Origin of the sequence: Mycobacterium attenuatum, assembly GCF_900566085.1 — a bacterium.
GTDB classification, from domain to species: domain Bacteria; phylum Actinomycetota; class Actinomycetes; order Mycobacteriales; family Mycobacteriaceae; genus Mycobacterium; species Mycobacterium attenuatum.
This window is the reverse complement of sequence record NZ_UPHT01000048.1, coordinates 1-57,671: the sequence shown is the minus strand read 5'-3', so window position 1 is coordinate 57,671 and position 57,671 is coordinate 1. Positions and strand designations below refer to the sequence as shown.

The window sequence follows — 57,671 nt, the reverse complement described above, 5'->3', positions numbered from 1 at the left end:
CGCACCGTGCGCGAAATCCTCACCGACCGCCGTCCGGACCTGGTGACGACAAAACTGAACTGCCCCAACACCGAGACGGCGGTGCCCTACATCGACCTGGTCTGCGAAATCCTGGAAGCCGCCGTGACCGGAGCGGACCCGGACGGCCAGACCACCCGCCCGGCCGAGGAGCTGCGCGCGGTCCCCGAGCATCAACGTGACGGCGCCTACAACACGCTGCGCAGCGCCGACTTCCCGATGACGGGTGTGTTCGACCTATGGCAAGAAGACGCCCGCGTGCTGCTCGAGCACCTGGGTGTCCCGCGCTGGCGGTTGATGGGGGTGTTCGGCGACCCCGACGCCGACGCCGTGTCGATCGCGGCCGAGCAGCTCGGCATCTCCTCCCACGAGACGTCGATCATCATCACCGCCGCGGCCACTTCGGCCGCCCAGCAGAAGTTCTGGGGCCTGGACCCCGACCAGGCCGAGATCCCGGTGCTGGACGTGATGGGCCACGCCCACCTGACCTACGAGCAGATCCTGGAATTGCGGACGCTGACCTGGATCAACCCGCCGGGGGCGCCGGCGCCCGTGCAACTGGCGCGTCCGGTCAGCAGCGCGTCGCTCGGCGACCAGCGGATGACCGGGATCACCGTCGACACGCTGGACCGCATCCACCGGCTGCTGCGGCTGTCGCGTCACGTGCCGTGGGATCTGTGGGAGCTGGACCTGCTGGTGCGGACCACCCACCTCGGCGGCGGCGCCGTCAACGGACCGGCACTGGTCGCCCTGCGCGACGCCGCCCAACTGCAGGGCCGCCTCAACGTGCCCGCCGAGACGCTGGCCACCTGGTTCGGTGATCTGCCCCGGCAGGGCCGTCCCGACCCCGCCGACCCCGCCCGGGCGGCGATATCGGCCTACGCCGCGCTGTTCGCCAACCCCGCCGTGCTCAACCCGCCCGACCCCGCCTTCGCGACGCCGGGCGGCGGCGCCATCACCGCCGATCACCACCCGGCCCTGTTGGCGGCGCTGTCGGTGACCGAAAGCGAGCTCACCGCACTGCTCGCCAAGGTGGGCGCGACCTTCGACATCGCGCACCTGAGCGGCCTGGTGCGCTGGGCTACGCTGGCCCGCAGCCTGGGCATGCGTGCCGGCGAGCTGCTGGCGCTGGCCACGCTCGTCGAGTCCGTGGTCGAGGACCCGTTCGCTTCCCCCGCGGCGCTGCTGGAATTCCTCGACGTCCGCGACGTCGTCCACACCGCCGGAGTCGCGCCCGCCGAACTCGACGCGCTGCTGCACGCCCGGCCGGACTCGCCGTATCTGCCCGGCGACGACGCCACCACCGACGCCGCGCGCACCCTGCGGGAAAGCCTGCGCACCGCCACCGCGGATACCCGCGCCGGAGCGGCCATCAGCCACGTCGCCACCACCTTCGGGGTGCCCGCCGAGCACGCCGCGCTGCTGATGAGCAGCCTCACCATGACCGGCGAGCCGCTGGCCACCCGGTTCACCGATGCGGCGATCGACGCGAACGACGCTGCCGGAAACTACGTCACCGAGCTGAGCGCCGCGGCACAGCCCAGCCTCTACGCCTCATATGCGTTGCTGCACAAGGTCGTTCGTCTGATGCGTGTGCACGGCGTCACCGCACTCGACGACCTGCGATGGCTGCTCGACAACGCCGCCGACGTGGGTGTGCTGGCATTCGGCGATCTGCCGGTGTCCGCCGAGCCGCCGACCGATCTCTTCGGCGACTGGCTTGCCCTGGCCCGGCTGCGGCTGCTGCGCGCGACGGTGCCGTCGGCGCCCGAGCTGCTGCGCCTGGGCGGCAAGCCCGCGTCGACGCTGGCGCAGTTGCGCACGGCCGCCGCCGACTTCGGCCTCAGCGCCGACGACCTCGCCAAGCTCGATGCCGGCCGGCGAGCGCCCTACCGCGACCTGCGCTTCCTGGCCCGGCTGTGTGCGGCCGCCGCCCAGATCAAACGCCTCGGTGTTTCTGCCGCAACATGTTTCGCCTGGGCGGACCGCGACACCGACGCCGCCCAGGCCGACATCGCCCGCCAGATACGACAGACGGCGAAGTCGAAATACGAAGCCGCCGCGTGGCTTTCGACCGTGACGCCGATGCAGGACAATATGCGCGAGCACAAACGCGACGGTCTGCTCGCCCATCTGATCGAGAAGTCGCTGCGCATTGAATCCCCGTCGGTCACCGTCGACGGCACGGTGTACGCCAACCGCAAGTACTGGCGCAACTCCGAGGATGTCTTCAACTACTTCCTGATCGACGTCGACATGTCGGCCTGCCAGCTGACGTCACGCATCCAGGAGGCCATCAGCGCGGTGCAGACCTTCGTGCAGCGCTGCTTCCTCAACGTGGAAAAGCCCGAGGTGCTGATTTCCGGCGCCGAGCGGGCCGATCAGGTCTCGCTGGACGCCTGGAGCCAGTGGAAGTGGATGAAGAACTATCGGATCTGGGAAGCCAACCGCAAGATCTTTTTGTATCCGGAGAACTGGATCGAACCCGCCCTGCGCGACGACAAGTCGCCATTCTTCGTCGAGCTGGAAAACGAACTGCTGCAAGGGGAAATTACCGACGCGCGGGCCGAGACCGCGCTGCGCCACTACCTGGAGAAGGTGCACGAGGTGCACGACCTCGAGGTGGTCGGGATGTATCACGACGTCGACGACGACTCGCCCTTCGACAACCTGCCGCCGTCGATCAACCGGGCACACGTCATCGGGCGCACCAAGACCGATACCCCGTCCTACTTCTACCGCGGCTTCGACCTCAACACCGGGGTGTGGTCGGCCTGGGAGCGTATCGACCTCGATATCACCGGTGAGCACGTCGTGCCGGTGGTGTATAACCGTGCGCTGCACCTGTTTTGGCTGGTAATCACCGACAAGCCGCAGAAGGTGCGGCGCCAGCCCGCGGCTCAGCAGACCGCATCCACCAGCGATGCCCCCGAGCCGCCCAAGCAGCTCGAGATCAAACTCGCCTGGGCGGTGCGCCGCGAGGACGGGTGGAGCCCGCGCCGGGTCACGCCGAACCCGCTCGTGCATCCATGGCAGCGGCCCGCCGGCAGCTACACGCTCAAACCGCGTTACAAGACCCGGGAAAACCAGCTGTGGCTGGACCTCTACGTGTCCACCAGCCTGGAATTCAACAACACCAAGTTCTACGACCCCTACACCGGTCAGTTCGCCTACCTGACCGGAACACGTTTCGACGAGACCGCGCGTCCGTGGCACTCGTCGTCATTCGTGTTCGACGGCAACGTGATTGCGACCAAGCTGAAACCGCTGCGCGGCCAGTACCACGTGCTCGACGCCGCCGGGCTGGCCTCCCCGGCCCTCACCCAGACGACGTCGTATCAATACGTCCACGACGCCGCCGACGATCGCGGCCGCATGGTGCTGCCGCTCACCGGCGGTTATGAGATCGCGCCGCGAATGGCCCTGCCCGAGGGCATGCATTTCCAGACCAACCGCCTGGTCAACAACACCTACAAGATGAACAGCGGCCGGCTGTCGGTGCTCGAGTCCGGAGCTTCGGTCGCGCTGCTCAACGCGGCACGGGCTCCGTTCTCGCTGTCGTTCTCGACGCATCACGTGCAGCTGGACACCGCCGCCTACGAACGCAGCCCGTTCTTCTACTCCGACACCGGCCGAACATATTTCGTGGAGTCGGAGTGGGTGACCATCCAGCACGGGTCCAGCCAGACGCTGCAGCTGCGGTACCGGTTCGCGCCGTTTTCGCACCAGTACACCGCGCTGTTTCTGCGTGAGTTGAACCGCGGCGGCATCCCCGGTCTGCTGAGGCGCGCCATCCAGCGCTTCCCGCAGACGTTCTACCCGACCAATTCCTTCAACTTCGCGAGCTATCAGCCCACCGGCGTGGCCATCGCCGAACCGACCGCCCAGACTGACGTCGTGGACTTCAGCCCGCGCGGGGCGACGTCAATCTACAACTGGGAGTTGTTCTTTCACGCACCATTCCTGATCGCCTGCAAGCTCACGGCCAACCAGCGCTTCGACGAGGCCATGAAGTGGTTCCACTACATCTTCGACCCGACCGACACCGAGCAGCTGGCCGCGCCGCAACGTTTCTGGGTGACCAAACCGTTCTTCGACATGGGCGACGTCGACATACGCAAGCAACGCATCCAAAGCATCTTGGACAACGTCGAAAGCCATGCACCGGAGGTCCGGGCCTGGAAGAACGACCCGTTCAAGCCGTTCCTGGTGGCGCGGACCCGGCCCGTGGCCTTCCAGAAGGCGGTTGTCATGAAGTACATCGACAACCTGATCGCCTGGGGTGACCAGCTCTACCGGATGGACACGCTGGAGTCGATCAACGAGGCACGGATGCTCTACGTGTTGGCCCACGAGCTGCTCGGCCGCCGCCCCGAGCACGTCCCGGCGGCGCCGCGCGCCGACCAGTCCTATGCCGAGCTGACGGCGGCCTCCCCGTTGGATCCGTTCGGCAACAAGCGGGTTGACGTGCTGCTGGAAAACTTCGTGGCCCGTCCGGCCACCGTGGTCGATGCTCCGCCGGGAACACCGCCGCTCCCCGAGCTGCCGTTGTTGTACTTCGGCATCCCGGCCAACGATCAGCTCGAGCAGTACTGGACGACGGTCGAGGGCCGGCTGTTCCAGATCCGCCATTGCATGAATCTGGCCGGCCAGGTGCGCCAGCTGCCGCCGTTTGCCCCACCGATCGACCCGGCGGTACTGGTGCGCGCGATCGCGGCCGGCGTCGACCTGGACAGCGTCCTGGCCCCCTCGGCGGCCGCCGCCAGCCCGTACCGCTTCCGCACGCTGGTGGGTAAGGCGCTCGAAGTGTGCGCCGAGGTGCGGTCGCTGGGCCAGCAGATGATCGGCGCGCTGGAGAAACGCGACGCCGAAGCGCTGGCGTTGCTGACCGCCGGAAACGACGTGGCCTTGCAGGACGCGATCACCCTGATCCGCAAACAGCAGATCACCGAGGCCAACCTGGCGGCCGCCGCGATGGAGAAGGGTTTCGACGCGATCGACGAACGGATCGCCTACTTCGGGGCCATTCCGCGGATGAACGACTGGGAGACGGCCGGCGTGGTCGTGCACGGCCTGGGCCTCATCTCAGAGATCCTGGCCACCGTGCTCAGCGCGGTCGCCGGACCGTCCCACTTAATTCCGCAGATCGAAGCCGGCGCAGCGGGTTTCGGCGGCTCCCCCACGCTGACGGTGAAGTTCGGCGGCACCAACGTCGGCAGCGCGGCCGGCAGCTTCGCCGCTTTGTTCAACGGTCTGGCCGGCATCCTGCACCAAGGCGGCCACATGCTGGAAACGCAAGGCATGTACACCCGTCAATACGACCGCAACCAGCACGAGTTCACCGTCGCTCAGAAGGATCGGGCGCATCTGAGCGCGCAGCTGGAGGCGTCGAAGGTGCGCATCACCATCGCCGAAAAGGAGCTGGAAGCTCACGAGCTGCACATCGACCATGTCGGGGCCACCGCCGAATACCTCAAGTCGAAATACACCAACCAGCAGCTCTACGACTGGATGGTCGGGCAACTGGCTACCGTCTACTTCCGCGCCTACCAACTCGCCTATGACCTGGGCAAGCAGGCCGAGCGGGCCTTTGAGTACGAGTTGGGCGCCGACCCGTCCCGTCCCACATTCGTCCAGTTCGGGTACTGGGACAGCCTCAAGAAAGGTCTGCTGGCCGGTGAGCGCCTGACCGCCGACCTGCGCCGCATGGAGGCCGCCTACTTGGACACCAACCGGCGCCGGTTGGAGCTGACCCGGTCCTTCTCCCTGGCGGCGATCAACCCAATGGCCCTGGTTCAGCTGCGCACCACCGGCAGCTGCAACCTGACCCTCGACGAGTGGCTTTACGACCTCGACCATCCGGGCCACTATCAGCGCCGGCTGCGCTCGGTCGCGATGTCGGTGCCGTGTGTGACCGGTCCGTACACCAATGTCAACGCGACGCTGACGCTGACCGGCAACGGTGTGCGGCTGATCGATGATCCCGGTGGCGACTACGGCGATCCGTTGGTGACCGACGACGCCCGCCGGTTCGCCGCGGAGAACGTACCGGTGACGATGATCGCCACCAGCCATGGGCGCGCCGACAGCGGCATGTTCGACAACCGCGGCGACGACGACCGCTACCTGCCCTTCGAGGGCGCTGGCGCGGTGAGCAAATGGACCATCGCGTTGAAGAAGGCACACAACCAGTTCGACCTCGCGACGGTCACCGACGTCATCCTGCATGTCGAGTACACGGCGCTGCCCGGCAGCCCCGCGCTGGCGACCATGGCCACCACCGCGTTGAATACCAAATTGCCCAAGAATGGCGCCCGCCTACTTGCGCTCGACGCTGAATTCTCCGGCGCCTGGTACCGATTCGAACGCCCCGACGCCGATGCGGAGCAAATCTTCGCGATTGACGTCGGCATGCAGCAGGTGCCATTTGCCATTCGGCGCGCGGCGGGATCAACCGGCCTGGTCGTCACGCGGGCCGACCTGGTGGTGGAAAGCGCTGCAACCCAGCCGTTCGACGTCCGCGCCGCGGGGCCGGGACACAACCTTGGCGCTAGCGTGCCGCTGACCGTCGACGGCACCTTCGGTGACCTGTTCCATGCGGTCATCACGCCCGGCCCCGGCACGCCGCTGCTGGGCAGCTGGCAACTGTCAATCAAGCGCCAGGCCGACAATGACTTCAAGACGCTTCCCGCCGGCCTGATCAGTCACGCCTACCTCGTGCTGCAGTTCGGCACGCCATGATCCGCGCGGCGGCTGCGATGGCCGAACTTGTTGTCCGAGCTTGTGATCCGGAGGAAGTCCTGCTCTTCGGATCGTTCGCGAAAGGTCGGCAGCGCGAGCACAGCGACGTCGATCTGCTCGTCATCACCGGCAAGCGCGCCTCCGATGCGCTGCGCCACGAGTTGCGGGATCTCCTGTTGCGATTCCCGGTGTCTGTGGACGTGCACCTGCTGACGCCGGACGAGGCCCGGGCCGCGTGGGCCGATCCCGGTTGCTTTGTCCAGTCGATCCTGTCCACCGCGGTGCCGCTGTATGTGCGCGGTGACCGTTCGATCGTTCGCGAATTAGCCGGAAATCCTTGACCGGATGACTTTCCGCGTTGTATTTTGAAGGTCCGGAGGAACTTAAAGTCATTGTATTGGGGTGTTGAATTAGTCGCAGGACAAATTGCACTGTCATAAAAAGCCTTCGTTACTAGATTGAGACCTCGCTCGCCGGGGCTCTTTCGCTTTTTAGGGCTCGTTTGTTTGAGAGCGAATCGAATGCGTTCCGCCGGCTCCTTCGACATCCGAAACGACGCTCGGCGCCTCGTTCAGCTTGCGGTTTGCCGCCGGTGACTGCCGGCTATGGTGGCGCTGCCGAGCACCTCGTCACCGCCGGGATCCGGCCGGTAGAGCACCGCCGTCTGGCCGCGCGCCACGCCGCGCAGCGGGGCGTGCAATCGCACCAGCAGTTCGTCACCCACCAATTCGGCTATGGCGGCGACTGTTTCACCGTGGGCACGAACCTGCACCGCGCAGTCGACCGGACCCGACGGTGCCGCGCCGGCAGTGAAGACCGGCGCCCGTCCGGTCAGCGCGTGCACATCGAGATCGGACACGTCACCCACGCGAACGGTCGCGGTTTCGGCGTCGATGGCGGTGACATAACGGGGGCGGCCATCGGGGCCGGGGCCGGGAATTCCGAGGCCCTTGCGCTGGCCGATGGTGAACTCGTGCACGCCGTCATGGGCGGCCAGCACGGCGCCGCCGGCATCGACGACCAGCCCGCGGCGCACACCGATGCGCGCACCGAGAAACGCCCGGGTGTCGCCGGACGGAATGAAGCAGATGTCGTGGCTGTCGGGCTTGTCGGCAACCGCCAGGCCGCGGCGGGCCGCCTCGGCCCGTATCTGCGGCTTGGGCGTGTCCCCGATCGGGAACAGCGCGTGGCGCAGCTGCTGGGCGGTCAGCACGGCCAGCACATAGGACTGGTCCTTGTCGCGGTCGACGGCGCGGCGCAGCCGCCCATCCGACAGCCGGGCATAGTGCCCGGTGGCCACCGCGTCGAAGCCCAGCGCCAGCGCCCGTGCGGACAGCGCCGAGAATTTGATCCGCTGATTGCACCGGACGCACGGGTTGGGTGTTTCGCCGCGAGCGTAGGACGAGACGAAGTCGTCGATCACGTCTTCGTTGAACTTCTCGACGAAATCCCAGACATAGAACGGGATTCCGAGTACATCGGCGACCCGTCGGGCATCAGAGGCGTCCTCTTTGGAGCAACAACCCCGCGATCCGGTGCGCAGTGTCGAGGGCGCCGTCGACAGTGCCAGGTGCACGCCGACCACCTCGTGGCCGGCGTCGACCATGCGGGCGGCGGCCACTGAAGAGTCGACCCCGCCGCTCATCGCGGCAAGGACCTTCACCGGGAGGCTCCCGCGGCGGCCAGGGCGGCTCCGCGAGCACGGGCCACCGCTGCGGGCAGCACCCGCAATGCCGCATCGACATCCGCGTCAACACTGGTGTGCCCGAAGGAAAGCCGCAATGATCCGCGGGCGCTGGCAGGGTCGGCGCCCATCGCGATCAGTACGTGTGACGGTTGGGCGACACCGGCGGTACAAGCCGACCCGGTCGAGCACTCGATCCCGTTGGCGTCCAACAACATCAGCAGCGCATCACCCTCACAGCCGCCAAAGGTGAAGTGCGCGTTGCCCGGAAGCCGCAACAGGTCACGTGCGCCGTTGAGACGCACATCGTCAATTTCGGCGAGCACACCTTCGACCAGGCGGTCGCGCAGCAGCCGCAGCCGCGCGCTGTTGGGTTCCAATCCGTCCACGGCGACCCGCGCCGCGGCAGCCATGCCTATCGCCCCGGCGACGTCGGGAGTACCCGAACGGACATCACGCTCCTGACCACCGCCGTGCAGCAACGGCACACAGGCGACATCGCGGCGCAGCAGCAACGCGCCGATGCCCGGCGGGCCGCCGAACTTGTGCGCCGCCACACTCATCGCCGACAACGTGCTGGCGCCGAAGTCGACCGGCAACTGCCCCACCGCCTGGATGGCGTCGCTGTGCATGGGCACGCCGAACTCGGCCGCGACGGCGGCCAGTTCGGCCGTCGGCATGATGGTGCCGACCTCGTTGTTGGCCCACATCACCGACACCAGCGCGACGTCGTCATGGCTGTGCAGCACCTCACGCAGCGCGGATGCCGACACCGAGCCGTCGGGCGCAGGGGGTAGCCAGGTCACGTCAGCGCCCTCGTGCTCGACCAGCCAGTCCACCGCGTCAAGCACGGCGTGGTGTTCCACCTGCGAGGTGACAATGCGCCGACGGCCGGGTTGCGCGTCACGGCGCGCCCAGTAGATTCCCTTGACGGCCAGGTTGTCGCTTTCGGTACCGCCGGCGGTGAAGATCACCTCCGACGGGCGCGCGCCGAGCCTGTCGGCGATCAGCTCCCGGGATTCCTCGATTCGGCGGCGCGCCGCACGCCCCGTGGTGTGCAGCGAGGAAGCATTGCCGGCGAAGCCGAGCACGGCCGTCATCGCCTCGATGGCGGCCGGGTGCATCGGGGTGGTTGCGGCGTGATCCAGGTAGACCATGACTTGGCCCACGATACCGGCCGGGCCCGAAGACCCAGAATTTTCTGGCGGTCGGCAACGCAAGCCGCGATGCAGGCGGGCCGACTCGACCAGCCGCGCGGCGACCGGGGGCGCGGCCCACCCTCAGTCGATGTCGGATAGTCCGAGCAACCGGGCGGCGTTGCGCCAAAGCCACTGCTCGAGGGTGGCCGCGTCCACGGGAAGTGCCCGCATCTCATCGCAAAGTTGCTGGTAAGAACGGTTGATCAGAAATGCGCCGGAGCCGTAAACAACCTTGTCGCGAATCGTGCTCTGGCCGAACCGCAGCAGAGCATCCCACCCGGCGCCGGGGGCCGTGAAGTACCTGGGGCGGTGCGCACCGAGCTCGAGATAGACGTTGGGGTGTTTCCAGGCGATCAGGCAGGCCTCGAGCACCCACGGGTAGCCGGCGTGGCTCATCAGGATGGTCAGCTCCGGGAAGCGGCACGCGACGTCGTCGATGTGACGGGGATGGCCGAGTTCGCTGGGCCGGGTTCGGGTCCAGTTGGCCGACGTGTGGATACTCAGCGGAATTCCGAGTTCGACGCACTTGGCGTAGTACGGGAAGTATGCGGGGTCAGACGCCGGACGGCCGATCATGAAGGGTCGCAGGCTGAGTCCGCGGAACCCGCGATCGGTGACCCAGTGCTCGAGTTGGTCGAGGCCCGAGGTGCCGCTCATGACGTCGGCCCCGGCGAATGGGATGAACCGATCCGGATGCCGGGCGGCGAGCGCGGCCACCGATTCGTTGTGCACGAACGTCACGCCGCAGGTGGAGTGCTCGTCGAAGCCGGTGATGAGGCTCTGGCGGATACCGGCGGCGTCGAGCTGGGCGAGTATGGCATCGTCGCTTCGGCGCAGCGATTCGGCGTAGGCCGCGAATTGCTCGGGAGTTAGCCGCGTCTTGGTGAACACTTCGAGATATCGAAGCTGTTCGGCAGGAAATCCGGCCCGCAGGTCGTCGACGATCTCGGTAGCCGGCACGATCGGCGCCCACATGTCAATGACCGGCGTCGGGGTCCTGTGCTCAGGTATGCCAGCGGCGTCGTCCGGCAGCGTCTTCACCTCGAACAGACTATTGCGCGACATGTCCGGTGTGGTAGTTGCCCTGCCGGACAACGTGATTCCTGTTTCGCGACAGCCATTTCGCTGGTCCGACACGCGAGGCAGGAAGGCGTGCCGTCAAGCCGCCAGCGCCTGCCGCGGACCCGGGTGCTGCGACCGCTGCGGCCGCTGGTGCACCGCGAGCTCGCACCGTCTGGCCAATGCCCGGCGATCGGCACCCGGCAACTGCAGACAACCGACATGCACCCGGACCACCGTGCGGCGCACGGCCAGCACCCGGCACACCGACCGTGCCAACGTGTCCCGGCCGACATAGGCCGGCGTGGTCGACACCGTGCCGTCGACGTGGTGATAGGTCAGCCGCAGTGGTTGTACCGGGCGGCCGGCGTCGATGGCGGCTTGAAACATCGCCGGGTAGAAGCTGCCGGAGGCGAGCCCGCACCAGGTGGTGCCCTCCGGGAAGGCCACCACGGTCTGGCCGGCACGCAGCCGGCCGCCGACGGTGCCCACCACTGCCGGCAGCCGGCGCAGGCTGGCCCGCTCGATCGGGATGATCTTCAGCAGCCGGGCCACCATGGCGATCGCGCGGCCGCTGAACATGTCGGCACGAGCGACGAACGATCCGGGCAGCACCGCGCCGATGGCGAAGACGTCCAGCCAAGACATGTGGTTGCTGACCACCAGAACGCCGGATAGGTTTCGAATCGGGTTGCCCGACACCATGATTCGGACACCAAGACAGCGCAGCACCGCCCGGCAGTAGGCACGTTGCAGGCCGGGGCGACCAAGGACGAACAGCAGCGGCACCCCCGGTGCCAGCAGCAGTGCCTGGCCGAGGCGTACCGCCACCCGCAGCACCAGCAGCACGGGCGGCGAATCGGCCGGGTGGCCCACACAGCTCACGTCGCATGACGCGCGTGGCAGCCAGGCGTGCCCTCCCGAAGGGCTCATCAGGCCACCCCGCCCAACAATGCCGAGGCCGCCGACACCGACCGCAGGCGACTCAGGTAGCGGGCATCGGCTCGATGCTTGCTCAGCAGCACGCAGAAGTCGCCGACCCCGAAGGCGGGGTCGTGGGCGGGTTCGCCGCACACCTGTGCGCCCAGCCGTAGGTAACCACGCATCAGCGGCGGGACCGCCGCACGCCGGGGCGGGGCGATGTCATCGAGGCCCTTGCCGCCGATGCGCACCGCCCGGTAGGGGTGCACCCGGTACGGCGCAGCGTGACGCGCCAACACGAAGTCACGCGCACCGCGCAGCTGGCATCCCGGGACGTCGTCGCCTGAATCGATCGGGACCGACACACAGCCGGTCACATAGTCGTAGTCACATCGGTCCAGGTAGGCGAGAATGCCCGCCCACATCAGCAGGACCACCCCGCCGTTGCGGTGACCGTCGCGCACCGCGGCGCGGCCCATCTCGACCAACGACGGCCGCAGCGGGTCGAAAGCGCGGACGTCGAATTCGGTGGCGGTATACAGGCCTCCCGCGGCGATGGCACCGGCCGGCGGCAGCATCCGGTAACACCCCACCAGCTCACCGGTGTCGTCGTCGCGGACCAGCAGGTGGTCGCAGTACTCGTCGAATCGGTCGACGTCGCGACCGTCACTGGCCGCGGGCAACGTGAAGCCGGGGGTACGGCTGAAGACGTCGTAGCGGAGTCGCTGCGCCGCCTCGATCAAAGCGGCGTCGGTGGTCAGCAACAGGGAGTAGCGTGGTCCGGCGGGTGATCCTGCGACCGCACCGTGCGGCTTGTCGCTGGGTATGAGGACAGAAGCGATGCTCATGCCACCAACGTGGCGCAGCCGGTCAGCTAACCGGCATCGAGGCTGTGACGGGCCGGTGCACGTCAGGTGACAACATGTCGCAGCGCCGGGTCCTTGCCGAATTTTGAAAATTGATCCAATATTTTGTGCCATGGCACACGTCCCCGGATACGCCAAGCGCCACCGGACCCGTGCGGTGATTCTGGATGCCGCACTGGCCGAGGCCAGCGAGCGGGGACTGCATCGGGCATCGGTGACCGGGATCGCCGCACGGGCCAACACCGCAGTGGGAAACCTGCACTATCACTTCGGCTCTCGCGCGGAATTGTTACGCGCGACCATGCGCAAGCTGATGATGGATTTCTTTGCGCGGCTGGCGGATTCCGAAGAGCAACGCGTGCCGCACAGCGGCGATTTCTTCGAGCGCCACCGCGCCGGGTTGCTGGCCTATGTCGAGTACGTGCGCAGCAACCCCGGCCACATCCGGTTGGTCGACGAGATCAGATTTCTCGAGCCCGAGCTGTATCGCCAGGGCATCAATGCCTGGGTGGACCTGGTTTCGGCCCGGTTGCGCGACGGCATCGCGGCCGGCTCGGTACGAGCGATGACCGACGTCGAGCTCGCCGCGCAAGCACACTTCCTGGTCGGCGCCCATCGGTTCCTCGAGGACCTCGTCGGCGACCCGGCTCACGAGGAAGAAATCGTCGACGCCTACCTGCGATTGGTACGGCGCGGGCTGGCAGCAGAATCGGAAGGCGGTCATGACTGAATTCACTGGACGCACTGGATCATCATTCGATCCCGACGCGCTGCGGGCCAAATACCAACAGGAACGCGACAAGCGCCTGCGCCCGGACGGCATCCGCCAATATGTGCAAATTGCAGGCGCATTCGCCCGCTTCGGTGACGACCCGTGGGCTGATCCCGACTTCTCCCGCGATCCGATCACCGAGACAACCGACGTGGCGATCATCGGTGCCGGTTTCGGCGGACTGCTCATCGGTGCGCGATGCCGGGAACTCGGCGTGGACGATATCCGGCTCATCGACAAGGCGGCCGATGTCGGCGGCACCTGGTACTGGAATCGCTACCCCGGCATCGCTTGTGACGTCGAGTCCTACATCTACCTGCCCCTGCTCGAAGAGCTCGGCTACGTCCCGACCGAGAAGTACGTCAAGGGGGCCGAAATCTTTGCCCACTGCCAGCGCATCGCCGAGCACTACGACCTGTACCGCAATGCGCGGCTGAACACCGAGGTCACCGAGATCCGTTGGGACCCAGCCGACTCCCGCTGGGTAATCGCCACCAACCGCAACGACACGATCCGCGCCCGCTTCGTGGCGATGGCCAATGGTTATCTGCAGAAACCGAAGCTACCGGGCATCGACGGGATAACGTCGTTCGGCGGCCACGCTTTTCATACCAGCCGCTGGGATTACGGCTACACCGGCAAGAACCTCGAGCGGCTGTCCGACAAGCGGATAGGCATCATCGGCACCGGCGCCACGGCGATCCAGTGCGTGCCCCGCCTGGCCGAGGCGGTGCGGCAGCTGTTCGTCTTCCAGCGCACCCCGTCGACGGTGGATGTGCGGGCCAATAGGCCAACCGATCCGGATTGGGCGGCGTCGCTACAGCCGGGCTGGCAGCGACGGCGTATCGAGAATTTCCAGATCCTCACCGCGGGAGGCGAATCCGACGAGGATTTGGTTGACGACGCGTGGACCAGCCTGACCAAGAGCCTGCCCATCGTGCGGCACAACGCCAACGCGGTGCCCGGGCAGGCGTCCCCGCTGGAGCTGGCGGACTTCGCGAAAATGGAAGAGATCCGGGCCCGTATCGACTCGATCGTCACCGATCCCGCCACCGCCGAGGCGCTCAAACCGTGGTACGGCTACTTCTGCAAACGGCCCTGCTTCCACGACGAATACCTGCAAGCCTTCAACCGTGACAATGTCACCCTCGTCGACACCCACGGGCATGGCGTCGAGCAGATCACCGAAACGGGTGTCGCGGTCGACGGCGTCGAATACCCGCTTGACTGTTTGATTTTCGCCACCGGGTTCGAGGTCGGCACCGACTACTCCCAGCGGACCGGCTTCGAGATCATCGGCCGCGACGGCCTGACGCTCACCGATAAATGGTCCAGCGGCATCCGCACCTTTCACGGCCTGCACGTGTACGGCTTTCCGAACTGCTTCATCGAAAGCATCGCCCAGTCGGGCTTCACCGTGAACTTCCCATACTTGATCGACACCCAATCCCGGCACGTGGCCTGGGTGATCGCCTGGGCGCTGCGACACGGTGTCACCGAGGTGGAGGCCACCGCCGAGGCCGAAGCGGCCTGGGTCGACACCGTCGTGCAGCGCTCGGCCGTGATAGCCGGACGGCGTGAGGCGTGCACTCCCGGCTATTACAACCGCGAAGGACAGGTGAGCGCCCGGCTGCAGCAGGACAGCTTTTTCTTCGGCAGCCCAACCGAATACGCCGACATCTTGACGGCGTGGCGGGAGGCAGGCGAGGTCGCCGGACTGGCCCTACGCACTTCGGCACCCGCCGATCAGGGGGTCGCGTCATGATCGACGGCACCTTCGACGCCTCGCGGTACCGGTGGAAGGAGGTGACCGGACGCCCGGGGTCGAAATACAAAATCCAGCACGACTACACCATCCTGGGCTACGACCGTGACGTGGCCACCCTCGACATGGTGGTGCGCTGGCAAGGCGACGGCGGGCACTGCCCGATCCACCGCCACGCGGCCGCCACCAGCATCATCGTGCTGGCCGGCGAGCAGCATCTGTGGGACGTCGAATCAGACGGTACGGTCGGCAATCATCGTTGCCGGCGTGCGGGTGACTATGCGCTGACCGGCAACGACCAAAAGCCGCATCTGGAGCGCGGTGGCGACGACGGCGGTCTGGTCTATTTCGGGGCGCGCCCCAACTCTCCCGACGCGCTGCTCTACGAGATCTACGATGCCGACATGAACGTCGTCGCCCGGATCACCATCGACTCCCTGGTCGCCGATTTCAACGCCGACCCGGTTACGGCCTGACCGCCGTGGGCCTGCAGATCGACCAGGAGGTGGTCGCCGAGCTGGCGTTGCTGAGTACCGGCGGGACCGCTTCCGAGCCGCCCCCGGTGGGCGATGTGGCCACCCGGCGGGTCAACAGCAAACGCACCGTCGACCAGCTGATGGCTACCCGCCCGCCGATAGCCGGCGTGCAGGTGCAGCACCACGCGGTAGCCACCGACGACGGAGCGACGCTGACGTTGGCCTGGTACCACGCGACGACGGAGCAGCCACCCGGTAGCGCGGTGCTGTATTTGCACGGCGGCGGAATGATTTTCGGCATGCGCGAACTTGGCGGCCTCTACGACTGGCTCGCGCGACGCTACGTCGCCGACTCCGGTGTGCCCATGTTGCTCGTCGACTATCGCACCGCACCGGAGGCTGCGCACCCGGTCCCGCTGCACGACTGTTTTGCCGCCCTGGAATGGCTGCACGGCCACGCCGGCGAACTGGGCGTCGATCCGGCCCGGGTGGCCGTGATGGGCGACAGCGCCGGCGGCGCCCTTGCCGCCGCGGTGTGCCTGATGGCCCGCGATCGCGGTGGCCCCGCGATCGCCCAGCAACTGTTGGTCTATCCGATGCTCGACGATCGGACCTGCCTGCCCGACCCGGAACTGGTGCCGTTCGTGACCTGGACCTACGACGACAACACGACCGGCTGGCAGGCCCTGCTGGGTGAGAGCGTCGGCACCGACGGCGTCAGTTCTTACGCCGCTCCGGCGCGGGTGAGCGATGTGAGGAAGCTGCCGCCCACCTACATCGACGTGGGTGACCTCGACATCTTCCGCGACGAGGACATCGTCTATGCGCGCCGCCTGGCGGTGGCCGGCGTACCAACCGAATTGCATGTGCACCCGGGTTGTCCGCACGCATTCGAAAGCATGGCGCCCAATGCCGCCGTTTCCCGCCGAGCGATCGCCGACCGCGTGCGGCGGCTGCGGACCATCTGAGAGGCTCTGATCCGGATTCCCGAAACCCGTTGAAGGGCCCCGGCAATTGGGAGCGGGGCGGTGACCACTGACGAGCGGTTCACGTCAGCACAGAGCGGGCTCCGTGACGCTCAGTGACCGATCGGGCAACCGGACGCGCCGCCGTAGTCGACCTGCCAGTGCTTGATGCCGTTCAGCCATCCGGATCGCAGCCGCTCCGGCGGCGAAATCGGCTTCAGGTCAGGCATATGGTCGGCGATCGCGTTGAAGATCAAGCTGATTGTCATCCGGGCCAGGTTGGCTCCGATGCAATAATGTGCGCCGGTGCCACCGAATCCGACGTGCGGGTTGGGATCACGCAAGATGTCGAAGGTGTAAGGGTCGTCGAAGACTTCCTCGTCGAAGTTCGCCGACCGGTAGAACATCACCACCCGTTGGCCCTTGCGGATCGGCACACCGGAAACTTCGGTGTCTGTTAGTGCCGTTCGCTGAAACGCCGTCACCGGGGTGGCCCAGCGCACGATCTCGTCGGCCGTGCTGTGCGGACGCTCACGCCGGAAAAGCTCCCACTGGTCGGGGTATTCGGTAAACGCCATCATGCCCTGGGTGATGGAGTTGCGGGTGGTCTCGTTGCCCGCCACCGCCAGCATGAGGACGAAGAACCCAAACTCGTCGTCGGACAGTTTCTCGCCGTCGATGTCGGCCCGGATCAGCGTGGTGACAATGTCGTCACCGGGGTTCCTCGACTTCACGTCGGCCATCTGCATCGCATAGGCGAGCACCTGCATCGACGACGCCTCGGCGTCGATGTCTGCGTATTCGGGGTCCTCGCTGCCCGTCATTTCGTTGGACCAGCGAAACAATTTGGCTCGATCTTCTTGCGCCACCCCCAGCAGGCCGGCGATGGCCTGCAGCGGCAACTCGCAGGACACCTGTTCGACGAAGTCACCGGTCCCTTGTGCGGCAGCATTTTTGACGATGTTGTGTGCACGCTGGTCGAGTTCGCTGCGCAGCCGCCCGACGGCCCGCGGGGTGAATCCCCGCGAGATGATCTTGCGCAGCCGGGTGTGGTGCGGGGCATCGATGTTGAGCAGCACCGAGCGCTGCATGTCGATGTTCTCCCGCTTCATGTCGTCGGGGAACCTTGGGATCGCGGTGTTGACGTAGGTGGAGAAGACGTCGCTTCTCAGCGAAATGTCTTTGACGTCTTTGTGTTTGGTGACGACCCAGAAGCCGCCGTCATTGAAGCCGCCCTTGCCGATCGGTTGGTCGTTCCACCAGATCGGGGCGACTCGGCGCAGCTCGGCAAGCTCGTCGACGGGCAACCGCCGGGCGTAGATGTCGGGGTCGGTGAAATCGAAGCCGGCAGGAAGGCTCGGGCAAGTCATCGGCCGGACTCCGGCGGCCGGTGCGTGCGCCCGCACGAGGGCCCGCTGGCCGCCCGATCGTCATGACCACTACTCCAAGCGGTATCCCACCACCGGGCAAGCCCCGCCGAGCCGCACATTCGGTTCCTCCCCAATTCAGCCGGCTACAACACGTCCGGCCTCATCAACTAATCGATCAGTTGATTGAATCCACTATGGGGACCGCGGGCCGCCACAGTCAAGAGCTGCGGCCCCGCGCTGGCGATTGCGCTACCGGACACACGCGGCGCGTGCCGATCCCGCCGCCGGCGAGCAGCGGGATCGGCACGACGCGAAACATGTTGGCAGCAAGGCGTTCCGCCGGGACCGCAAACACCCGGCGAGGGGCTAGCCCTTACGGGCCTTGATCGCCTCGGTCAGCTGCGGAGCAACCTTGAACAAGTCGCCGACCATGCCGTAGTCGGCGATCTCGAAGATCGGCGCCTCCTCGTCCTTGTTGACCGCGACGATGGTCTTGGACGTCTGCATGCCGGCACGGTGCTGGATGGCGCCGGAGATGCCCAGCGCGATGTAGAGCTGCGGCGACACTGTCTTGCCGGTTTGACCGACCTGGAACTGGCCCGGGTAGTAACCGGAGTCCACGGCGGCACGGGATGCGCCGACGGCGCCACCCAGCGAGTCGGCCAGCGCCTCGACGACGCTGAAGTTCTCGGCGCTGCCGACACCGCGGCCACCCGAGACCACGACGGTGGCCTCGGTCAGCTCCGGCCGGTCCCCGGCCACCGCAGGCTGGCGGGAAGTGATCTTGGTGGCGTTCTCGGCCGGAGCCGGCACTTCCACGCTGACCTGCTCACCAGCGCCCTCGGTGGGCTCCGCCTCGATGGCCCCGGCGCGCACCGAGATCACCGGCGTGTCGCCGGTGGCTTGCGCCTCGACGGTGAACGCGCCACCGAAGATGCTATGGACGCCCACCGCACCCTCTCGGACGTCCACCACGTCGACCAGCAGCCCAGATCCGATCCGGGCGGCGAGCCGGCCGGCGATCTCCTTGCCGTCGGCGGTGGCGGCCACCAGCACTGCGGCGGGGGCCGAGGACTCGGCCAGCGCCGCCAGCATGTCGACATACGGGGTGAGCAGGTACTGGTCGACGACATCCGACTCGGCGGTGTAGATCTTGGCGGCACCGGCCGCCTTCAGTCCGTCGACCAGCGGCGCGGCGGTGCCAGGGGCGCCGACCACGACGGCCGCCGGCTCACCCAGTGCACGGGCGGCGGTGAGCAATTCGGAGGTGACCTTCTTCAGCGCACCTTCAGCGTGCTCAACGAGCACAAGTACTTCAGCCATGGGTTATATCGCTCTCGTCTAGGAACCAGCGCTGGTTCAGATGATTTTCTGGCCGACCAGGTACTGCAGGATCTGGTTACCGCCCTCGCCCTCGTCGGTGACCTTCTCACCGGCCGTCTTCGGCGGTTTGGGTGTCGAGGACAACACCGTCGACCCGGCATTGGCCAGACCGACCTCGTCGGCTTCGACTCCGATCTCGGCCAGGGTCAGCACGGTCACTTCCTTCTTCTTGGCGGCCATGATGCCCTTGAAGGACGGGAAGCGGGGCTCGTTGATCTTCTCGTTGACGCTGACCACCGCGGGCAGGGTCGCCTCGAGGGTGAACACACCATCGTCGGTTTCGCGCTCGCCGGTGACTTTGCCGCCCTCGACCGATAGTTTGCGCAGGTGGGTGAGCTGCGGTAGGCCCAGGTATTCGGCGATGATGGCCGGCACCGCGCCGCCCACGCCGTCGGTGGACTCGTTCCCTGCGATCACCAGCTCGGTGCCTTCGATGGTGCCCAGGGCTCGCGCCAGCGCCCATCCGGTCTGGATGACATCGGAGCCGTGCATGCCGTCGTCCTTGAGGTGCACGGCCTTGTCGGCGCCCATGGACAACGCCTTGCGAATCGCCTCGGTGGCACGCTCGGGGCCCGCGGTCAGCACGGTCACCGACCCTTCTCCGCCTTCTCGCTCCCGGATTTGCAGCGCCTCTTCCACAGCGCGCTCGTTGATCTCGTCCAGGACCGCGTCGGCGGCCTCCCGGTCGAGCGTCCAGTCACCCTCGGTCAGCTTGCGCTCCGACCAGGTATCCGGGACCTGCTTGATCAGGACCACGATGTTTGTCATGAGTGTGGCTCGTCCTCCTCGAAGGCGTCCGGCAGCGCTCGTCAGCCGGACTCGGTCACGCGGTTCGCAACCGCACAGGCATGTTACTAGGAGGTAACTTTTTGCGGTCTGCCCTCACACCATAGCGGGTGGTACTTGCCGGATTGCCCGGTCACCCCGGCAAACGGGGGACCCTCGGCTCGTCGGTCGGCACCTGCCGCGCCCTTGCCGGGCCGCCGCTAACCGGTGCGCGGTTCGCGAATCGGGCACTACGGGTTAGCCTGCCTTAACAATGAGCGCATTCGTCCCCGGCCATCCCCGAAACACCCCGACCGGCCCGCCGCAGCCGGCGGTGCTGACCCTCACGGGTGAACGCACCATCCCCGACCTGGACGTCGAGAACTACTGGTTTCGCCGGCACGAGGTCGTCTATCAGCGGCTGGCGCCGCGCTGCGCGGGCCGTGACGTGCTGGAAGCCGGATGCGGCGAGGGCTACGGCGCTGACCTGATCGCCGAGGTGGCCCGCCGGGTGGTCGCAATCGATTACGACGAGGCCGCCGTGGCACACGTCCGCAGCCGTTACCCGCGGGTCGACGTGATGCAAGCGAACCTGGCCGCGCTGCCGCTGCCCGACGCCTCGGTGGACGTTGTGGTCAACTTCCAGGTTATCGAGCACCTCTGGGACCAGGGGCAGTTCGTTCGCGAGTGCGCCCGGGTGCTGCGGCCGTCGGGCCTGCTGCTGGTGTCCACCCCGAACCGGATCACCTTCTCCCCCGGCCGCGACACCCCGATCAACCCCTTCCACACCCGCGAGCTCAACGCCGATGAACTCACCGAGCTGCTGGTCGACGCGGGCTTCGCAGAGGTGGCCATGTACGGGTTGTTTCACGGGCCGCGGTTGCGCGAGATGGACGCCCGCCACGGCGGCTCGATCATCGACGCCCAGATCGCGCGGGCGGTTGCCGACGCGCCGTGGCCCGCCGAGCTGGCCGCCGATGTCGCGGCGGTCACCACGGCCGACTTCGACATGGTGAGCCGCGACGAGCGCGACATCAACCACGACATTCAAGACAGCCTGGATCTGATCGCGATCGCGGTGCGCCCGTGAACGCAGCCGTCAGCCGGGTGCCCGGAATGTTCACCCTGGTCTTGCACACCCACCTGCCCTGGCTGGCCCACCACGGCCGCTGGCCGGTCGGTGAGGAATGGCTGTACCAGTCTTGGTCGGCTGCCTACCTGCCGCTGTTTCGGGTGCTGCGTGAGCTGGCCGGCGAAGACCGCCGCGGGTTGGTCACGCTGGGCATGACGCCGGTGGTCAACGCCCAGCTGGACGACCCGTATTGCCTCGACGGCATGCATCACTGGCTGGCCAACTGGCGACTGCGCGCCACCGAAGCCGCCAGTGTGCGATGCCTGCCACGCTCGAAATCGGCGAGCTACCAGTCGTGCACGCCGGAAGCGTTGCGGGCGTTCGGGACTCGTGAGTGCGTTGAGGCCGACCAAGCGCTGCAGGACTTCGCGACACTGTGGCGTCACGGCGGCAGCCCGCTGCTGCGCGGATTGATCGACGCCGGCGCGGTGGAACTGCTCGGCGGCCCGTTGGCGCACCCGTTCCAGCCGTTGCTCAATCCCCGGCTGCGCGAGTTCGCACTGCGCGAAGGCCTGGCCGACGCGTGGTTGCGGATGGCGGCCCGCCCGACCGGCATCTGGGCGCCCGAATGCGCTTACGCCCCCGGCCTCGAGCACGACTATGCCGCCGCGGGAGTCAGCCACTTCATGGTGGACGGCCCGTCACTGCACGGTGACACGGCGCTGGGCCGGCCCGTCGGCGACACCGACGTGGTCGCGTTCGGGCGTGACCTGCAGGTCAGCTATCGGGTGTGGTCGCCGAAATCCGGCTATCCCGGACATGCCGCCTACCGCGACTTCCACACCTACGACCATCTGACCGGTCTCAAGCCGGCCCGGGTCACCGGCCGCAATGTGTCCTCGGAAGCCAAGGCGCCCTACGACCCCGAACGGGCCGACCGCGCGGTGGACATCCACGTCGCCGACTTCGTCGACCTGGTGCGCGGCCGGCTGATCGCCGAGTCGGAGCGCATCGGGCGCCCCGCCCACGTGGTCGCCGCCTTCGACACCGAGTTGTTCGGTCACTGGTGGTATGAGGGGCCGACCTGGCTGGCGCGGGTGTTGCGGGCATTGCCGGCCGCCGGGGTGCGAGTCGGCACCCTGCAGGACGCACTGACCGACGGGTTCGTCGGCGAGGCCGTCGAATTGCCGCCCAGCTCTTGGGGTTCCGGCAAGGACTGGCAGGTGTGGAACGGCGAGAAGGTGGCCGATCTGGTCCAGCTCAACTCCGAAGTCGTCGACACCGCGTTGAGCACCGTCGACAAGGCGCTGGCGCAGACAGCGTCGCTGGACGGGCCGATTCCCCGCGATCACGTCGCCGACCAGATCCTGCGCGAAACGCTGCTGACCGTCTCCAGCGACTGGCCCTTCATGGTGAGCAAGGACTCGGCCGCCGACTATGCCCGCTATCGCGCGCATCTGCACGCCCATGCAACCCGCGAGATCGCCGGGGCGCTGGCATCGGGCCGGCGCGATCAGGCGCAGCGGCTGGCCGACGGATGGAACCGCGCCAACGGTCTCTTCGGCGCTCTGGACGCCCGAAGGCTGCCCCGATGACGGCCACGCCGGGGCTGCGGGCGCACCGAGCCGGCGCAGGCCGCATCCATCCTGCGCTCAACGTCGCCTCGGGGGTCGAATCCGCGCTGTGGTTGCAGTTTCGGCGACGGGATGGGGGGCCGCTCCGGTGAAAATTCTGATGGTGTCGTGGGAGTACCCGCCCGTAGTGATCGGCGGGCTGGGCCGCCACGTGCACCACCTGTCGACCGCACTGGCCGCGGCCGGCCACGATGTCGTCGTCCTGTCGCGGCGGCCCGCCGGCACCGACCCCAGCACCCACCCGTCGTCGGACGTGGTCGCCGAAGGGGTGCGGGTGATCGCAGCCGCGCAGGATCCGCACGAATTCAGCTTCGGCAGCGACATGATGGCCTGGACCCTGGCGATGGGCCACGCCATGATTCGGGCCGGCCTATCGCTCAAGAGGCACGGCACCGACCGGCCTTGGCGTCCCGACGTCGTACACGCACACGACTGGCTGGTGGCGCATCCGGCCATCGCACTGGCCCAGTTTTACGACGTGCCAATGGTTTCCACCATTCACGCGACCGAAGCCGGGCGGCATTCCGGGTGGGTCGCCGGAGCAATCAGTCGCCAGGTGCATGCCGTCGAATCGTGGCTGGTGCGTGAATCCGATTCGCTCATCACCTGTTCGGCGTCGATGAGCGACGAGATCACCGAACTGTTCGGTCCGGGCCTGGCCGAAACCACCGTAATCCGCAACGGTATTGACGCGGCGCGCTGGCCATTTGCGGCGCGGCGCGAGCACACCGGACCGCCCGAACTGCTCTATGTCGGCCGGCTGGAATATGAGAAGGGCGTGCACGACGCCATCGCCGCGCTGCCGCGGATCAGGCGCGCCCAGCCGGGTACCACACTGATCATCGCCGGCGAAGGCACCCAACGGGATTGGCTGGTCGAGCAAGCCCGTAAGCACCGGGTACTCAAGGCAACCAAGTTCGTGGGGCACCTCGGCCACACCGAACTACTGACGGTGCTACATCGAGCCGACGCGGCGGTATTCCCCAGTCACTACGAACCGTTCGGGCTGGTCGCGCTGGAGGCCGCCGCCGCCGGCACCCCGCTGGTGACATCGAACATCGGCGGCCTGGGCGAAGCGGTGATCAACGGCGTGACCGGCATATCGTGCCCGCCCCGTGATGTGACGGCGCTAGCCGCCGCGGTGTGCGCGGTGCTCGCCGACCCGGCAGCCGCGCAGCACCGGGCCCGTGCCGCCCGTGACCGGCTGACGTCCGACTTCGATTGGCGGACAGTCGCCGACGAGACCGCTCAGGTGTATCTGGCGGCCAAACGACGTGAACGGCAACCACTGCCCCGGCTGCCCATCGCCGAGCACGCCCTGCCAGACCGCTAAGAGCCATCCAGGCCGATCGCGGTGGCGCAATATCGCCACATCAGCTCGCGATCGCGGTCATTGGACCGGGTCCACGGCACGTAATGTTCGGGTCGCGCCCGGCGATCATGCCAGAAGGTGCCGGTCGGTGGTGCGGGCCTAGTTGCGGCGAGCCACACGGCGGTGTCGGCGCCCTGGTCGAGAGTCCGCAGCAGCGGCCCGGTGACGGCGCGAAAGCCCGGAAGAGACGATGCCACGCCGGGAGTATCGGCCCAACCCGGATGCATGGAATACACCCGGATGGGCCGATCGGCCCAGCGGCGAGCCAGGATTGGGGTGAATGCCACCTGCATGCGTTTGGTGCGGGCATATGCCACGGCGCCGCGGTAGCGGCCGGTGCGGTATTCGGGGTCTTCGACGGGCAGGGACTGGGTGTACATCCCGCCGGAGGACATCAGGATCACGCGCGGGTCGTCGGATTCGGCCAGTATCGGAGTCAGCAGCTCGGTCAGCAGCATCGGCCCCAAAACATGTGTGGCCAAGGTGATTTCGTGGCCATCATCGGTCTCCTCGCGGGCGGCGGGCAGCAATCCGGCGTTGTGGATCAGCACGTCCAACCGCGGCACGCGGGTGCACAGATCGGCCGCGAAGGCGCGAACGGCGTTCAGGCTGGACACATCGCACACCTGCACCCGCACGTCGGCGCCCGTTTCGGCGACGATCTCGTCACGAGCCTGTTCGCCGCTGTTGCGGTCGCGAACGGTCAGCAGGACGGTTGCGCCCAGCCCGGCCAGCCCCGCGGCGATCGCCTTGCCCAGGCCCCGATTGGCGCCGGTGACCAGCGCCGTGCGGCCCCGCAGCGCGCCCGGCGGCGGGTCGCCCGCCCAGCCCGATCGGCGAAACTGATAGCCGATGCGGGTGTAGCCGGGCACCACCGCGCGATCCAGGGTCGTGTCGAGCAGCGGGCGCAGCCGAGCGAAAACGCTCATACCGCACCATACTTTACTGTCGCGCGGCGCCTACCCCACGCTGCCTACCGCACGGCGGCCCCGGCCACGACCGATCTCGCGCTGCGACTCAGCCGGCATCTCGCCCATCACGGCTGCGCGCGTAGGCACGACCCCGCAGATCTGCCAGCCATCCCGGCGAAAGCCGCACCCCAGGCGCAGTGTTGACCACCGGATCGAACGACACATCGTTACCCGGACCCGGACCGATGACGCTGGTCAAAGTGAGGTGCGCAACCTTCTCGAAATTGGATCTGCCACACGCCTGGTCGAGTGCCATTTCGATACCACCGTGGTCGATGCGTTCCCCTACTCTGTCGAGAGACAGGCCAAATCCATTGATGTCGCTGAGAATTCGCGCTCTCAGCCACCAATATTGGGCCCGTTAGCGCAACGGCATAAGCGTGCTCATGGACTGGCCCGTCCACGACGCGACCGGCCGCAGCGCCAGCGCGCGGCTCAGGACGCCGGATCCGGCGGAGACCAGCAGAATGTCCCACGGTGTCGCATCCGCTTGTGGCGGCGTGATCCGCAGCGCCAACCCGATGAAGTCGGGCAGGGAACCCGGGGTCCCGCCCGCTTTGGACACCCGGGCCACGACGTCCGACGACGGGACGGGAAGTCCGTCCGACGGCGGCGCGATCCGTCCGATCGAGCCGGCCGCGACGACGCCTACCGGATGAAAGATTCGACTACCCCGAATGGCAGATCCCCATTGGAACGGTCGGGCGACGATGTCGGAAACAATCATCCGCGCGGGGTTCCCGTTCTCGGCGGCCGGAAACCAGCGCACCCTGTTATCGACGGTGCCGCGGCTTTGGCAGCCAATCTCGGCCGGAGGCGGTCGTTAACGACCTATCGGTTGCCCCAAGGGTGGCTGCGTCGCCCCGGCCGACTGGGCGTCGATGTAGAGCTGCCGCATCACCGCCTGCCAGGACTGCGCCCACAGCGCTGTGCCCCGCACTCCGTCGAGCAATCCGACAATAACGGCTCGGTTGTCGTCGGTCAGCGTATACACCGGCCCGCCCACATCGCGTGGGTCGGCAATCATGCCGGTAATGGCAAACCCGTCATTGCCGACCGAGCCGATGCGGCCACACATTTGCCCCGCGGATATCGTGTTGTGGCACACGGGCAGTGCCGGTTGCACGGTGAATCCCGGGATGGACTCCAAGCGGCGCCCACCAGGCAGCAGCTGCGTCGTGGTCACCTCGGGGGCCAATGCGATGACTTCGTATTCGACGGCCGAGGCGGAATCGGCTGCCACGGGTTCGCTCACGGAGGCGCGCCGGGCAAGCACCACCGATCCGACCACATTCGCGTGGCTGTCGGTGACGGTGGGCGCGTCGTCGCACCGACCGGCGCTCAACGCGATCCGCAGTCGAGGTTCGACGAATCCCACCATGCATACCGTGGCGCCCTGGTGAATTTCCATGCCCGGAAATACCGTGACACCTGGGCTGGCCTGAGCCGGCGCCGCCGCACTGAACGCCAACGCAAGCGCAATAGCTACCGCGGAATGGCGAAATCCGCACAACACGGTTCCCATTGAGCCGCTACCATTCCTCGCATTCGTAGGGCGACGTCGCAGCTGTCAATTCTAGGCTGTACACGCCACCCAGCGGGCTGAGATTACCCTTTTTCCGGCCCGGCCAAACCCAAAACCGGCTAAGAAAGTGGATCCGCGGCGAGGACATTTCCCGGCGACCGATTCGGGGCGCGGAGCGACCGGCGATAAGCGTCGCCACACAAGGCCGGCAAGCGAACTGGCGTAGGGCGCGATAGCCAGCAAGCGAAGACTCCGGCCGCCGTTCCTCGTATCGGCTGCGAAGTGAAATCCGTTGTGCCGCTGGCGCTTAATCACGGGCGCCGGGTTGGGCGAGGTCAATGCCAGCCCGCCCTAGGACCGCTGGCGGCATTAGGCTCATCGACGAGGTTGAGTTCACAGCTGACCATCGCGGGAGCGATGTCCCAGAGGCTGCCACTCCCGCGCCCACCACCGCATTCGATGGGCTCCGTAATATGACTGCTTTAGGGGCTATCAGCCCAACAGATCAACCCCGTTGCCGGTATAACGTCGACTTCTCCGCGGCGCGACTGCATGTTTACGCGCGCAGCCTGGCCACCATACTGCGTGTCGATGGAGAGATCGACGCCTCCAACGCCGACAGCATTGCCCACGAAATTCGCCGCTTCCGGCGGCTTAAGACACCGCTGATACTTGACCTGAGTCATCTCGATTTCCTCAGTGTCGACGGTTTTCGGGCTCTTCTTGTCCTCAACCACGAACACCACAAAGCCGGCGTGCACTGCAGCGTGATCACCGGTTCCGCGATGCGCCCGCTACTGCGCATTGTCATCAATCACGGTTTGCCAGTGGTCGATTCGGTTGCCGAGGCGCTGCAGTTGATCGAGGACGTCATCAGCTCGCGCCGTCAGTTCCTGGCCACACGGGCCAGACAGCGCGAACCGCAGCGCCGTATGCCCCTGGCGCAGTTGTCGCTGAGACCTGACGCGGGCGGTTACCGCCTCGCGACCGGAACGGCAACTTCGTTGCGGCGCAAGCACGGAACGGTCCACGGCGGGTCGTAAAACCAAGCCACCGGAGCACCGGCCGGCGCATACCCGGTTCCATCGAGGCGCCGGAGTAACTCGTCGGTGCGCGAGGCGACAGCGCGGGATCCGCGGTCGCCGCTGAAACGCAGCACGGCGTACTCCTGCGCCGGTACCTCGACGAGTTCCACGGATTCGTCATCGGGCGTGGGCAAGTCATCCAGCGTCCACTTGGCCGGCATGAAAAACCGGATCATCCAGGTGCCGTCACGGCCCGCTTGCTGTGCTACCGGGGCCGTCATGGCGATGCGTTGCGCACCGCCGGTTGCTGCGCCGGCTCGTTGCTGACTGACCGGCGCCGTCATCGCGATTGTGGAACTCGTATGGTTGGCACCGAAGATGTAACCCGCCAACGCACGGAATCCGCGATTGCGGGCGCCTTCCTCGGTATCGCGGATTGCGACTTGAGCCGCGATACGCGGGCCGTAACGACGGATCTGTAACCCGTTGTGCAGCTGCTCGACGGTGTGGGGCGGCTTTTCGACCCCCACCCGCACACCGACGACCGAACCGGCCGCCTCGACGAGCTGGGTCAGCAGCGGCACGATACGTCGCAGCATCTGCGGACCTACCTTTCGGATGGTTCAAGGTCTGGTATTCAGGGTCTTAGTGGCGGGACGAAGCTGGCGACTCAGCTCTGAAATTATCGAACGGTCGTCTGTTTCCGCAGCAATCTCATCGTTTTCCGTCGGCAGGGCCGCGCGGCACCGCCACCGGGAGCGGTGCGCACCGCCACGTCACTGCCAGTAGCCTCGGTACGAACAGCGCCAGCGTGACGGCGCAAGACGGGAGCCGTTCAATGAAACCGCAGAACCGGGACCGGCACTTCCCCTATCGCTACGATGCTCGGCTAGCCCCGATGTGGTTACCGTTTCGGTGGCCGGGAAGTCAGGGTGTGACGCTGACGGACGACGGCCGTTTCCTGGCTCGCTACGGGCCATTTCGTGTCGACGCGCCGTTGTCGAGCATCCGCGAGGCGCATATCACCGGCCCGTATCGATGGTGGACCGCGATCGGACCCCGGCTGTCCATGGTCGATGACGGACTCACGTTCGGAACGAACGCACATGCCGGCGTGTGCGTGCATTTCGACCCGCCCGTGCACCGGGTGCTGGGATTCCGCGACCACTCGGCGTTGACTGTGACCGTCGCCGACCCCGAAGGTCTGGTGGCCGCGCTCGGGAACATTCGGTAGCGACGAGTTGCACGTGCCCCGCCCCGACCGTACGTCTAGTTGAGCGGCGCGTGAGCGGGCGCTTGCGCTGCATCGGCCAGCACGGGACGCTCCGCGGCGGAAGGCGTTTGGGCCCGTCGCTGACGAGACGCTCGCAGCCGGGTCCACGCTGCAATTGACAGCGCGGTTGCCGTGCTGACCGCGACGGCCGGAAGAACCAGTTGCGCGAGCCACAGCCGGCGCTGCACCCGTAGCGCCGTGCGCTCCGCACGCCGGATGCGCCGCACTGCCAGTCTCGCGTTCACAGCAACCGGATACCCGAACGCAAGCCCGCCAAACTCCTGCCGGATGCCGCCATGGCGGCCACCACGAACCGTCGGTCGTCTCCGGTGCTCAGCCGACTTTTCGACAACGTGTCGATGGCTCCGGCGAAACCCGCTGCGGTCGGCGAATGTTTCCTCCCCGCCCCTAACGGGAAATTGAGGGCGAGGGCGGGGAAATGCCGCCGAATCGAGAAATCAGCGGGAGGCAGATATGGCACGCAAGAGTGGACCCCTGGAAGCCGTCAACGGCATAGTCGAAGGCGTCAAGGGCGCGATCAAGCAGGTCATCGGTTTGGTGACCGGAAATGACCGGCTAGCGCAGGAGGCAAAGGCACAGCAGGACAAGGCCGATGCCCAGCGCCAGGCCGCTAAGAAGGAAGCCGCAGCCGAATCGGCCCGCGCCAGCGCAAAGGCCGCCAAGGAACGGCAGCAGGCCAACCAGTAGCTTGTCGACCGGGTGTGCCCAGCCGGCAATCCGCTGGGCCCACCCGCGTTGCCACCCGTCCCGCCAATGTGCGCGAATTACCGCGAATTACCCGCGAATTACCTTGGTAGGAAAGGTATTCAGATGTATGTGCCGCCGGCCTCCGTTCGGTGCGGGTCGCTGTCCTTACGGTGGCGACAGGGCGACGGGTTTGATTAATAGTTAAATAACTGAAATGCTTGCGGCGTGGTGTGGGACGGGCTCGCGGCGGCGGTGACCGGCCGGCGGTCATGGCTGATCACCGCGGGCGTCGTCGTGCTCGGTATCGCCTTCATGGTGATGATCGGCCCCAACGCCGCCGCAGGTCAGGCACCGCAATCGGTGCCGACCGACTCTGATTCGGCCAAAGTCGAGGCGCTGTCAGCCCAGTTCCCCGGAAGCGAGCGCGCTCCGTTGCTGCTGGTCCTCACCCGCGCTGACGAGACCGTGCTGGACGCCCCCGATGTCCGAGCCGCCGAGCAAGCCCGAGACCGGATGCAGGCGGCCGCCCAACCCGGTGGGCCGCCGACACCGGTACCGGTGCGGGTGTCGGCCGACGGCAAAGCGGCCATCGGGGTGGTGTCGATCAGCGCCCACCTTTCCGGGCTGGAACTCAGCGAGACTGTCAGGTCGCTGCGCGCCGCCGCGCGCCGCGGGCTGTCGGCGGATCTCGATGCCCACGTCACCGGAGGGCCGGCGTTCGGCGCCGATATCGCCAATGCATTCTCCGGCGCCAATGTCACGCTGCTGGCGGTCACGGGAACCGTGGTCGCACTGCTGTTGATCGCGACCTACCGATCACCGGTGTTGTGGCTGCTGCCGTTGCTGGTGATCGGTTTCGCCGATCGACTCGCCGCGGCGGCCGGAACCGCGGTCGCCGCAGTGACGGGGCTGAGCTTCGACGGTGCCACTTCCGGGATCACCAGCGTGCTGGTGTTCGGTGCGGGCACCAACTATGCGCTGCTGCTGATTTCGCGTTATCGCCAGGAACTTCGGCAACACCCGGATCACCGTCGCGCGCTGGCCCGCGCGGTGCGCATGGCGGCGCCGGCAATCGTCGCCAGCAATGCCACCGTGGTGCTGGCGCTGCTCACGCTGATTTTCGCGGCCACCCCCAGCACCCGCAGCCTGGGTGCGCTCGCGGCCTGCGGATTGCTGGTGGCCGCCGTGTCGGTACTGGTAGTGCTGCCACCACTGCTGGCGTTGAGCGGCCGGCGATTGTTTTGGCCGTTCGTCCCCGAGCCGAGTGCGCGCGGCGCGTCCCTCGAATCCGGACTATGGCACACCGTCGCCGAACGGGTGGCCCGCCGTCCCGCTCTGGTGGCCACGGCCACGATCGCACTGCTGGCCCTGCTGGCCACCGGGCTACTGGGCACCCGCATCGGTTTGTCGCAGACCGAGCAATTCCGGGTCAAGGCCGATTCGGTGACCGGGTTCGACGTCGTGGCACGGCACTTCCCTGCCGGACTGAGCAGCCCCACGCTGGTCGTCGCCCCCGCGGCGCAAGCGCAGCAGGTGCAGCAGGCCATCAGCGCGACGCCGGGGGTGGCCGCGGCCACGGAGTCGGGTGGCTCAGCGACTGGATTGACCAAATGGTCGGTGGTGATCGATGCCCCGCCGGCCTCCGAGCAGGCGTTCGGTATCGTTGCGGCGCTACGCCATTCGACTACCGCGGTGGCTCCCACCGCGCTGGTGGGCGGCGCCGACGCCCAAGCCCTCGACATCCGCGACGCGGCTGCCCACGACCGCAGGCTGCTGATTCCGGCGATCCTGACGGTCATCCTGCTCGTGCTCTACGTGCTCCTGCGGGCCGCGCTTGCCCCGCCTACCCTGCTGGCCGCGACCATACTGGGCGCGCTCGCGGCACTGGGACTGGGCGGCTGGGCCAGCATCCATGTGTTCGGATTCCCGGCGCTGGACAACAGCACTCCGTTGTTCGCGTTCCTGTTCCTGGCCGCGCTCGGGGTGGACTACACGATCTTTCTGGTCACCCGGGCCCGGGAGGAAGCCGCGCAGCACGGCGCCCGCGACGGCATGGTCCGCGCGGTGTCGGCCACCGGCGGCGTCATCACCAGCGCGGGAATCGTTTTGGCTGCTGTTTTCTGCGTGTTAGGCGTGCTGCCGCTGATCGCGCTGACGCAGATCGGAATCATCGTTGGCCTGGGCATCCTGCTGGACACCTTTGTCGTGCGCACCCTGGTGATTCCGGCCCTGTTCGCCGTGATCGGTGACCGCATCTGGTGGCCCACTTCGCCGAATCATGCTGACTACCAACATGCTTCAGTATCGTCGCAGCCGGACGGAGGAATTGGATGAATAAGTCGACGCTGGCAGTCACCGGGCTGGCCGTCACCGCGGCGGCAGGCGCCGGGAGCATCGCCAGCCCGGGATCGGCGCCCGGCTGGTACTCGCGGATTCGCAAGCCCGCCTATCAGCCGCCCAGCATCGCGTTCCCCGTGGTGTGGACCACCCTCTACGGCGACATCGCGACCAGCTCCGCGGTGGCGATCGACCGGTTGCGCGCGGCCGGACACCACGGCAAGGCACGCCGCTACGCCGCCGCGCTGGGCGTCAATTTGGTGCTCAACGGCGCATGGAGCTGGCTGTTCTTCCGGTTCCACAAACTCGGCGCGTCCGCGCTGGGCGCCGCCGTCCTGGCGACCAGCAGCGCCGACCTGGTGCGGCGGACCGCCGAAGCCGACCGGCGCGCCGGACTGGCGATGCTTCCCTACGCGGTGTGGACCGCCTTCGCCACCGTACTGGCCACCCACATCTGGCGGCTCAACCGCTGACCCCCGATGACGCAGGCGCTCTTGTGGTTTCGTCGCGACCTGCGGTTGCGTGACCATCCGGCGCTGGCCGCTGCCGCCGCCGCCGGCGAGGTGCTCGCCTGCTTCGTCGTCGACCCGCGCCTGGAGGCGTCGTCGGGCCGGCGCCGCCTGCAGTATCTGGGCGACTCACTGCGGCAACTGCGCGACGAGCTGGGTGGCCGGCTGCTGGTGACCCGCGGGCGGCCCGAAGAGCGGATTCCCCTGATTGCCAAGGAAATCGGGGCATCCGCGGTACACATCTCCGCGGATTTTGCGCCGTTCGGCCAGCGGCGCGACGAGCGGGTGCGCGCCGCACTGGGTTCGGTTCCGCTGGTAGCGACGGGATCACCGTATCTGGTGGCTCCGGGGCGCGTCACCAAGGACGACGGAACGCCGTATCGGGTCTTCACCCCATTCTTTCGCCGGTGGGGCGACGTGGGTTGGCCGTCACCGGCGCGCACCGGCCGCGACTGCGCGCGCTGGCTGGATCCAGCGCAGATGGCCGTCGAGCACTGCGAAATCCCCGACCCTGGCGCATCACTTGGGCTGGCCGCCGGCGAGGCCGCCGCTTGTCAGCAATGGGGTGCCTTCCTCGACGACGGGCTGGAACGCTACGCCCGGGATCGTGACCGGCCTGACCTCGACGGCACCAGCCTGATGTCGGCGCACCTGAAGTTCGGCACCATTCATCCCCGCACCATGGCCGCCGGTCTGGACCGCGGCCGAGCAGGTGCCCGAAGTTATCTGCGAGAGCTAGCTTTTCGTGACTTCTATGCCGCGGTGCTGTATCACTGGCCGGCCAGCGCCTGGTGCAACTGGAACAGCGACTTCGACGCCATCCGGACCGACGCCGACAGCCGGGCCAACCACCGCTTCGAGGCCTGGAAGTCCGGCAGGACTGGGTTTCCGCTGGTCGACGCCGGCATGCGACAACTTCGCCAGACCGGGTTCATGCCCAATCGCGTCCGGATGATCACAGCCTCGTTTCTGGTCAAGGACCTGCATCTGCCCTGGCAATGGGGAGCGGCCTGGTTCCTGAGTCAACTCACCGACGGCGATCTGGCCAGCAACCAGCACGGCTGGCAGTGGTGTGCGGGTTGCGGAACCGACGCCGCGCCGTATTTCCGGGTGTTCAACCCGACCACCCAAGGCGAAAAGTTCGATCCCACAGGCGATTACATTCGTCGCTGGGTGCCCGAACTGCGCGCCGCCACCGGCGTCCACCTCCGAAAAGGCCGAGGCCCGTCTGGATATCCACCGCCGATCGTGGATCACGCCACCGAGCGCGCCGAGGCGCTGCGCCGCTACCGCGATCTGAGCTGACCAGCGCGCAGCATTTCCCGGATTCGCTTTCGGAGAAGCTGTTTGGCATGTCATTATCAGCCGATTCGCAGTTGTCCTAATTTTTTCGATGCCAGGGAGGCGATATGGCTTACTCGATCGTTCGCACGTTGCTGATCTCAGGCGCTGCGGTGGGGTTGATGGCCGGCGCGGGAGGCTGTTCGTGTTCGATCGGATCGTCGTCGCATTCGGTGAGCAAGAGCGATGTCGCCGACCAGGTCAAAGCCAAGATGACCGACGCCGCCGGCAACAAGCCCGAATCCGTAACCTGCCCGGCCGACCTGCCGGCAAAGGTCGGCGCCCAGCTCAATTGCGAGATGAAAGTCAAAGACTCGACCTACAACGTCAATGTCACCGTGACCAGTGTCGAGGGCAAGGACGTCAAGTTCGACATGGTCGAGACGGTCGACAAGAACCAGGTCGCCAAGATCATCAGCGACAAGCTGACCCAGCAGGTGGGCCAACGGCCCGATTCGGTGACCTGCCCGGACAACTTGAAAGGCGTCGAGGGCGCGACACTGCGCTGCCAGCTCACCGACGGCAGCAGCAAATACGGCATCAACGTCACCGTCACCGGCGTCGACGCCGGCGAAGTCAACTTCGACTTCAAAGTCGACGACCACCCCGAATAGGTCGGCTTAGTCACGGCGGGTCAGGGCTTCCGGAGCGCTGAAAACTGCCAGCAGACCTTGGAGTATCGATGGGTGGTTCAACATGGCGCGCAACAGTGGCTTGAGGTCTGAACACCTGCAGGGGCGGCGGGTACTGGGCATTTTCGCTCACCCCGATGACGAAACGATGTGCGCCGGAGGCACCTTCGCCAAGTGCGCGCGCGCTGGAGCCGATGTCCGAGTGGTCTCGATGACCCGGGGCGGGGCGGGCCAGATCAGGGATGCGAGCGTTGCGACGAGGACAAACCTCATGGCCGTTCGGGAAAGTGAACTGCGAGCCGCCGGCCAGGAGTTGGGGCTAACCGAGACAAGGTGCTTCGACTACCCCGACGGAGGGCTCCCGGCACTGGACGCCGACATCCTTATGGGGCTCGCGACGGGCCTGATCAATGAGATCGAGCCCGACATCGTCGTGACCTTCGGTCCCGACGGCTTCAGTGGCCATCCCGACCACATCGCCGTGGGAGCCGTCGTCACCAAAGCCTGCTATGGGCGGCGGTCCGACACATCGATTCGCCTGTTTCACTGTCACATGCCCCAGAACCGGATGCTGTTGCGAGACCGTCTCGCGGCGTGGGTCGTCGAACTGAATTCCCGCTTCAAGGGGACCGCCGAATTCGTCAGGGCACTTTCGGTTTTCTCCCGTGAGACGACCACGCTTGGCTACGCAGCCGACTTCGTCAACTTGGAGTGGTTCCCCGCTGGCTCCTACCTCATCGAACAAGGTGAAGCCGCCAATTCGATGTACTTCCTGTTGTCTGGCCATGTGGCGATCCGACGTGAGGGCGCCGACGGTGAGGTTCGGACGGTCGACCAGTCGGGTCCCGGCGAGTTTCTGGGCGAAGAAGGCGTTGCAACGGGCCACCCCCGCAACGCCCACGTCGTCGCACTCGACGACGTCACATGCCTGTCGTTCTCCGCAGCAGAGCCGACCGGCTTCGAGGGCCGTGGCGAGCAGACCCAACCCGTGCGGACACGGTCGCTGTCGTCGGGCGATCAGATCGACCCCCGAGTCACCACCTGTATTGACATCAGCGACTTCGTTGGCCACAAGATAAGGGCGACGGCCGCGCACCGCTCGCAATACCCGATCGACCCGACGATGTTCCCCGAGCGGATCCTGCGAGAGATGTTCGGCGTCGAATACTTCATCCAGATTCTGCCCGAACCAGAACTCGCGACGTCGCTGTTCGACGTCTGATGCTTGCTGGTTCTCTTAGCGGGCCGCCTTCTTGCGTTCGATATCGGCCAGTGCGGCAGCCAGTTCGGCGCGCTGCGCGGCCGACGCATCCCAGGCCACCTGCCGGTTCTTGACCACCTTGGCGGGAGCGCCGACGGCGATCGAATAATCGGGGACGACGCCGCGGACCACCGCATGCGATCCCAGCACACAGCCGCGTCCGACAGACGTGCCCCGCAGCACCGTCACCTTCACACCGACCCACGTGTCGGGACCTATCCGCACCGGCGACTTGACGATGCCCTGGTCCTTGATCGGCAACGTGATGTCGTCCATCCGATGGTCGAAGTCACAGACGTAGCACCAGTCCGCCATCAGCACCGAGTCCCCGATCTCGATGTCGAGATAGCAGTTGATGACGTTGTCACGGCCGAGCACCACCTTGTCGCCGAAGCGCAGCGAGCCCTCGTGAGCGCGGATGGTGTTCTTGTCGCCGATGTGCACCCAGCGGCCGATCTCGAGCTGGGCTAGCTCCGGCGTCGCATGGATTTCCACACCCTTACCAAGGAACACCATGCCCCGGGTGATGATGTGCGGGTTGGCCAGTTTGAACTTCAGCAGCCGCCAGTAACGCACCAGATACCACGGGGTATAGGCGCGGTTGGCCAGTACCCATTTCAGCGATGCCAGCGTGAGGAATCTGGCCTGGCGCGGGTCCCGCAATTGCGCACCACGCCAGCGGCGATGCAGCGGCGCACCCCACATGGACGTCATGGCCGGAAGCCTAGCCTGACGGCCCGGAGGCTATCGAGCGGGACGCTCAGCGTCCCGCTGCGAAGTCACCCGCTCGCTTGCGGGGAAGTCAGGCGGTCGGGCACCCGCGAGCCGCCACGCGTTACCCTCACCTGTACCCGATGGCGGCTACCCCGAAGGGCCGGACTCGCCTACCGGCGACCGACGTTGCGGAAGGATTTGGGAACCTGCGAAAGGACTGCGAAAGGTCGAGGTGCTTGCGCGACGTCTGCTGACCGCCATGTGCGCTGCGGTGCTCACGATCGCACTCGGCGGCTGCGGCAACACGGATACCTGGGTCGACGCCGCGCCGGCACTGGGCTGGCCCGCGCCCTATGGCGACGCCGCCAACAGCAGCTACACCACCACCAGCGGCGCCAGCAAGCTGACGCTGGCGTGGACACGCTCGGTCAAGGGCACCCTCGCGGCCGGGCCGGCGCTCAGTGCGCGCGGCTACCTGGCGCTCAATGCCCAGACGCCGGCCGGTTGTTCGCTGATGGAGTGGGAGAACAACAACCGCGGCCGGCAACGCTGGTGTGTCCGGCTGATACAGGGCGGCGGCTTCGCCGGCCCGTTGTTGGACGGCTTCGACAACCTCTACGTCGGACAGCCCGGAGCGATCGTGGCCTTTCCGGTCACCCAGTGGACGCGCTGGCGCCAACCGGTGATCGGGATGCCCACCACTCCCCGATTCGTCGGGCACGACCACCTGCTCGTCGCTACCCACCTCGGCCAGGTGCTGGTGTTCGATACCCACCGCGGCAGGGTGGTGGGCAGCCCGGTGGATCTGGTCGAGGGCGTCGACCCGGCCGATCCGATGCGCGGGTTGGCCGACTGCGCACCGGCACGAATGGGCTGCCCGGTCGCCGATGCCCCCGCTTTCTCCGAGGTCAACGGGACCGTTGTGCTCAGTGTCTGGCAACCGGGGGCACCGGGGGCGGGGCTGGTCGGCCTGAAACTGCGCGACCAGCAATTGGTCCGCGAGTGGGCCAGCGATGCCGTCAATGACGGTGTGCTCGCCAGTCCGGTGCTGTCCGCCGATGGCGCGACGGTCTACGTCAACGGCCGCGACCAGCACCTGTGGGCCTTGCATGCGGCCGACGGCAAGGTCAAATGGTCGGTGCCGCTGGGATTTCTGGCCCAGACACCACCCACGGTCACCCCGGAAGGCCTGATCGTGTCCGGCGGCGGTCCCGATACCCGGCTGGCGGCCTTCCGTGACGCCGGCGACCATGCCGACCAAGCTTGGCGACGCGACGACGTGACGCCCTTGTCGACGTCCAGTCTGGCCGGCGGCGAGGTGGGCTACACGGTGGTTGCGGGGCCACCCCACGACGGCGACCCGGGTTTGTCGTTGCTGGTTTTCAATCCGGCCAACGGTCACACGATCAACAGCTATCCGCTGCCGGCGGCAACCGGATATCCGGTGGGGGTTTCGATCGGCTATGACCGCCGGGTGGTAATCGCGACTAGCGACGGCCAGGTGTACAGCTTCGCGCCGGCTTAGCGGCCATACTTGGTCGATGTCTACCGATGATGCGGCCCCGGCGAACGCGGCTGTGTCCAGCCGCCGCAGCCCAGCCCACCGGGCACTGGATATCACTGTCGCGATCGTGCTGCTCGCGGTCCACGCGCTGTTGTTCGTCGCGACGATGCTGGTGCTGGGCATGCTCGTGATGGGCACCGACCCGTGCGGTGCCCAGCCCTGTGGTGATCCGGCCTGGGTGGACCGTGCCATCCGGTTGGGATTATGGGCCGGCATCGCGTTCTTCGTCGCCGACCTGGCGGTCACCGTGGCCCGTCTCGCGCGGCGCACGGTGGCCTTCTTCGTACCGATGATCGGGTGCGTGGCGCAGGTGGCGCTCGGCGGCGCCGCAGCAGCGATGGAATCGCTGGCCGGACCGGTGTGAGCCCTCAAATGGCCAGCGGCGGGATGGCGCTGCGCGGCACCTGGGCTTGAGTGGCTCCGGCAAACGAGGGCAGCAACTCGCCCTGGGCGAAGTAGAAGATCAGGTCATCGTCGGTGATGGCGAAGTTCTGGTAGTGGCTCGGATCGAGCCCGCTCGACGGCAATATCGCAACGCCGAGCCCGGTCTGGTGTTCCAGGTCGCGTTGCACGATCGGAAAGATCGCGTCTAACGGGGTGGTTCCGGGCGCAAATAGCGTGTCGAAGGTGATGGGCTGCTTGGTCCCGATGTTGTAGTTGAAGGCCTTGTACCAGGTAAACGGATGTGCGCCGCCTAGATCCTGGAAGAATTTGAGCACCACACTGCGGGTGTTGTGCGGTGGCTGGCCGGCGCTGCGTTGTTCGGAGGTGGCGTCCATCTGGTACGGCCGATCGCGTCGCGGCGACCCCTGCGCCACGTTGACGAACCCGTCGCGGTTCTGCGTGATGTAGTCGGTCAGCGCCTGCTGGTCGGGATAGTCGACGGGATAGCTGATGTCCAGCGTGTAGCTGGCGCCGGACGCGTGAATGTGGCACATCTGCGCTGCCTCGACCGAACCGCCGAAGCTGGCACAGGATGGCGGTGCTGCCGCCGCCGGGCAAACCAACAGGACCGCAGCAGCCAGCACTGCGGCCGCTATCAGATGACGCATCGTCGAATGTTCCTCGCTGACCTTCGGGCGAATAACGCCGCTAAGGGTGGTCGCCGCCAGCGTACCCGGCGGCTACCGGGAGGCACTGCACACGAAGGCGGTCCCGCGGCCGGCGGCCGCCGAACCGATCCGGGTGATAATCGCCGACAGCGGCCGGCTGCCCCGCAGCCGCAGCCGTCGCCGCAGCGCGTCGGGATCCACTTGAACACCGCGCACCAGGATCTCCAGCGCCCCGCAGTCGAGTGCCGCCAGCGCCTGACGCAACCGGCGCTCGTCGAACGGCAGCTGCTCGAGCACCTCGAAACCGCGCACCCCCGCCGGCAGCCGATCACCGGACAGGTATGCGATATCGGGGTCGAGCTGCCACAGCCCGTGCCGGGCGCCGTAGTGGCGGACCAGGCCGGCCCGGACGACGGCCCCGTCGGGGTCGATGATCCATCGCCCGGCGGGCCGCACCCGGCACTCGTCGGGGCCGGTATCGGTGATCTGTTCGCCGTTGTCGAGGATGCTGGCTCGCCGGCGCACCCCCGGCTCGGCCAATCCCGCCGACCACAGGCACGCCTCCCGAACCGAGCCACGGTATGCCGTCACTTCGATTTCGCCCTCGAAGCCGAGCCGGCTTACCTGCTCGAAATCGATTCCGGGAGCGGTCTTTACGACCAGCTGCCGGCCGCGGTAGGTAGCCAGCAATGGGCCCAGCGCCGGTTGATAGTCGGTCGGGTGCAGGCGCCGCCGCCCGCCATGACGACGCGCCGGATCGACGACGACGACGGCATCCCGGGTCACCGGATGCAGGGCGTCGGCGCGGCACAGGTCGGCATTGGGTCCCAGGTTGTGGCGCGCCATCGCCAACCGCACGGGGTTGATGTCGCTGCCGATCACGCGTGCTGCCGTCTCGCCCAGTGCGGCCACCTCGGTGCCGACCGAACATGTCGCGTCGTGCACCACCTGACCGGCCAGCCGCCGCGCGCGATGCTGCGCCACCGCTGCGGCCGTGGCCTGCTGCAGCGCCTCATCGTTGAACAGCCAACCCGAGACGTCGCCCAGACCGGCCAGTTTGTCCGCGGCACGCCGCCGTAACCGGGTGGTCTCCACCAGAATCGGTGCCCGCTCACCGAACCGGGCCCGCACCGCGGCGGTGTCGGCGACCCTGGTGGCATCGCTCAACTCGAATGCGGCGACCGCGGCCAGCGCGGCAGCGCCCGATTCGGACCGCAGGTAGCTGACGTCGTCCGCGTTGAACGCGAGGCCGCTCAGGACGGCTTGACCCCGGTGACCATCACGTTGTAGAACCAGCCTTTCGGCGCCAGGTGCCGCCACACGTTGGCGTCCACCCAGCTCAGCGTCTTCCAGCCGGTGAATGCGAACTTCGCCCAGCCCCAGCCCAGCCGGCCGGGCGGCACCGACGCCTCGAACGTCCGGACCGGCCAGCCGAACATGGCGGCGGTGAGCTCCTCGCTGGCGGTATGGACCTGAACCGCACCCGCATTGGCGGCCATCCGCTCCAACTCCTCGGGGGTAAACGTGTGCAGGTCGACGATCGCCTCCAGCGCCGCGGCACGCGAGGATTCGTCGAGCTCTGCCTGGGGCCGTCGCCAGCTGCCCAGGCCGGGCAACTTGGTGGCGTTGGTCGCGACGCGCCAGGTCAGCGTGGACAGGGCACGGGCATATCCGTTGCCGGCGGTGGTCGGCTCGCCCGCGAACACGAAGCGGCCGCCCGGCTTCAAGACCCGGATCACTTCGCGCAACGATAACTCGACGTCGGGGATGTGGTGCAGCACCGCATGCCCGACCACCAGGTCGAAGGTGTCGTCGTCATAGGGGATGCCCTCGGCGTCTGCCACCCGGCCGTCGATCTGCAGCCCCAGGGACTGCCCGTTACGGACGGCGACCTTGACCATGCCGGGTGAGAGGTCGGTGACCGATCCGCGCCGGGCGACCCCCGCCTGGATCAGGTTGAGCAGAAAGAATCCGGTGCCGCAGCCCAGTTCCAGCGCCCGGTCGTATGGCAGTTCGCTCAGGACCTCGTCGGGCACGATGGCGTCGAACCGGCCGCGGGCGTACTCGACGCAGCGCTGGTCGTAAGAGATCGACCATTTCTCGTCGTAGTTTTCGGCTTCCCAGTCGTGGTAGAGGACCTGGGCGAGCTTGCTGTCATGCCGGGCGGCCTCCACCTGTTCGGCGGTGGCGTGCGGGTTGGGCACGACGTCGGTCGAACTGCTCGTCATACAGGGAGCCTAACGGCCGTGCCCGCTACCCGCCCCGCCCAGGCCCCTGGCTTTGGGCGAACACCTCGACGTAACGACGCCGTTCCGCGGCGGCTCGCTGTGCCGGTTCCAGCTCGAGGACGTCATTGATAGAGGCCTTGGCCGCGGCCAGCGCCAGTGGCGGGCTGTCGACGAAGCGGCGCGCCCACCCGACCGCGGCATCGTAGACATCGTCGGGTGCCACCATGTCGTCGATGAGGCCCAGCTCGAAGGCCTCCTCGGCGTCGAAGAAACGCCCGCTGAACACCAGCTCCTTGGCCCTGCTGGGACCGGCCACCTGGGTCAGGCGCGCCATGCCACCGCCGCCGGGTATCAGCCCGGCCAGGATCTCCGTCGCGCCGAACTTGACGTTGTCGCCGCTGACCCGCCAGTCGGCGGCCAGCGCCAGCGTGAGGCCGGCGCCCAACGCGTATCCGGTGATCGCGGCCACCGTCGGCTTCGGGAGCGCCCCCACCGCGTCGATGGCCTCGCGCCGCACCCGCGCGGCGGTGTCGGCCTCCGCCGCGGTCAGGGTGCGCAACTCGGGCATGTCGTCGCCGGCGGAAAAGATCTCATGACCGCCGAACAGGATGACCGCTGCGACGTCCTCCCGGCGGCCCACTTCGTCTGCCGCGGAAACGATTTCCCGATAGACCTGGCGAGTCATGGCGTTGGTCGGCGGTCGCGACACCACCAAGGTGGCCAGTCCCTCGTCGGCGACGACGCCGACAAACTCCCTCATAGCGGCCACGCGGTGAATCCGCCGGAGCGCCGCGCCTGGTTGTAGCGGTCGGAGTCGAAGAACTCGATCTCCCAGTTGTCGCCTTGCAGCGCGAGATTGGGTTGCACCGGCACAATCGTGCGCTCCACGGCCAGCACGTCGGCGACCGTGCGGCCGGCCAGCGCGTCGAGCTGGGTCCAGGTGGGCGGCAACAGGATGTTTCGTCCGGCGGCGAAGTCGTCGATGGCGTCCTGGGGCAGCGTCCAGTCGGCCCGGTCGGATTCGGTGTTTTCGCCGTCGGCGCGCTGCCCTTCCGGCAGGGCTCCGACGAAGAAATAGGTGTCGTAGCGGCGGGTCCGCTCGGCCTCGGGAGTGACCCAGTTCGCCCACGGTCGCAGCAGGTCGGAGCGCAGCACCAGGTCTTCTCGAGACAGAAAATCCGCGAAGGACAGCGTGCGGTCGGCCAGGGCCGCGCGGTACTCGCGGTATGCGGAGGCGTCGCGGACAATGCTGTTCGGGTCATTCGCCGGCCCGGCGAACAGCACTCCCGATTCCTCGAACGTCTCGCGCGCCGCGGCGCACACCAACGCCTCCGCAAGGTCGGGTTCGGTGCCGAAACGCTGCGCCCACCACAGCGGCGGCGGGCCCGCCCACGCGATATCGGCATTGCGGTCCCGGTCGTCGACGCCGCCGCCGGGAAACACCATCACCCCGGCCGCGAAATCCATGGCGGAGTGGCGCCGCATCAGGAAAACGGACAAGCCGGCCGCCCCGGAACCGGGCTCCGCGTCACGGACCAGCATCACGGTCGCTGCGGGCCGTGGCACCAGGGGCGCCTGCTCCGACGGTGAGTTCATGGCTGCCTCCGATGAGCTGCGCGGGTGCGGACGCGCCTGGCAAAGTATCGCCCGTCGGCGACGTCCACGGCGATCTGCTGACCGAAAGCGGTGGACAGGTTTTCCGCGGTCAGCACGTCTGGCAGCAGGCCGGCCGCGACAATCTGGCCTTCCGCCAGCAGCAGGCAGTGGCTGAACCCGGGTGGCACCTCCTCCACATGGTGAGTGACCAGCACCAACGCGGGCGCGTCTGGGTCGGCGGCGAGGTCGGCCAGCCGCGCCACCAGCTCCTCTCGGCCGCCCAGGTCCAGGCCCGCGGCGGGCTCGTCGAGCAGCAGCAATTCCGGGTCGGTCATCAGGGCACGGGCGATCAGCACCCGCTTACGCTCCCCCTCTGACAACGTGCCGTAGGTACGGTCGGCCAGATGCTCGGCTCCCAGGCTTTCGAGCATGTCGACGGCACGCCGGTAGTCGACGTCGGCATACTGCTCCCGCCACCGGCCGACGACGGCATACCCCGCCGACACCACGAGGTCGCGCACCACTTCGTCGTTGGGTACCCGCTGCGCCAGAGCCGACGAGCTCAGTCCGATGCGGGCACGCAACTCCGAGACGTCGACTCGGCCGAGCCGTTCACCGAGCACGAACGCGACCCCCGTAGACGGATGCTCGGCGGCCGCGGCGATGCGCAGCAGCGACGTCTTGCCGGCCCCGTTGGGACCGATGATCACCCAGCGTTCGTCGAGTTCAACAGCCCAATCCAGCGGCCCCACCAGGGTGCGCCCGGTGCGGCGCAGCGACACATTCCTGAAGTCGATCAGCAGGTCTGGATCGGCGGTCTCGGGGCCGGTTTCGGACACGCGCCAATCGTGCCGCACCGCCCTCGTGGGGTAGCTGTCGGGTCACCCCGCGCCCGCGAGCAGACGCAGAATCGCATCGAAATCACCGATTTCGTGCGATTCTGCGTCTGCTCGGCCAGTCTGCTCGGCAGTCAGAGATCGTTGCCCGCATAGGACAGGTTGAAGCTCTTGTTGGCAAGCGGAAAGTCCGGGACGATCGTGTCGGCCATGGCGACCGGCAACGCCGGCCAGTTGAACCAGGAAGGGTCGACGACCTTGCATCTGGTGATGCGCCCCGCCCCGTCGACTTCCACCCGGTGCACGATCGCACCGCGCCAGCCCTCGACGATGCCCACTCCAGAATTGCCGACTGTCATCGTCAACGGCGGGAGCACGCAAGCGCAATCCAAGGGTCCACGGTGATCCTCGATCAGCGCGCAGGCCAGTGCGACCGACGCGGCGAACTCGTCACGCCGAATTGTGTAGCGGGCCAGTACGTCACCGCCGGTGGCCATTACCGGGGTGACCGGCAGTGCGGTGGTCGGCTGATCGAGGCGCGAATCGGTGACCAGGCCGCTGGCGCGGGCCACATATCCGAGACAACCGATGGCATGCGCGTCGTCACTTGCCAGCACAGCGGTTTCGGCAAACCGGTCATAGACCACCGTGTTCCGCAGTGTCAGCTCGCTGATTTCGGCGACCTCGCGGGCCAGCGCACGCAATTCGTCAGGTTCCGGAAGTTCTTGCAGCACCACGCCGCCGGGCCGGATCGCGCCACGCAGCAGTCGATGTCCGGTCACCCTGCGGTTGATCCGCATCAGGAGTTCGCGAACATGCTGGGCATGGGCGCTGGCCAGACCAAAGCCGACGTCATTGGCCAGGGCTCCCAGATCGGTGGCGTGGTTGTAGAGCCGTTCCAGTTCGACCAGCAGAGCCCGCAGCCGGTGCACATGTTCGGGCGTGGCCAATCCCAAGGCCTCCTCGACGGCCAGGCTGTAGGCCAAAGAATGAGCAGCCGCGCTGTCACCGCTGATCCGCTCGGCAAGTTCGACCGACCCCGTGGCATCGAGCGCGGTTCGTCCCTCGAAGAGCTTCTCGATGCCCCGATGCACGAACCACAATCGAGCCTTGAGCCGCACCACCGATTCGCCGATAACAGAGAACCGGAAATGCCCTGGCTCGATCAGACCGGCATGCACCGGGCCGACGGGTATTTCGTACACGCCCGGGCCATCGACCGTGAGGAATGGAAACCGGCCGGCGGCCGGAAACGGCGGCGGCGGACCGGCGTCACGACGCATCGGATACCATTCCTGCGGCCAATGCCCATGCCGCACCAACCGCCGCGGCTGCGGATGTCCTTGCGGGACAACCCCATACAGGTCAAGCATCTCCCGCTCGAAGCGACCCGCGGGAATCGACAGATGCCCCAGCGACGGAACCGACGGAGTTGCCGCGTCGGTGGTCAAGGTTAGCTCCACGCGGCGGTCCGGCTGTCCCGCTAGCAGCAGGTAGACGACCCGCAAGGTGTCGCCGTCGTCATGCGCGGCCACCAGGGCCAGACGATAGCCGGCCGCCAGCAACTCGCTCACCGTCCGGGCGAGTTCGTCACCGGATACCTTTCGCCGCACCATGTTTCGCTCCATCAACCTGTCCCGAACTGGCCGGCGGCCGCATTGAACAACCCGGCGAGCGGGCCCGCCGTCGCACCCAGCGCGACCGACGCGATGACGCCGGTCGTCAGTGCGGCCGCCACCGTGGCGGGCACGGCGATCCGCGGAGCTCCGGCGCTCGGCACCCCAAGCAGGATCCGCTGCGCGTTGCCCGCCACTGCGGCGAAAGCCACCACCATCAACACCAGCGCGACGCCGAGTACCCAGGAAAGCCCGGCACTGGCGAGTGATCGAGCGATCGACACCTCACTGGCGAACATGGCGAAAGGCGGCAACCCGAGCAAGGCAATGACGCCGACGGCGAACGACCACCCGACCAACCGGGACCGCGACAGCACCGCGGTAATGTCGGCGATCGCCGTTGAGCCGTGCGCGGCCTGCAATTGCCCCCCGGCCAGGAACAGCACCGCCTTGCCGATGCCGTGCGCAAGCACATGCAGCAGCAAAGCCGCGATCGCCAGTTTGGTGCCCGCGGCCGCCGCGATCGCGATCAGCCCCATGTTCTCCATCGACGAGTATGCCAGCATTCGCTTGAGATCCTTTGCGACAGTGAGCAATAACGCTGCGATAAGGACAGTCGCGAGGCCGACCGTCAGGAGTCCGCAGCGCAAGAAACCCGGGCCCACGGCCGCGTCGATGATCGGCCGCAGCCGGATCAGCACCGAAAAAGCCACCGAGAGCAACACTCCACTCATCAGCGCCGACACCGGTGCCGGCGCCTGGCTGTGCGCGTCGGCCAGCCATCCGTGAAACGGAACCAGCCCGACTTTGGCGCCATATCCGATCAGCAGCAGCCCGCCGGCCAGCCGGGTAACGGCCGGGTCGAGGTGGGCGGCGTGCGCAGTCAAGACATCGAGATCCAGCGCTGTCGCGCCGACGGCGCCGGCGTGCCGGGCCGCGAAGTACAGCAGGACGGTACCGAGAAACGCCACGGCGATACCAACCGAGCAGATCACCACGTACTTCCAGGTGGCCTCCAAAGCGGTGCGGGTGCGACGGTGCCCGACCAGAAATGCCGTGATCACGGTAGTGGCTTCTACCGCGACCCAGATCACACCAATATTGTTGGCGCACACGGCGACTGCCATAGCCGCCAGGAACGCCGGCGTCAGCGCACCATACCGGCGCGCGTCTCGGCGGTCGGTGCGGCCATGCTCGAGTTCCGAGTCGAGGTATCCGATGCTTGCCCAGGTGGCCAACGTGCCGACCACGCCGATGACGATGAGCATGGTCACCGACAACGCGTCGACGCGCAGAATCCCGGCCAGTACTACCCGCGCTCGGGCTGCCGTCTGGATGCCAAGCCCCACACCCGATGCGACCACGGCCACCGCGGACAACACGGTCAGTGTTGCCGTGCACCGGCGCCAGCCGCCGGCCGTCGCGACGACGGCCGCGATTAGCGGCGCCAGTATCGGCACCAGCATCAGAACAATCATCAGTCTCGCAATCTCTGCAGCCGGTCCAGATCGGGGCCGCCGAACATCCGGCGCAATCGTCCGGTCAGCCCGCCGAGCACGATCAACGCGAACAGCACATCCAACGAGGCGCCCAATTCGACGATCAGCGGCACCCCGGCGGTCAGCAAGAATGTTGTAGCCGCAATCCCGTTGTCCAGCATGAGAAATCCCGCGGCCTGAGAGATGGCATGGCGTCGCGTCACCATCACGAACAAGGCGATCAGCACCACCGCCAGGCCAGCGGGGGCAGCGCTCACCGCCGCATCGGAGTCAAGGGCCACCACGGGCCGACTGACCGCCAGCGCGACCACCGTCAGACCCGCCGCGATCAGTAGTGACGCAGTGGTGTTGATCAGCGGCGTGGCCTCGCGAGGCGCATCATCGGCGCCGAGCGCCCGGGCTAGCAGCGACGGCAGCACCGCGCCGCGCAGCACGAGCAGCGCCACCCCGACCGCCACCAGCTCCCAGTCGTGAGTGTGGCCGCCGACGATCATCGGAATCGCAGCCAGGGCAACACCTTGGGCCGCCAGCAGCCGCACGATCGAGCGCAGGTCACGCCGCCATACGATCAGCACCGCGGTCAATATCAGCCCACCCGGCGCGAGGTCCAGTACGCCCGCATAGTTGAGGTCGGTCATGCCATCACGCCTGGGCCGTAAGGAAGTTGGCCGATGTCACGGCCAACAGGGCCAGCAGAAACGAGCCGGCGAGCAGTTCGGGCACCCGGAATAGTCGTAGCTTGGCGATGAAGACCTCCGCGCCGGCCAGGATGAGCGCGGCCGCGGCCACCTTGATGCCGACCGCCGCGACGCCTGTCCCCACGTCAACCAGGCTCGGCTTGTCACCCGCGATTCCCCATGGGAAAAAGAGGTTCGCCAGCAGGGCCAGCAGCACGGTGAGTCGCATGCCGCTGGCCCACTCCACCAGCGCAAGCCTTGGCCCGGCGTATTCGAGGACCATCGCCTCGTGCACCATGGTCAGTTCCAGATGGCTCGCGGGATTGTCCACCGGGAGGCGTCCGGTTTCGGCGATGATGACGATCACCAGGGCTACGAACGCCAGAATTCCGCCCAGCGATAGCACTTCCGCGGGATTCTCGAGGCTGAACGCGACGATGGCGCCGAGGTTGGCCGACCCGGCCGGGATGGACAGGGCGAAGACGGCCAGCAGAATGGTGGGTTCCACCAGGGCCGCGATTGTGATCTCCCGGCTGGCGCCCATACCGCCGAACGAAGTACCAGTGTCGATTCCCGCCAACGTCAAGGCGACGGTGCCAAGGAACAACAGGCCTACGACCACGAACAAATCGGCGACCGAGTCCAGCGGCGAGCCGGTCGCGGCCAGCGGCGCAATCGCGGCTATCAACAATGTGGTGGCCGCGACCACCACCGGCGCCGCTACAAACACCAGCGTGGTGCCCTCCGGGGTCACCTTTTGCTTACGCAACTGCTTGCGCAGATCCCGCCAGGGCTGCAAAATCCCTGCGCCGCAACGTCCCTCGGATCTGGCCCGAACCTGACGCATCAATCCGACGACCAGTGGCGCGCCGGTCATGACCGCACCGATCTGCGCGGCGCCGGCGACCGCGGAAAGAGCATTCATCGCGCGAGTGCCAAGACGATCAGGAGGCCGAGCACGCCGTAGCCGAGGTAGAGGTGCACGCTTCCGTTGTGTGCGTACCGGATAGCTTGTGCGCACCGTGCGACGGTGCGCAACACCGGCGCGTAGACGTGATCCTCGATAGCGTCGGACATCTCGGCACGGTATTCGATCTTTTCCACGTGGTAGCGGGTGTGCTCCAGGTGAGTCACCTCGATGCCGGTGTCGGGTCGCAACACATCGTCGAACACCCGCTGCAGCGGTTGGGCGAACGATGTCGCTGTGTATTCCATGCGCGAGCTAAGTCCGTCGGCGCCGCACGCCCATAACGGCGACGTCACGGCGGCCGGACGGCGATGCGCCCCCCAGCGGGCCAGTCCGAGCACAATCAGGACGGCGATGGCGAAGGCCACCGCCAGCACGCTCGGCGCGATCGAGCCGGCGATACCGGGCAATCGCAGCATCGGACCTAGGCCCGTGAGATCGGCGTGCCGGGATGCGGGCAGGGTGTCGAGCACCGACTGCAGGGCGCCGGTGACGACGCACGGCACCGCGGCTACCACGACACAGCCGACTGCGGCTACTGCCATGCCGACGAGCATGCTGGGCGGCGCCTCGCTCGCGTGACCGACGACCGCCGAGCGCGGCCGCGCCAGAAATCCGGTACCGAACGCCTTCACCATCGCTGCCACACCCAAACCGGTGGTCAACGCCACCGCGCCGACACCCAGCGGAGTCACCAGCCCCACGATGGTGTTGTGCTCGGGCCGTGCATGGATCAGCGACTGCACCAGCAGCCATTCGCTGACGAAGCCCGCACCCAACGGCAGCCCCGAGGCACCCAACGCGGCAACGCCGAAAAATACTGTGGTGTAAGGCATTCTCCGGGCAAGACCGCCCAACTTGTCGAGGTCACGCAGTCCGGTTGTCAGCAGCACCGACCCAGCCGCCAAGAACCCAAGACTCTTGAATGCGGCGTGGGCGGCCAGATGCAACAGCGCCGCGGTCATCGCGATCAGGGCAGCCGCGGCGGCCCCGGTCGCCGACAACAGTGTGGCTGCCCCGAGCGCAAGGGTGACAAGTCCCATGTTTTCGATCGTCGAAAATCCGAGCAGCCGTTTAAGATCGGCAGCTACTGCGGCTTGCAGCACCCCGTATAGCGCGGTGACAGCACCGACCGCCAGCAAGGCCACGCCCCACCAACTGGGGCCGGGGCCCAACAGCTGTAAATCGACGCGGATCAGACCATAGACGCCGAGGTTGACCATCGCGGCGCTCATCAATGCCGATGCGGGGCTGGGCGCTTCCGGGTGGGCTCTCGGCAGCCACGCATGCAGCGGCACCAGGCCGGCTTTGGAACCGAAGCCCACCAGCGTCAGCACGAATACGGTAGTGCGCGCTCCGTCCGGAATCGCGGCCATCTCGGCGAACCGATCCGTTCCGGCCGCCGCCATCAACACCATCAAAGCCAGCAGGATCGCGGCGAAGCCCAACTGGGTCATCACCGCGTAATACAGTGCGGCGGAGCGTACTTCGCGACGACGATGCTTGGTAAGCAGCAGGACGAGCGAACTGAGCGCCATCAATTCCCAGGCCAGCAGGAAAGTGGTCACCGAGCCGGCGGTGGGCACAAGCAGCATCGCACCGACGAACACGGGCAGCGTCGTGAGGCCGACCGCGCCGACCTGTTCCCGCCGTGTGTATCCGATGCTGTAAATGCCGACCACAGCGGCTACCGCACCCGTTAGCGTCATGAAGAACGCGCCCAATCGGTCCACGTCCACATCGACGCCAATCATCGGCACCAGCCAGTCGAGCCGCGTTCGTAGCGGCGCACCGAACACGCCGGTGAGCCCCAACGCAACGCCCAGCACCCCGAGTCCGGTCGTTACGACACCCGCTGTGAAAGCTCCTATTGTGTTGCGGCGCAGCGCAACCGAGTGTTCACGTGACACATCCGCGACAGCGACGGTCACCTGCGCGTCACCGATCGCAGGGCCGCTACCACCTTGTCGGGGGAGGGTGGACATCCCGGGATCTCCACGTCGACCGGGATGACCTCACCGACGGCACCGACCACGCCATACGCGTCGCCGAAAACACCGCGGTTGAGCGCGCAATCACCGCAGGCGATGACCAGGCGCGGTGCCGGCGTCGCCGCCAGGGTGTTCCGCAGCGGCTGGGCCATATTCAGCGTCACCACCCCGGTGACCAGCAGCGCATCCGCATGCCGCGGTGACGCCACCAACCGGGCGCCGAATCGCTCGGCGTCATAGACCGGTCCGAAGGCGCCGGAGATTTCCACCTCGCAGCCGTTGCATGAGCCCGCGTCGACATGGCGCACCTGCAAGGAACCGCGAACCCCCGCGGGTGGGCCGACGGTCGGCTCAGGCGCCGGTCCCGCGTTTTCGGCCACGCGGCCGAGTCGCACGATTCTGCCGATCCAACTCATGCCCGGTCCTACTGCCGGTCCGCCGCCGGGCCAGCCGCTCGCAGGTCTTCAAGCATTGCCACTTGGCCGCTGAGCATCCCGGTCAACACCCGGCGGGCCACCCGCATCAGTTCAGCGATCAGTGGTGAGGCGATCGAGTAGATGACCGTGTTGCCGTCCTTGCGTGCTGTCACCACCCCTGTCCGGCGCAGCACGCCCAGCTGCTGAGACAAGTTGGACGATTCCAGACCCACTTCGAGCAACAGCTCCGCCACGGTGTGGTCTCGTTCGGAAAGCAGTTCCAGGATCCTGACCCGGGCTGGATGCCCCAGCGTCTTGAAGAACTCGGCCTTCAGCTTGTACAGCGGCTCCGACACTTGACCTCACCCAGTAGTTCTACGGTTCAGATATACATCAATTTAGCAATTGAACATTTTATCAATCATTGGGCGGCACCGCAGCGTATGCCCGGCCTCGCCCGCCGAGCAGACGCAAAGGCCCCCATTTCTTGCCGAAATTGGGGGCCTTTGGGTCTGCTCGCCAGTACCTAGTCCGGGGGGATCTCGACCCGGCGCAGCATCCCGTCAATCGCGTCGGCGGCTTCGATCTCGCCGCGGGTAACCCCCAGCAGGAACAGCACCGTGTCCAGGTAGGGATGGCTCAGCGAGGCGTCTGCCACCTCCCGCAATGCCGGCTTGGCGTTGAAGGCAATACCCAGACCGGCGGCGGCGAGCATGTCGATGTCGTTGGCGCCGTCGCCGACGGCGACGGTCTGCTCCATCGGCACCCCGAACCGCTCGGCGAAGTCGCGAAGTGCGGTGGCCTTGCCCGGTCGATCGACGATCGGGCCGATCACCCGGCCGGTGAGGATGCCGTCGACGATCTCGAGTTCGTTGGCGGCCATGAAGTCCAGGTTCAGCTGCCTGGCGAGTGGCTCGATGATCCGCCGGAAGCCGCCGGAAACCACGCCACAGCGAAAACCCAGCCGCTGCAATGTGCGCAGCGTGGTCCGGGCACCGGGCATCAGTTGCAGCTGGGCGGCGACGTCGTCGATCACCGAAGCCGGCAATCCGGCCAGCGTGGCCACCCGCTGGTGCAGCGACTGTGCGAAATCCAGCTCACCGCGCATGGCGGCTTCGGTGATTGCCGCCACCGCACCCTCGGCACCGGCGCGGGCCGCAAGCATCTCGATCACCTCGCCCTGGACCAGCGTCGAATCGACGTCGAAGACGATGAGTCGCTTAGTGCGCCAAGCCAATCCATAGTCCTCGACCGCCACGTCGACACTCTCCTCGGCGGCCACCTTGGTCAGGGCACTCTGCAGCGGGCCATATGCTCCGGGCGGCACCGAGACCCGTAACTCGAGCCCGGTTACCGGATAGTCGGAGATGCCGCGGATGAAGTCGATGTTGACGCCCAGCGCGGCCACTTCCCGCGCCACCGCCCCGAACGCCCCGGCGGTAACCGGGCGGCCGAGCACGAAGATCACGTGGGTCGACGGTTCCCGGATGATCGGCACGTCGTCGCTGCGTTCGACCGTCACCTCGAGGCCTACCCGGTGGATGGCGGCTGCGACGTCGTCGCGCAGCGTGGCATTGTCGGCCACCTCCGGTGCGCAGGACACCAGCACGCCCAGCGTGAGCCGCCCTCGGATCACCACCTGCTCGACGTTGAGCAGTTCAACGCCGTGCTTGGCCAGGACCTCGAAGAGCGCAGATGTCACACCGGGCTGATCATGGCCGGTGACCGTGATCAGCACCGACACTTTGGGCGACGCGGTCACCCTGCGTAGCCGCCGTTACCGCCGATTAGGTACGAACGCTGACGTCGTCGGCTCTGGTGACGTCACCGCTGTCCGGGCCGTGCGCACGTCCGACGTGGGCTTCGGCGCGAAGCCGTTCCACCATGTGCGGGTAGTGCAACTCGAATGCCGGGCGCTCCGAGCGGATCCGGGGCAACTCGGTGAAGTTGTGCCGCGGCGGCGGGCAGCTGGTCGCCCATTCCAGTGAGTTCCCGTATCCCCATGGGTCGTCCACGGTGACGATCTCGCCGTACCGCCAGCTCTTGAAGACGTTCCAGACGAACGGGAAGATCGAGGCGCCCAGGATGAAAGCCCCGATCGTCGACACGACGTTCAGAGTGGTGAAGCCATCGGTGGGCAGGTAGTCGGCGTAGCGGCGCGGCATGCCCGCATCGCCCAGCCAGTGCTGCACCAGGAATGTGGTGTGGAACCCGATGAACGTCAGCCAGAAGTGCAGTTTGCCCAGCCGCTCGTCGAGCAGTCGCCCGGTCATCTTCGGGAACCAGAAGTAGATACCGGCGTACGTGGCGAACACGATGGTGCCGAACAGCACGTAGTGGAAGTGCGCGACCACGAAATAGGTGTCGCTCACGTGGAAGTCCAGCGGCGGGCTGGCCAGCAGCACCCCGGTCAGACCACCGGCAAGGAAGGTGACCGCGAAGCCGGTGGAGAACAGCATCGGCGTTTCGAAGGTCAGCTGCCCCTTCCACATGGTGCCGATCCAGTTGAAGAACTTGATCCCGGTCGGTACCGCGATCAGGTACGTCATGAAGGAGAAGAAGGGCAGCAGCACGGCTCCCGTGACGAACATGTGATGCGCCCAAACCGCCACCGACAACCCCGCGATCGACAGCGTCGCGTAGACCAGCGTGGTGTAGCCGAAGACCGGCTTGCGCGAGAACACCGGGAAGATCTCGGTCACAATCCCGAAGAACGGCAGCGCGATGATGTAGACCTCGGGGTGGCCGAAGAACCAGAACAGGTGCTGCCACAACATCACTCCGCCATTCGACGCGTCATAGATGTGCGCACCCAGGTGACGGTCAGCGGCGAGCCCGAACAGCGCCGCGGTGAGCAGCGGGAACACAATCAGCACCAAGATGGACGTCACCAAGACGTTCCAGGTGAAGATCGGCATCCGGAACATCGTCATCCCCGGTGCGCGCATGCACACCACCGTGGTGATCATGTTGACGGCGCCCAGGATGGTGCCCAGACCGCCTACTCCCAACCCCAGGATCCACAGGTCGCCACCGGCGCCGGGTGAGTGGACGGCATCGCTCAACGGGGTGTAGGCAGTCCAGCCGAAGTCGGCCGCCCCGCCGGGTGTGATGAAACCGGCCATCGCGATCGAGGCGCCGAACACGAACAACCAGAACGACAGGGCGTTCAGCCGCGGAAATGCGACATCCGGCGCGCCGATCTGCAGGGGCAGCACCAGGTTGGCGAAGCCGAACACGATCGGCGTCGCATAGAACAGCAGCATGATGGTGCCGTGCATGGTGAAGAGCTGGTTGAATTGCTCGTTCGACAGGAACTGCAGGCCGGGCACCGCCAACTCGGTTCGCATCAGCAGTGCCAGCAGTCCGCCGATGAAGAAGAAGACGAAGCAGGCGACGCAGTACATGATGCCGATCAGCTTGTGATCGGTGGTGGTGATTAGTTTGTAGACCAGGTTCCCTTTGGGGCCGGTGCGGGCCGGATATGGACGGATGGCCTCGAGTTGTCCCAAGGGCGGCGCTTCGGCAGTCAACTGCTCCTCCAAGAATCCGGCGCGGATAGAGTCTTAATACCTCACTTTGACAGGAATCTTAGCCCGCCACCACGCCGCCGGCAGGCCTGGTCCTACAAACTGTCGTAATCGGTGTTCGGGGGCATCGGACGCGCTCGGCGGACCGGGCTCTGCGGGCCGGGTGTTAACGTCGGACGCGTGCAATTCGGCAGCGCGCGACGGGGTCTGGCCGCTGCATCACTGACGGTCCTGGCGGCGCTGGTTGCGACGTGCACCGGTTGCGGCGCGGATCAGCCGCCCACCACGGCGTCCCGATCATTGGTGACTCCCACCACTCAGATCGCGGGGGCCGGGGTGCTGGGAAATGCCCGAAAACCCGACGAGTCGTGCGCGCGGGAGGCGGCCGCCGCCGATCCGGGTCCGGCGACCCGGCAGGCCCACAACGCTGCCGGGGTCACCCCGGACGTGGCCCAGGTCCCGGCCGAGCCGCAGCGCATCGTGGTGCTGTCCGGTGACCAGCTCGACGCGTTGTGCGCACTGGGACTGCAGTCACGGGTGGTCGGTGCCGCATTGCCCGACGGCTCGTCGAGTCAGCCGGCCTATTTGGGCAAGTCGGTGCACGACCTGCCCGGGGTTGGTAGCCGCAAGTCCCCTGATCTGCGGGCCATCACTGCGGCCCGGCCGGACCTGATCTTAGGCTCGGCAGCGGTGACACCGGCCTTGTACCCGCAGCTGGCGGCGATCGCCCCGACGGTGTTCACCGCGGCACCGGGCGCCGCGTGGGAAGACAACCTGCGCGGTGTCGGGGCCGCGACGGCTCGCAGCGCCGCCGTGGAGGAGCTACTCAGTGCGTTCACCCAGCGGGCCAGGGAGGTCGGAGCCAAGCATGACGCGGCCCACTTCCAGGCGTCGATTGTCCAGCTCACCGCCACCACAATGCGGGTATACGGTGCCCGAAACTTTCCGGCCAGCGTGCTGAGCGCGGTCGGAGTGGACCGCCCCGCCGCGCAGCGGTTTACCGACAAGGCTTACCTCGAGATCGGCGCCACCGATGCCGACCTGGCCAAGGGTACGGACTTCTCCGCGGCCGACGCCGACATCGTCTACGTCTCGTGCGCGTCACCGAAGGCCACCGAGCGCGCGGCCGTCGTCTTGGACAGTGACTCCTGGCGCAAGCTGTCCGCTAATCGCGACAATCGCGTGTTCGTCGTCAACGACGAGATATGGCAAACGGGCGAGGGCCTGGTGGCTGCCCGGGGCATCGTCGACGACCTCCGCTGGATCAACGCCCCGATCAACTAGCCGCTTCTGGGCACCGCCCGAGTTGCCTCGTCGCATTCGAGCCGGCACCTGCTTGCCCCCGACTGGCTCGAGAACGTTAACCTAACTAAGCTTCTCAAGGGCGTAACTAGACCTCAAAGGATGTCGTATGAGCACTGTCTCCGCATATGCCGCCTTCTCGGCGACCGAACCACTGACCAAGACCACGATCGAGCGTCGCGAACCCGGGCCGCACGACGTGGTGATCGACATCAAATTCGCGGGTATTTGCCACTCCGACATCCACACCGTCAAGGCCGAATGGGGCCAGCCGAATTATCCGGTGGTTCCAGGCCACGAGATCGCCGGCGTGGTGACCAAGGTCGGCTCCGAGGTGAGCAAGTACCAGGTGGGCGACCGAGTCGGCGTGGGTTGCATGGTCGGCTCCTGCGGCCAGTGCAGCAGCTGCCTGGCCGGCATCGAGCAATACTGCAAACCCGGAGCGATCTTCACCTACAACTCGATCGGCAAGGACGGCCAGTCGACACAGGGGGGCTACAGCGAGGCCATCGTCGTCGACGAAAACTTTGTCGTACGCATCCCCGACGCGCTGCCGCTGGACGCCGCGGCGCCGCTACTGTGCGCCGGCATCACGCTCTATTCGCCACTGCGGCACTGGAACGCGGGTCGTGACACCCGGCTGGCGATCATTGGCCTCGGCGGCCTCGGCCACATGGGCGTCAAGCTGGGCGCCGCCCTGGGCGCCGAGGTGACGGTGCTGTCGCAGTCTCTAAAGAAGATGGAGGACGGCTTGCGGTTGGGGGCCGGCCACTACTACGCCACCTCCGACCCCGACACCTTCCGCAGGTTGCGCGGCAGCTTCGACCTGATACTGAACACCGTGTCGGCGAACCTCGATCTCGGCGACTACCTGAACCTGCTCGACGTCGACGGAACCATGGTCGAACTGGGCATCCCCGAACACCCGATGCCGGTGCCGGCTTTTGCGCTGGCGCTGATGCGGCGCAGCCTGTCCGGGTCGAATATCGGCGGGATCGCCGAGACTCAGGAGATGCTGAACTTTTGCGCCGAACACGGCGTCACGCCCGAGATCGAGCTCATCGAGCCGAGTTACGTCAACGAGGCTTACGAGCGGGTGCTGGCCAGCGATGTGCGCTATCGCTTCGTCATCGACATTTCACGCCTGTGACGCGACCTCTTCGACGACGTCCTCATCGGGTGTGGCCTCGCTGACGTCGATGCCGGCCAGTGGCCAGCCTGCCGCGGCGAGCCGCCCGGCGACCCGTTGAATGTTCTCCGGTCCCGCGTCGTGGTGAGTTACTCCGGAAATGAATTCGGCGATCTCGTCGCGGTTGATCACGCCGTCGGCTGTGGCCGGTGATTTCTCGGCGGTGATGTCGCGCACCACGTTCTTGACCTGCTCCTCCGTGAGCGGCGTGCTACGCAGCAGTGCCAGCAACGGCACCCGGTCGGGCCCGGGGACGCCGTTGGGGTAGCCGGCCTGCAGCCACCGAACGACCGAGCGCAAGAAATGAGGGTGATCGTGGGAGGTTTTGTTCACCCAGACAGTGTCACGGGAGGTGTGTGACCGCGCTACCGCCAGGGTGCGCCGTGCCGACAATTCATGCAGCGTTCACGGTCAGCACATGTGGCCGCCCAGGTTGCGACGGCTCCGGTCGAGGTCGAACGCCTCAGCCGTTACCCGTCGCCTCTTATGCCTGCCCGATCACCCCGGGCAGACCCAGCAGCGTTCCACCGATACCACCGGCACCACCGGTACCGTTGCCGCCACCTCCGAATCCGGCGTCACCGCCGCCACCGCCGTCACCAATCAGCTGAGCGCCGCCGCCGCTTCCACCGTTGCCGCCCTTGCCGGCGGCGTTAGAGTTCTGCCCGCCGGTACCGCCGGCACCGCCGCCGCCGATCAACGCGGCCGTGCCGCCGGCACCGCCGTCACCGGCGACCAGGCTGCCGACTCCCCCGTTGCCGCCGGCGCCGCCATCGCCAACGAGCATCGCACCGCGGCCGCCGACCCCACCCGTGCCGCCGGTGCCGCCGCCGCCCAACGCGCCCTGCCC

General features: G+C 66.9%; 51 protein-coding genes and 1 pseudogene (1 of these 52 running past the window's edge). 21 read left to right on the top strand and 31 right to left on the bottom strand.

Annotation, left to right across the window (positions count from 1 at the left end):
• Positions 1–6,759: the 3' portion of a Tc toxin subunit A-related protein gene (locus tag EET13_RS08470; protein ID WP_122441861.1), read on the top strand. 2,823 nt of this gene lie to the left of the window's left edge; 6,759 of the gene's 9,582 nt are visible here — the last part of the coding sequence; its start codon lies off the left edge, out of view; its stop codon occupies positions 6,757–6,759.
• Between the two features lie 17 nt (positions 6,760–6,776).
• On the top strand, positions 6,777–7,100 hold the full coding sequence (locus tag EET13_RS08465; RefSeq protein ID WP_211186385.1) for a nucleotidyltransferase domain-containing protein: 324 nt from the start codon (positions 6,777–6,779) through the stop codon (positions 7,098–7,100).
• 230 nt (positions 7,101–7,330) lie between these two features.
• Here the strand turns inward: EET13_RS08465 and mnmA are convergent, their stop codons facing one another.
• The 5 genes from mnmA to EET13_RS08440 all read right to left on the bottom strand — a co-directional run bounded on the left by mnmA (position 7,331) and on the right by EET13_RS08440 (position 12,470).
• Positions 7,331–8,422, bottom strand: a complete 1,092-nt coding sequence (gene mnmA / locus EET13_RS08460) for a tRNA 2-thiouridine(34) synthase MnmA (protein ID WP_122441859.1) — start codon at positions 8,420–8,422, stop codon at positions 7,331–7,333.
• Positions 8,419–9,600, bottom strand: a complete 1,182-nt coding sequence (locus tag EET13_RS08455; protein ID WP_122441858.1) for a cysteine desulfurase family protein — start codon at positions 9,598–9,600, stop codon at positions 8,419–8,421. The genes mnmA and EET13_RS08455 overlap by 4 nt, the downstream gene beginning before the upstream one ends.
• A gap of 123 nt (positions 9,601–9,723) precedes the next feature.
• Positions 9,724–10,707 (bottom strand): amidohydrolase family protein, encoded by a 984-nt coding sequence (locus EET13_RS08450; RefSeq protein WP_122441857.1) that lies wholly within the window; start codon positions 10,705–10,707, stop codon positions 9,724–9,726.
• 93 nt (positions 10,708–10,800) lie between these two features.
• A complete protein-coding gene (locus EET13_RS08445) occupies positions 10,801–11,634 on the bottom strand; it encodes a lysophospholipid acyltransferase family protein (RefSeq protein ID WP_122441856.1) in 834 nt (277 codons plus the stop codon).
• Positions 11,634–12,470: a GNAT family N-acetyltransferase gene (locus EET13_RS08440; protein ID WP_122441855.1), complete on the bottom strand. Its 837-nt coding sequence runs from the start codon at positions 12,468–12,470 to the stop codon at positions 11,634–11,636. The genes EET13_RS08445 and EET13_RS08440 overlap by 1 nt, the downstream gene beginning before the upstream one ends.
• A gap of 130 nt (positions 12,471–12,600) precedes the next feature.
• On the opposite strand from EET13_RS08440, the gene EET13_RS08435 reads away from it, so the two are divergent.
• From EET13_RS08435 to EET13_RS08420, 4 genes are read left to right on the top strand one after another with little or no spacing between them, the layout of a single operon-like run.
• Positions 12,601–13,218, top strand: coding sequence for a TetR/AcrR family transcriptional regulator (locus EET13_RS08435; RefSeq protein ID WP_122441854.1), 618 nt, complete (start codon positions 12,601–12,603; stop codon positions 13,216–13,218).
• The gene (locus EET13_RS08430; RefSeq protein ID WP_122441853.1) at positions 13,211–15,025 is read left to right on the top strand and encodes a flavin-containing monooxygenase; all 1,815 of its coding nucleotides are present in this window, start codon (positions 13,211–13,213) and stop codon (positions 15,023–15,025) included. The genes EET13_RS08435 and EET13_RS08430 overlap by 8 nt, the downstream gene beginning before the upstream one ends.
• The gene (locus EET13_RS08425; RefSeq protein WP_122441852.1) at positions 15,022–15,501 is read left to right on the top strand and encodes a hypothetical protein; all 480 of its coding nucleotides are present in this window, start codon (positions 15,022–15,024) and stop codon (positions 15,499–15,501) included. The genes EET13_RS08430 and EET13_RS08425 overlap by 4 nt, the downstream gene beginning before the upstream one ends.
• Positions 15,502–15,506: 5 nt before the next feature.
• Positions 15,507–16,469, top strand: a complete 963-nt coding sequence (locus EET13_RS08420) for an alpha/beta hydrolase (RefSeq protein ID WP_122441851.1) — start codon at positions 15,507–15,509, stop codon at positions 16,467–16,469.
• A 110-nt stretch (positions 16,470–16,579) separates the two neighbouring features.
• On the opposite strand, the gene EET13_RS08415 is transcribed toward EET13_RS08420, so the two are convergent.
• The 3 genes from EET13_RS08415 to EET13_RS08405 all read right to left on the bottom strand — a co-directional run bounded on the left by EET13_RS08415 (position 16,580) and on the right by EET13_RS08405 (position 19,987).
• Entirely contained in the window at positions 16,580–17,836 is a 1,257-nt protein-coding gene (locus EET13_RS08415) for a cytochrome P450 (RefSeq protein ID WP_122441850.1), read from the bottom strand.
• Between the two features lie 366 nt (positions 17,837–18,202).
• The gene (locus EET13_RS08410) at positions 18,203–19,159 is read right to left on the bottom strand and encodes an electron transfer flavoprotein subunit alpha/FixB family protein (protein WP_122441849.1); all 957 of its coding nucleotides are present in this window, start codon (positions 19,157–19,159) and stop codon (positions 18,203–18,205) included.
• 36 nt (positions 19,160–19,195) lie between these two features.
• Positions 19,196–19,987 carry an electron transfer flavoprotein subunit beta/FixA family protein gene (locus EET13_RS08405; RefSeq protein ID WP_122441848.1) on the bottom strand — a complete coding sequence of 264 codons (792 nt, stop codon included), beginning with the start codon at positions 19,985–19,987 and terminating at the stop codon, positions 19,196–19,198.
• 271 nt (positions 19,988–20,258) lie between these two features.
• Here EET13_RS08405 and EET13_RS08400 point away from each other — a divergent pair, with 271 nt between their 5' ends.
• The 3 genes from EET13_RS08400 (at position 20,259) to EET13_RS08390 (ending at position 24,023) form a co-directional block, all read left to right on the top strand.
• Complete coding sequence (locus EET13_RS08400) at positions 20,259–21,074, top strand: class I SAM-dependent methyltransferase (protein ID WP_122441847.1); 816 nt, start codon at positions 20,259–20,261, stop codon at positions 21,072–21,074.
• Between the two features lie 26 nt (positions 21,075–21,100).
• Positions 21,101–22,651: a 1,4-alpha-glucan branching protein domain-containing protein gene (locus EET13_RS08395; protein ID WP_425293651.1), complete on the top strand. Its 1,551-nt coding sequence runs from the start codon at positions 21,101–21,103 to the stop codon at positions 22,649–22,651.
• Positions 22,652–22,778: 127 nt separating this feature from the next.
• Complete coding sequence (locus EET13_RS08390; RefSeq protein WP_122441845.1) at positions 22,779–24,023, top strand: glycosyltransferase family 4 protein; 1,245 nt, start codon at positions 22,779–22,781, stop codon at positions 24,021–24,023.
• On the opposite strand, the gene EET13_RS08385 is transcribed toward EET13_RS08390, so the two are convergent.
• From EET13_RS08385 to EET13_RS08375, 3 genes and pseudogenes are all read right to left on the bottom strand, one after another.
• Complete coding sequence (locus tag EET13_RS08385; protein ID WP_122441844.1) at positions 24,020–24,991, bottom strand: SDR family NAD(P)-dependent oxidoreductase; 972 nt, start codon at positions 24,989–24,991, stop codon at positions 24,020–24,022. The two genes, EET13_RS08390 and EET13_RS08385, sit on opposite strands and share 4 nt — an antisense overlap.
• Before the next feature lie 88 nt (positions 24,992–25,079).
• Positions 25,080–25,760 (bottom strand): annotated as a pseudogene (locus EET13_RS08380) (phosphodiesterase).
• 96 nt (positions 25,761–25,856) lie between these two features.
• Entirely contained in the window at positions 25,857–26,558 is a 702-nt protein-coding gene (locus tag EET13_RS08375) for an Rv1815 family serine proteinase (protein WP_122441843.1), read from the bottom strand.
• A gap of 473 nt (positions 26,559–27,031) precedes the next feature.
• On the opposite strand from EET13_RS08375, the gene EET13_RS08370 reads away from it, so the two are divergent.
• On the top strand, positions 27,032–27,601 hold the full coding sequence (locus tag EET13_RS08370) for an STAS domain-containing protein (RefSeq protein WP_122441842.1): 570 nt from the start codon (positions 27,032–27,034) through the stop codon (positions 27,599–27,601).
• Here the strand turns inward: EET13_RS08370 and EET13_RS08365 are convergent.
• Complete coding sequence (locus EET13_RS08365) at positions 27,532–28,182, bottom strand: SOUL family heme-binding protein (RefSeq protein ID WP_122441841.1); 651 nt, start codon at positions 28,180–28,182, stop codon at positions 27,532–27,534. The two genes, EET13_RS08370 and EET13_RS08365, sit on opposite strands and share 70 nt — an antisense overlap.
• Before the next feature lie 239 nt (positions 28,183–28,421).
• Between EET13_RS08365 and EET13_RS08360 the strand changes: the two genes are divergently transcribed.
• Positions 28,422–28,817, top strand: a complete 396-nt coding sequence (locus EET13_RS08360) for a hypothetical protein (protein ID WP_122441840.1) — start codon at positions 28,422–28,424, stop codon at positions 28,815–28,817.
• A gap of 35 nt (positions 28,818–28,852) precedes the next feature.
• Here the strand turns inward: EET13_RS08360 and EET13_RS30865 are convergent, their stop codons facing one another.
• Positions 28,853–29,101, bottom strand: coding sequence for a hypothetical protein (locus EET13_RS30865; RefSeq protein ID WP_122441839.1), 249 nt, complete (start codon positions 29,099–29,101; stop codon positions 28,853–28,855).
• Between the two features lie 229 nt (positions 29,102–29,330).
• On the opposite strand from EET13_RS30865, the gene mbp1 reads away from it, so the two are divergent.
• From mbp1 to EET13_RS08325, 6 genes are all read left to right on the top strand, one after another.
• Positions 29,331–29,564, top strand: coding sequence for a microaggregate-binding protein 1 (gene mbp1, locus EET13_RS08350; protein ID WP_122441838.1), 234 nt, complete (start codon positions 29,331–29,333; stop codon positions 29,562–29,564).
• A gap of 225 nt (positions 29,565–29,789) precedes the next feature.
• Positions 29,790–31,898, top strand: coding sequence for an MMPL family transporter (locus EET13_RS08345; protein WP_211189040.1), 2,109 nt, complete (start codon positions 29,790–29,792; stop codon positions 31,896–31,898).
• A complete protein-coding gene (locus EET13_RS08340) occupies positions 31,895–32,374 on the top strand; it encodes a TspO/MBR family protein (protein WP_122441837.1) in 480 nt (159 codons plus the stop codon). The genes EET13_RS08345 and EET13_RS08340 overlap by 4 nt, the downstream gene beginning before the upstream one ends.
• Positions 32,375–32,380: 6 nt before the next feature.
• Entirely contained in the window at positions 32,381–33,715 is a 1,335-nt protein-coding gene (locus tag EET13_RS08335; RefSeq protein WP_122441836.1) for a cryptochrome/photolyase family protein, read from the top strand.
• A gap of 104 nt (positions 33,716–33,819) precedes the next feature.
• Complete coding sequence (locus tag EET13_RS08330) at positions 33,820–34,365, top strand: anti-apoptotic protein (protein ID WP_122441835.1); 546 nt, start codon at positions 33,820–33,822, stop codon at positions 34,363–34,365.
• A gap of 82 nt (positions 34,366–34,447) precedes the next feature.
• Positions 34,448–35,605, top strand: coding sequence for a PIG-L family deacetylase (locus EET13_RS08325; protein ID WP_122441834.1), 1,158 nt, complete (start codon positions 34,448–34,450; stop codon positions 35,603–35,605).
• Positions 35,606–35,620: 15 nt separating this feature from the next.
• Here the strand turns inward: EET13_RS08325 and EET13_RS08320 are convergent, their stop codons facing one another.
• Positions 35,621–36,358: an acyltransferase gene (locus tag EET13_RS08320; protein ID WP_122441833.1), complete on the bottom strand. Its 738-nt coding sequence runs from the start codon at positions 36,356–36,358 to the stop codon at positions 35,621–35,623.
• A gap of 259 nt (positions 36,359–36,617) precedes the next feature.
• Between EET13_RS08320 and EET13_RS08315 the strand changes: the two genes are divergently transcribed.
• Together EET13_RS08315 and EET13_RS08310 are read left to right on the top strand one after the other, a co-directional pair.
• Positions 36,618–37,883: an outer membrane protein assembly factor BamB family protein gene (locus tag EET13_RS08315; RefSeq protein ID WP_122441871.1), complete on the top strand. Its 1,266-nt coding sequence runs from the start codon at positions 36,618–36,620 to the stop codon at positions 37,881–37,883.
• A 16-nt stretch (positions 37,884–37,899) separates the two neighbouring features.
• Entirely contained in the window at positions 37,900–38,286 is a 387-nt protein-coding gene (locus tag EET13_RS08310) for a hypothetical protein (RefSeq protein WP_122441832.1), read from the top strand.
• Between the two features lie 4 nt (positions 38,287–38,290).
• On the opposite strand, the gene EET13_RS08305 is transcribed toward EET13_RS08310, so the two are convergent.
• From EET13_RS08305 to ctaD, 15 genes are all read right to left on the bottom strand, one after another.
• Positions 38,291–38,974 carry an esterase gene (locus tag EET13_RS08305; RefSeq protein ID WP_122441831.1) on the bottom strand — a complete coding sequence of 228 codons (684 nt, stop codon included), beginning with the start codon at positions 38,972–38,974 and terminating at the stop codon, positions 38,291–38,293.
• 72 nt (positions 38,975–39,046) lie between these two features.
• The gene (locus EET13_RS08300) at positions 39,047–40,270 is read right to left on the bottom strand and encodes a class I SAM-dependent methyltransferase (RefSeq protein WP_244603823.1); all 1,224 of its coding nucleotides are present in this window, start codon (positions 40,268–40,270) and stop codon (positions 39,047–39,049) included.
• Positions 40,228–41,202 carry a class I SAM-dependent methyltransferase gene (locus EET13_RS08295; protein ID WP_122441830.1) on the bottom strand — a complete coding sequence of 325 codons (975 nt, stop codon included), beginning with the start codon at positions 41,200–41,202 and terminating at the stop codon, positions 40,228–40,230. The genes EET13_RS08300 and EET13_RS08295 overlap by 43 nt, the downstream gene beginning before the upstream one ends.
• A 25-nt stretch (positions 41,203–41,227) precedes the next feature.
• Positions 41,228–41,962 carry an enoyl-CoA hydratase gene (locus EET13_RS08290; protein ID WP_122441829.1) on the bottom strand — a complete coding sequence of 245 codons (735 nt, stop codon included), beginning with the start codon at positions 41,960–41,962 and terminating at the stop codon, positions 41,228–41,230.
• Positions 41,959–42,798 carry an NUDIX hydrolase gene (locus tag EET13_RS08285; RefSeq protein WP_122441828.1) on the bottom strand — a complete coding sequence of 280 codons (840 nt, stop codon included), beginning with the start codon at positions 42,796–42,798 and terminating at the stop codon, positions 41,959–41,961. Before EET13_RS08285 ends, EET13_RS08290 begins: the two co-directional genes overlap by 4 nt.
• Complete coding sequence (locus tag EET13_RS08280) at positions 42,795–43,655, bottom strand: ABC transporter ATP-binding protein (protein WP_122441827.1); 861 nt, start codon at positions 43,653–43,655, stop codon at positions 42,795–42,797. Before EET13_RS08280 ends, EET13_RS08285 begins: the two co-directional genes overlap by 4 nt.
• 113 nt (positions 43,656–43,768) lie before the next feature.
• On the bottom strand, positions 43,769–45,265 hold the full coding sequence (locus EET13_RS08275) for a hydrogenase large subunit (protein WP_425293650.1): 1,497 nt from the start codon (positions 45,263–45,265) through the stop codon (positions 43,769–43,771).
• The gene (locus EET13_RS08270; protein WP_122441825.1) at positions 45,262–46,728 is read right to left on the bottom strand and encodes a proton-conducting transporter transmembrane domain-containing protein; all 1,467 of its coding nucleotides are present in this window, start codon (positions 46,726–46,728) and stop codon (positions 45,262–45,264) included. Before EET13_RS08270 ends, EET13_RS08275 begins: the two co-directional genes overlap by 4 nt.
• Positions 46,728–47,387 carry a hypothetical protein gene (locus EET13_RS08265; protein ID WP_122441824.1) on the bottom strand — a complete coding sequence of 220 codons (660 nt, stop codon included), beginning with the start codon at positions 47,385–47,387 and terminating at the stop codon, positions 46,728–46,730. The genes EET13_RS08270 and EET13_RS08265 overlap by 1 nt, the downstream gene beginning before the upstream one ends.
• A gap of 4 nt (positions 47,388–47,391) precedes the next feature.
• Positions 47,392–48,351 carry a respiratory chain complex I subunit 1 family protein gene (locus EET13_RS08260; protein WP_122441823.1) on the bottom strand — a complete coding sequence of 320 codons (960 nt, stop codon included), beginning with the start codon at positions 48,349–48,351 and terminating at the stop codon, positions 47,392–47,394.
• Positions 48,348–50,378, bottom strand: a complete 2,031-nt coding sequence (locus EET13_RS08255; RefSeq protein ID WP_211189038.1) for a proton-conducting transporter transmembrane domain-containing protein — start codon at positions 50,376–50,378, stop codon at positions 48,348–48,350. The genes EET13_RS08260 and EET13_RS08255 overlap by 4 nt, the downstream gene beginning before the upstream one ends.
• Entirely contained in the window at positions 50,321–50,800 is a 480-nt protein-coding gene (locus EET13_RS08250) for an NADH-quinone oxidoreductase subunit B family protein (protein ID WP_122441821.1), read from the bottom strand. The genes EET13_RS08255 and EET13_RS08250 overlap by 58 nt, the downstream gene beginning before the upstream one ends.
• An 8-nt stretch (positions 50,801–50,808) precedes the next feature.
• A complete protein-coding gene (locus EET13_RS08245) occupies positions 50,809–51,156 on the bottom strand; it encodes an ArsR/SmtB family transcription factor (protein ID WP_122441820.1) in 348 nt (115 codons plus the stop codon).
• A 170-nt stretch (positions 51,157–51,326) separates the two neighbouring features.
• Positions 51,327–52,562 (bottom strand): phosphoserine phosphatase SerB, encoded by a 1,236-nt coding sequence (serB, locus tag EET13_RS08240; RefSeq protein ID WP_122441819.1) that lies wholly within the window; start codon positions 52,560–52,562, stop codon positions 51,327–51,329.
• Between the two features lie 25 nt (positions 52,563–52,587).
• On the bottom strand, positions 52,588–54,333 hold the full coding sequence (gene ctaD / locus EET13_RS08235) for an aa3-type cytochrome oxidase subunit I (protein WP_122441869.1): 1,746 nt from the start codon (positions 54,331–54,333) through the stop codon (positions 52,588–52,590).
• A 204-nt stretch (positions 54,334–54,537) separates the two neighbouring features.
• On the opposite strand from ctaD, the gene EET13_RS08230 reads away from it, so the two are divergent.
• Positions 54,538–55,614, top strand: coding sequence for an iron-siderophore ABC transporter substrate-binding protein (locus EET13_RS08230; protein ID WP_211189041.1), 1,077 nt, complete (start codon positions 54,538–54,540; stop codon positions 55,612–55,614).
• A gap of 127 nt (positions 55,615–55,741) precedes the next feature.
• Entirely contained in the window at positions 55,742–56,782 is a 1,041-nt protein-coding gene (locus EET13_RS08225) for an NAD(P)-dependent alcohol dehydrogenase (protein ID WP_122441817.1), read from the top strand.
• On the opposite strand, the gene EET13_RS08220 is transcribed toward EET13_RS08225, so the two are convergent.
• On the bottom strand, positions 56,771–57,154 hold the full coding sequence (locus tag EET13_RS08220) for a DUF3349 domain-containing protein (RefSeq protein WP_122441816.1): 384 nt from the start codon (positions 57,152–57,154) through the stop codon (positions 56,771–56,773). The genes EET13_RS08225 and EET13_RS08220 overlap by 12 nt on opposite strands.
• A gap of 151 nt (positions 57,155–57,305) precedes the next feature.
• Positions 57,306–57,671 (bottom strand): hypothetical protein (locus tag EET13_RS30265; RefSeq protein WP_211189037.1); only part of this gene is annotated, 366 nt, incomplete at its 5' end.

Coding starts and splice junctions, on each gene's coding strand:
- EET13_RS08465 (WP_211186385.1), top strand. CDS start 6,777: ATGGCCGAACTTGTTGTCCGAGCTTGTGATCCGGAGGAAGTCCTGCTC.
- EET13_RS08455 (WP_122441858.1), bottom strand. CDS start 9,600: ATGGTCTACCTGGATCACGCCGCAACCACCCCGATGCACCCGGCCGCC.
- EET13_RS08450 (WP_122441857.1), bottom strand. CDS start 10,707: ATGTCGCGCAATAGTCTGTTCGAGGTGAAGACGCTGCCGGACGACGCC.
- EET13_RS08445 (WP_122441856.1), bottom strand. CDS start 11,634: ATGAGCCCTTCGGGAGGGCACGCCTGGCTGCCACGCGCGTCATGCGAC.
- EET13_RS08440 (WP_122441855.1), bottom strand. CDS start 12,470: ATGAGCATCGCTTCTGTCCTCATACCCAGCGACAAGCCGCACGGTGCG.
- EET13_RS08435 (WP_122441854.1), top strand. CDS start 12,601: ATGGCACACGTCCCCGGATACGCCAAGCGCCACCGGACCCGTGCGGTG.
- EET13_RS08430 (WP_122441853.1), top strand. CDS start 13,211: ATGACTGAATTCACTGGACGCACTGGATCATCATTCGATCCCGACGCG.
- EET13_RS08425 (WP_122441852.1), top strand. CDS start 15,022: ATGATCGACGGCACCTTCGACGCCTCGCGGTACCGGTGGAAGGAGGTG.
- EET13_RS08415 (WP_122441850.1), bottom strand. CDS start 17,836: ATGACTTGCCCGAGCCTTCCTGCCGGCTTCGATTTCACCGACCCCGAC.
- EET13_RS08410 (WP_122441849.1), bottom strand. CDS start 19,159: ATGGCTGAAGTACTTGTGCTCGTTGAGCACGCTGAAGGTGCGCTGAAG.
- EET13_RS08405 (WP_122441848.1), bottom strand. CDS start 19,987: ATGACAAACATCGTGGTCCTGATCAAGCAGGTCCCGGATACCTGGTCG.
- EET13_RS08400 (WP_122441847.1), top strand. CDS start 20,259: ATGAGCGCATTCGTCCCCGGCCATCCCCGAAACACCCCGACCGGCCCG.
- EET13_RS08395 (WP_425293651.1), top strand. CDS start 21,101: ATGTTCACCCTGGTCTTGCACACCCACCTGCCCTGGCTGGCCCACCAC.
- EET13_RS08385 (WP_122441844.1), bottom strand. CDS start 24,991: ATGAGCGTTTTCGCTCGGCTGCGCCCGCTGCTCGACACGACCCTGGAT.
- EET13_RS08375 (WP_122441843.1), bottom strand. CDS start 26,558: ATGGGAACCGTGTTGTGCGGATTTCGCCATTCCGCGGTAGCTATTGCG.
- EET13_RS08370 (WP_122441842.1), top strand. CDS start 27,032: ATGACTGCTTTAGGGGCTATCAGCCCAACAGATCAACCCCGTTGCCGG.
- EET13_RS08365 (WP_122441841.1), bottom strand. CDS start 28,182: ATGCTGCGACGTATCGTGCCGCTGCTGACCCAGCTCGTCGAGGCGGCC.
- EET13_RS08360 (WP_122441840.1), top strand. CDS start 28,422: ATGAAACCGCAGAACCGGGACCGGCACTTCCCCTATCGCTACGATGCT.
- mbp1 (WP_122441838.1), top strand. CDS start 29,331: ATGGCACGCAAGAGTGGACCCCTGGAAGCCGTCAACGGCATAGTCGAA.
- EET13_RS08340 (WP_122441837.1), top strand. CDS start 31,895: ATGAATAAGTCGACGCTGGCAGTCACCGGGCTGGCCGTCACCGCGGCG.
- EET13_RS08335 (WP_122441836.1), top strand. CDS start 32,381: ATGACGCAGGCGCTCTTGTGGTTTCGTCGCGACCTGCGGTTGCGTGAC.
- EET13_RS08330 (WP_122441835.1), top strand. CDS start 33,820: ATGGCTTACTCGATCGTTCGCACGTTGCTGATCTCAGGCGCTGCGGTG.
- EET13_RS08325 (WP_122441834.1), top strand. CDS start 34,448: ATGGCGCGCAACAGTGGCTTGAGGTCTGAACACCTGCAGGGGCGGCGG.
- EET13_RS08320 (WP_122441833.1), bottom strand. CDS start 36,358: ATGACGTCCATGTGGGGTGCGCCGCTGCATCGCCGCTGGCGTGGTGCG.
- EET13_RS08315 (WP_122441871.1), top strand. CDS start 36,618: ATGTGCGCTGCGGTGCTCACGATCGCACTCGGCGGCTGCGGCAACACG.
- EET13_RS08310 (WP_122441832.1), top strand. CDS start 37,900: ATGTCTACCGATGATGCGGCCCCGGCGAACGCGGCTGTGTCCAGCCGC.
- EET13_RS08305 (WP_122441831.1), bottom strand. CDS start 38,974: ATGCGTCATCTGATAGCGGCCGCAGTGCTGGCTGCTGCGGTCCTGTTG.
- EET13_RS08295 (WP_122441830.1), bottom strand. CDS start 41,202: ATGACGAGCAGTTCGACCGACGTCGTGCCCAACCCGCACGCCACCGCC.
- EET13_RS08290 (WP_122441829.1), bottom strand. CDS start 41,962: ATGAGGGAGTTTGTCGGCGTCGTCGCCGACGAGGGACTGGCCACCTTG.
- EET13_RS08285 (WP_122441828.1), bottom strand. CDS start 42,798: ATGAACTCACCGTCGGAGCAGGCGCCCCTGGTGCCACGGCCCGCAGCG.
- EET13_RS08270 (WP_122441825.1), bottom strand. CDS start 46,728: ATGATTGTTCTGATGCTGGTGCCGATACTGGCGCCGCTAATCGCGGCC.
- EET13_RS08265 (WP_122441824.1), bottom strand. CDS start 47,387: ATGACCGACCTCAACTATGCGGGCGTACTGGACCTCGCGCCGGGTGGG.
- EET13_RS08260 (WP_122441823.1), bottom strand. CDS start 48,351: ATGAATGCTCTTTCCGCGGTCGCCGGCGCCGCGCAGATCGGTGCGGTC.
- EET13_RS08255 (WP_211189038.1), bottom strand. CDS start 50,378: ATGTCCACCCTCCCCCGACAAGGTGGTAGCGGCCCTGCGATCGGTGAC.
- EET13_RS08250 (WP_122441821.1), bottom strand. CDS start 50,800: ATGAGTTGGATCGGCAGAATCGTGCGACTCGGCCGCGTGGCCGAAAAC.
- EET13_RS08225 (WP_122441817.1), top strand. CDS start 55,742: ATGAGCACTGTCTCCGCATATGCCGCCTTCTCGGCGACCGAACCACTG.